The following is a 56072-nucleotide window of genomic DNA, read 5'->3' on the forward strand; positions in this document are numbered from 1 at the left end:
GGTCTCCTGCTCCTTCACGATCGCGATGATCTGCTCTTCGGTGAACCTGGTTCGCTTCATCTCTGGTCCTTCTGATGGGCCAGAGCCTACTTCAAACTGGATTAGGCGCAGGGGGCAACGTCAGCCCCAATGGGGGCTTTCGTTCTCTCAGCCGTGAGGTGGTCTCCGTCGCCTTCTAGGAGGCTTGGGAGCCCCGAGCTCTTTCTTCACTAACCTCTGTATCTTACCCTTATCGATCTGTGTCATCGGCTTGATGACCTCTGCTGCAAGATCAAGAAGTTTGAGCCTGTCCTCTTTCCGCCAGTGGTTCCAATAGACCCGCGTCAACAAGTGCGTCGCAAGAACAACACGCAGGAACGGCGAGTTCGGAAGGTTCTTTGCGGTCTCGGCTAGAAGCTTCTCTCCGCGCTCGCTCTCGATGTCGCTCAGCCACGCTCCGTGGATCAGCTCATTGACTAAGCCCTCGTGCTTCGCACGCTCGACGCTAATTGCGAGAACCTTCTGCCGCGCACCTTCACACAGGTGTCCGAGTATTCTGCGAGTAGGTTCAGCGAGGAACGCGAACTCCAGGATGTCGACGACGCCCTCGACCTTCTCCCTCATGTCAGTGACGTTGTTGCCAGAGTCACCAACCATCTGTGCAATCGACTCGTCCGAGGTCAACTCTGTCTTGATCTGCTCGAAGTCCACCGAGGCATTGGCAGTGGTCCATCGATGAACGATGACCCCGCCAAGCTCCACTAAGAGTTCTGCAAGCCTTTGTTTTGTGTCGCCACTGAGGTCTTCCGCACCTGCGCCCAACAGGGTTGTCCCCACCGCCCAGCTTTTTACTGCGAACTCGACCTTGATCTCAGCATCGCTTTTTGCGGGACCCGCCTCATTGCGACCAAATCCGGATTTGTCGACGGCCGTTTCACGTACGCGATCCGCAACGTCCAGGATCTTTTGCTTTCTGTCGGTGTCACCCTTGCCCTGTCGAACTTCTTCAGCAGTCCGCTGCATAGTTTTCTGAAGGCCCTCTAGCCTTTGAAGGCTCTTCATCGAAGATGGTCGGATTTCGTTCTTCAGCAATACATGCACTTCATCCTCGGCTAGGCCGAAATTCTCGACAGATACCGCCATGGCGTCGATGACGCTGTTGACCACGTCCTCTGAGGCCCCCAACTCTGCGTAGAGATCGAACGTGCCAACGTCGAAGACGCTCTGTGACAGGTCGAAATAGACCTTCGCCTTGTCCGGGCTCTCTACAAGTTCTACCGCCAAGAGGTATGACTCGATGAAGGGCAGAGAGAACTTCGCTACATCGGTCTCAAAGTGCAGGACGCCGCTGTCCACAAATGAACCGACGAACGCGATCGGATCGATCTCAAAGTGCTTCAGATCGGCGAACGTCTTGGCAAACTCGATGAGCTCAGCCTGATTGAAAGAACGCTTCTCGATATGGATCTCAGCTGCGATCGTTCGGAGGAACTTCGCACGAGTGGTGCGACTTAGCTTTACCTTCGCCTTATCTCCGGCGACCACAAAGGTCAGGAACCCGTCCACAGCCAACTGGATGAGTTCGGCGCGACGGTTCGCTTGAAGCAGCGACGTAAGGACCTCTTTGCTGATGCCCGCGAAATAGGTGGGGTGTGCCGAGAGATCGAAGTGCCGGAACGTGTCGCGGAGACGAAGCGCGATCACTTCGGCTTCCGTAGCCGTGATCTCAAAGTTCTTTTGCACGAAATGGGCGATTTCCAGGAAGGAGACGCCGGTGAGGTGATAGAAACTTGCCCCTACGGCGCTGGAGAATTCGCTCTCTGCCACCAGGTTCGTCTCGTTCCGAGTGATGATTACGAACTTAGCGTTAGGCTTCAGCTTCATCTCAGCTTCGAGGAAGCGGATGCGGGTCTGTGACTCAAGCGGGATCTCGTTGATTATGTAAACCAGCTGCGTTCCGTCGACATCCTCGGGTACTGGAAACTGGTATTCGGAGGCCGACACTAGACCGCCATGAGGTGGACGGATCCGGTCGCCATTCACCACCACGGGTATGGCCTGCTTGCCTCCGATCTCTGCCGTGAGCAGATCGGTCGCGATGACCCAAGGCAGGCTGTAGTCGGGATACGTACGGGACAGGCTCAGAAGAACAACGTTCTCCGATTCAAGCGCTTCTCGCACCTCCACCGGGTCAGAGGAAAAATTGTGACCGAGCCCGCTCGCGTAGTGCACCTCCCTGATCCGAGGTACGGGAAGCTTGTACCCTTTGACTTGAAGGCGAAACTCAGGGGAAAGCTCTCGGAGTCTCTCGTCAATTAGGTTGTCAATCGATGCGATTGTGCTGGTGAGGTCCTCTGCCGGGGCCGGCGCAGGGATCCTTCCCAGGTCTAGCGGCAGCTGACGGTTCGCGCAGGCCTTGCGCAGTGCAGCGATAAAGTGAGCGTTCTGCAACTGCAGCCGGAAGAACCTTGCGGCGTTCCTGGCTGCGATCTGTCGCACCTTTTCGCCGGTCTCAGCTTCTAGTTTGCCCTTATTCTTGTCGGCGTGATCGGAGATACCGCGAATGGTGAGGCACGGAACGCTAGCTTGCTTGCCCTCGTCAAAAATACCGCCCGACTCCGTCTCGATCGCCAGTACTTTGCGTTCGACACCTACGATCTTGGCATTGTACTTCGCGCTTTTTGTGACAAGCCCGCAGGCGATCATGCCGTTCTTGGCTTTAGGCGCGCTGAGTTGCTTCTCTTTTCCGTCGCGCTCTAGAACGGGGTTAGGCAGCAGGGTCTTCCCGTGTGCCTCTGCTTCTTTCTGCCATTTTACATAGTCTGGCCGGAGATCCGGAAAGAGGCGGGAGAAATTGATCGCAGCAGCAAACTCTGCTGGCGTGTCGTAGTAGGTTGGCGAGAGCGAGATGTCCATTCCACTCTCGATGTCCTCGACCTTCGCATTCTCAGTGACATCCAGAATGTCTTCCGAATAGCACACGTCGCATAGCCGCAGATCATCGGTTAGCGATCCAGCGATGCCGATGCACGTGATCATCCCAAAATCATATGCGGCAAGCGAGTCCTTCACCGCCCGTGACGCGTATGCTTTACCCATGCCGTCTTGCTGAACGACCAAGACCCGAAGACCGTCCACGCCAGCGTCGACTACATAACGGAACGACGTTTCGGTGGATCGATTGTCTGTGCCAGGAAAGACCTCCATAACCTGGACTATTTCCTCTTCAAGAGGAACGACAATCAAAATATCAAAGAACTCTTTTTCGGTCATATGAATCAACGTCCCCTACAACGCGTCTATTTTCCACGGCAGGAGCGCCGAGACAACTGGAACACCCCAGATCAATCACCTGCAGCGAGCTGAGTGTTTGAACCTATGAGCGGGTAGATTCGTAGGCCCCCTCTTACTAGTAAAGTCAGCTAGGATCCGCTTTTCATCATGCGGTTCCGGAAGAATACAGTCCGCTACCGGCACGAAAGCGGCGGGCGCTCTGGTCTTCAAACGACGGTTGATAAACGGATGATTTGAGCGAACGAACACAAAAGTGAACGTCGTGTGAGCACATCGCCCTTCCCTACTCTGTCGTCGGATTTGGAGAGAGATTCCGCGGGCCGCGCCGTGTCAGCTTGCCGCTTAGCTCCCAACGCAAGTCATTGTCACCCACTAGCCGGCACGTCACTGCGACCGGCGGGCGTGAGCAGCGCCGACGATGCGAGAATGTGTAACCGTTAGTGTCCCCAGGACAAAAATCTGTCGCCTCCCCTACTTTAGGGTTCGTTAACCTTAAAAACGTTGTCGAAAACGTAGAATCGGCGATACTGACGGCAATTCGGAGAATTATTCCGATTTGTCGTTATTTTTGACCCCCGGCGGAATATGTCGATTTCCAGTTTTGAATTCGATGACACGATCCTGAGCCAAGGAGCCGCAATCTCTCGCAGGCTTCATCAACTTCGGACGGAAACTTTTCCGCCGGATGCTCAGAAAACGCTCCGCAAGTTCACGATGGGTGAGGTCGCACACTATCTCGGTATGTCGCAATCAAACCTAAAGCGCCTGCATATCGAAAAGAAAGGCCCGGAACCTGAACAAGCTTCCGGGGGGCGTCGTTTCTACTCGATCCAACAGGTTCAGCAGCTTCGCGAATTTCTCGATCAGGACAAAGCGGAAAGCGCTCGCCGTTACCTGCCCTATCGCCGGCGAGGCGAAAAGCTCCAGGTCGTGGCCGTGGTCAATTTCAAGGGTGGCTCGGGCAAGACGACGACGGCTGCTCACCTGTCGCAACACCTTGCCTTAACTGGCCACCGGGTCTTGTCGGTGGATTTGGATCCACAGGCCTCCCTCACCTCACTGTTCGGCTTCCAGCCTGAGATCGACGATAACCCCTCGTTCTACAATGCGCTGCGATATGACGACGAGCGTATGCCGCTCGCCGACGTTATCCGGCCGACAAATTTTCCAACCCTCGATATCGTGCCGGCAAATCTCGATCTGCAGGAGTTCGAGTACGAAACGCCGCTGGCGATGCAATCAGGCGAAGGCAAGCGTTTCTACACCCGCTTGGGCAACAGCCTTGCTGAAATCGACGACCGCTACGACGTCTGCGTGATCGATTGTCCGCCGCAATTAGGCTATCTGACCCTGTCTGCGTTGAGTGCTTCCACCTCGGTGCTCATCACGGTACACCCGGCCATGCTCGACTTGATGAGCATGTCCCAATTCCTGATCATGCTGGGCAATCTTTCCCGCACGGTCAAAGCGGCAGGCGCAAGCTTCAATATCGACTGGCTTCGATATCTGGTTACCCGATTTGAGCCTGGCGATGTCCCTCAGACTCAGATGCTGGGGTTTATGCAGTCCATGCTGCCCCGCGAAATCTTATCGACACCCATGGTGAAGAGCACTGCGATTTCTGATGCGGGTTTGACCAAGCAGACAATCTACGAGATCGAAAAAGGCAGGTTCAATCGCGACACCTATGACCGTGCGATTGAGTGTTTGGATGCAGTGAATTTTGAGATCCAGGGCCTTATCCATAAGACCTGGGGCCGGATATGAGTTTCGCAGCTGCGAATTTGAGTAAAATTAGACGTAATTTCAATGGATTACGTCGGTTTGGTTTTGAAATGTCGAGGGAGGGGTTCTCAAATGGCTAGGAAAAATCCTTTCGCAAACCTGATGGATGATGACAGTCAGACACCTGGCGCGGCGGAGCACATTTCTGACCGGACCTTGAACTACACGGCAAAGGGCGCCAGCAAGAGCATGCTCGGCGCGCTAGCTGAAATCGGCGTTCATGCCGAAAAGCTGTTAGCTGGGCAGGCGGTCGTTGAGATTAATCCCGCACTCATTGATATTTCCTTTGTGTCAGACCGGCTGTTGGAGGAAGAGGGGCAAGACTACGCGCTACTGCGCGACGGCATTCGCGATCGAGGCCAGGATACGCCGATCCTCGTCAGGCCACATCCGAAGTCGTCCGGTCGCTATATGGTGGTGTTCGGGCATCGCCGGCTCAGGGTGGCACGAGAACTCGGCCGCAATGTTCGGGCAGTCGTCAAGGAACTGGCCGATATCGACCATGTCATCTCTCAGGGCCAAGAGAACTCCGCGCGCTCTAACCTCTCCTTTATCGAGAAGGCTCTCTACGCGCGAAACCTGATCGCTCTTCGCCTCGATGATGGCAATGGGAATGACATCGTGCGCCGGGCACTGGGTGTCGATCCCACGACCTTGTCGACCATGCTGGGTGTTGCCTCCCTGCCTCAAGACTTTCTTGAAGCCATTGGGCCGGCAAAAAAGATCGGCCGGGAACGCTGGGTTGCCTTGCGCAAGCTCCTCGATAATCCGGCCAATCTGCAACTCGCAATCGCCTTCAGCACCAGCGACGAATTCACGGCACTCGACTCCAGCGACGATCGTTTTCTGACTTTGCTGCAAAAGGTTCAGTCATCGAACTCTCGTCGGTCAAAGCCGAAATCAGCGCCGCGCAAGCGCGCTTGGTCGCCGAGCGATCAGCGGGTCGCCGCAGAATTGGTGTCAGACGACCGCAGGTTTAACCTGGCGATCAAGGCGAGCAGCGCCGACGCCCGGGCGTTTGGCGACTTTCTAATCGATAGGCTCGATGAGCTCTACGAGAATTTCCGGCAGGAAATGAACGCAACTGAAAACGGAGCATAGCTCGCAAAAGAAAAAAGCCCCCGAAACTCTAGGTTCCGAAGGCCTTCTCGATTGTGGTGATCAGAGAATCGCATTTCCCGGAATCCCAGTCAAGCGTGTTTAGCGCCGTTTCGGCGAGCCAGCTTCTTTTGCCTTAAGCGAGGTGAAGGAAAATGAGGTCTCAACACGTAACGACGCCCTTTGGGCGGCGATCGATGTCGCTCGCCATGGTGGCAAACCAGATGCAGGCAAGCGCGGTAGCTCCGGAAGCGTCAGTGCACAAGTGGCACGTTTTTCATGACATCAAGGAGGCCCGAGAGGCCATCGGCGCCACTGATAGGGCGTTGGCGATCCTTGATGCTTTGCTTAGCTTTCATCCAGAGACGGCCTTCTATGGCGACAGCGAGCTGATCGTCTGGCCATCGAATGCCCAGTTGATCAATCGAGCCTATGGCATGTCGCCGGCAACCCTTCGCCGGCACTTGGCGAACCTGGTCGACTGTGGCTTGGTCATCCGCCGGGACAGCCCCAATGGAAAGCGCTTTGCCCGTAAGACCCTCGATGGAGATGTAGAGCAGGCCTATGGTTTCGACCTCTCGCCGCTGGTCGCCCGCGCTGTCGAGTTCAAGGACCTGGCCGCCGGCATCCGCGAAGAGCGATCTGCCTTGCGCGACGCTAAGGCGAGGTTAACCCTAACACGCCGTGACATCACCAAGATGATCGGTGCAGGCCTTGAAGAGGGTGTTCCAGGAGACTGGGGTTCATTGCTTGCACGGTATCAGACCATCATCGCAACCCTTCCGCGATCGGCAGCCCGTCCGGTCATTGTCAGCGTTACTGATGCGCTCGACGAGCTTTGGGCAGAAGTGCGTAATGTCCTGGAGAACTTCATCAATTCTCAGAATCTGAACGCCAATGAGTCTCAAAATGAGCGCCACAGACAGAATTCAAACCCAGAACCTAAATACGAATCTGAAAGCGGCTTAGGAAAAAAAGAAGAAGAAAGCGACGTGGCCGTTGACTCCGACAATGTGAAGAGCCTGCCGAAGCGAGATCTGCCATTGCATACCGTCCTGGAGGCATGTCCGAAGGTCAGGTGGCTCTCGAAAGGTGAAGCGGAAATTCGCAACTGGCGGGATTTCATGGCGGTCATTGCAGTTGGCCGACCAGTCTTGGGTATTAGCCCCAGTGCCTGGAATGATGCCTGCGAGGCCATGGGAGAAAGGGAAGCGGCCATTGTGCTTGCGGCGATTTACCAGAAGCAGGATGCCATCCGTAGTCCGGGTGGGTATCTGCGCAACCTCACGGTCCGTGCTCGAGAAAACAAGTTCTCGGTCCTTCCGATGATCCTGGCGTTGATCCGCGCTAAACTTGATGAGGGCTCGAAACCCTCAGAAGCAGGGGAGGGGAGACCAAGCGGGCCAAGCTCTGCGCCATATGCGAATGCGGTGAGCGACAGCTTGCGTCAGCGTTTGCTCGGAACTGAGAAATAGGATGGTGTTCTTTTGCTAAAAAAAGCACCCCGCCGAGGGCATGGGTCTCAAGCGGAGTGCGCCCATGAACTGCAAACTTCCAACAGGTTATAGGCGCTGCAGACTAGCGCAATGGCGACTGGCCTCCAATCGACGGCTGGTAAGCGGTGCTTACATCACCATGGCAATTCAGGAGGGCCGGAGCCGGCTCTGAGTTGGATGTGTCAGGTACGATCAGCGGTCGTGTGGCCGAGGGGACGGCAGACACAATATTAGGCCTGCGTTTACCATAACCGGTCATGCTCTAGGGCGCGCGACATGTAGTGAGTACGCGCAAACAATCTGCACCGCAGTTGAAGCGCTAAATGGATCGAACGGTGGCTGATATTGGCAGCGCTCGCTGTCTTCATGCTCGTGGGCGTGCCAGTGTTCCGTCATGCTTGGCGGAAACGTCGACGGTGGTAGGGGGGCCCGACATCAGGCGTTTGATTTGCGTTCTCAGAGACCTGCAGCCTTTGTCAGGTTGATTTTGAAGCGGTCTCGATTTCGCTGATAACGCCGAGTCATTTCCACCGATGCGTGGCCCAGTTGCTTTTGGACATAGCGTTCGTCAACGTTGGCTGAGGAGGCCAACCCCGCCCTGAGCGAGTGGCCAGCGAAAGCCAGGCTTCGTTCAACGAACGAGAGGTCACCTCGGACGCCGGCAGCTTCCGCGGTCTGCTTCACCAGACGCGCAACATGCTTGTTCGAGAGGCGCTCGACATCAACGGTCTTTCCGTCTTTCAGAATAGCTCGGAAGATGGGCCCGCGCTCGATGCGGGCGAACGACACCCACTTTTCCAGTGCTGCGACGGGGCAGCTCCTGTCCGATGACCCGCGGCCGATAGCGACTTCGCGCCAGCCCGTTTTGCTCCGGAAGCGGAGAATGGCGCCCTCTGGCAGAACCTGCACCCAGCCGTGCCCCCCTTCGTCGATGTCTTCCAATCGAACATTGAGGCCGACGACCTCGCTACGCCGCAGCCCGCCCGCGTAGGCGATGAGGAGAATTGCCCGATCCCGCAAGCCGCGAAGGTCATAGCCAAGGGTATCAATCATCGAGAGCAGCTCGTCCGCGCTCAGAGCTTCCTTTTGAACCGGGGGGCGTCCAAGTGTCCGTCGAATACCGGCGAGGACGGTGGAGACGTGACGATCTGCTCGTTCGAACTGAAATCCTCGCTGGGTAAAATTCCAGCCTATCCCTGAAAGACGCCGCTCGATGGTCGAGACTGATAGCGCCTTGGCGCCTGGAGACGACGGCGCCGCACAATCGGCAATATATAGCCCGACGATTTGGGGGGAGGGGGGGAGTGGATCGAAGCCCTTTCGCCTGCACCAGCTCTGAAAATGCCGCCAATCTGAGCTGTAAGCGGTTTTCGTATGCTCGGCTGCTGATTGGCGCGCGAACTCGCGTGCGGTTTCCGCCAACGACGATACGTCGATTTCGCTAAAAGATACCGTTTCCGGCAGTTTTTCGTCGTCTAGAAGCGGGGAATTGGCCATGGATCGATGTTCATCACGATGCGTCCAATAATGCAAGATTATCGGACGTGAGAATCCGCTGACAAGTGAGGCGCTTAGGAGGCTAATGTATGGTATTAAGCGCCGTATAATGTTAATTTGTCTGCATGAAATCACTCGTTGATTTGCTAGCTGTTGATGCACAGTTGGTGCCGAGGGTCCCGGTATGGGCGCGGTCACCTGGACTGGTTTTACACGATGCCGACGCGGCCTATTTGGCAGGCACAGCCCTGAATTCCTTGGATAATCTGGTGCGCGCTGACTTTGTCTGGGCCGGCGTCTGGCGGCAGCGTCTGGCGCTGAAAAACGCTGCTGCTGCGGTGAATTTGGCCGGTCGGCGCGAGGACGAAGTTGCCCTCCGCGACACGCACTATTTGCGCAGCGTCGGCGATGACCCGGGGCCCGCGGGCCACATTTTGGCGGCTTGGCGTCGATTGGCCAGCCGCACCATCGGGTTTGACGCGGAAACATTACGTCCGGTCACGGAACGGCATTTTGATTTGCATTGGGATGATGCCCTCGCCGAAGTGGTGGCTAATGCCGAGGACATGGTCGTGTCGTCGCGGCCGGCGCCGGTGCTGGCGGCCGAAGTAGCCGCCGCCGTCTATCGAGCCCGACCCGATGCCGAATTGTTTGGCTTCTGGCTTGCCGATATGCTCCTCGCTCAGAAGTTCAGATGGCCTGTTCCGGTGCCGCTGCTGATCGGGCAGGTGTCGGCGCCGGTCTTCAAATCAGGCGAACACCGTAAGCGAATCCGGCCCGGCGGCGAAGGCTGGGGTAGGGCGGTGTTTTTGGCTTACGCCACGGCGGCGGCAGAGGCCTGTGATCTTGGGATAGAGCTGGCGCAGCGGGCTGCGAAACTAACGACGGTGGCGCCGAAGTTGCGCGCCAAGGGCTCTGCCGATGTCCTCAAACTGCTACTGTCGGACGACGCGGTGCCGGGGTCCTGGTCCAGTCCAAAAATGTCGGCCCGTGGGGCTCGGCGACTGTTTGACCGGCTGGGTGACTTGGGTGCGGTGCGCGAGCTCAGTGGCCGGCCTACATTTCGGCTCTATGGCTTGTGAAGGCAAAACAGATGGCTAGGGGTAAACGGAAAGATGCCGAACTACCGATCTTCGATGCCGAACTGATCGATATGCCTGCCGACATGCGCTGGCGCGAGTGGATGAACCGGATCGAAGCCGTATTATTCGCAGCGCCAAAGCCGGTGGCACGGGAAGCTTTGGTACAGGTCGTTGGACGCACCGCCAGCATCGACTTACTGATTGACGATATTCGCGAAGGGCTGCGAGGTAAGCCTTATGACGTTGTCAATATCGCCGGAGGTTGGGCATTCCGCACCCGAGCTGCCTACGCGGATGCCATTGCCAGGTCTGCGACGGCGCCTGACCGGTTGGTCGCTATGACCCAGGACGAAGCCATGGTGCTGGTGTCGATCGCCTATCATCAGCCGATGACGCGGGCAGGGGTGTCAGAAGTCTTGGGGCGTGAAGTGTCGCGTGACGTGATTGGGGCTCTCCGCGACAAAAATATGATCACAGCAGGGCCGCGCAGCCCGGCGGCGGGGGCGCCGTTCACCTATGTGACGACCAAAGACTTCCTTAGCCATTTCGGCTTCAATTCCCTTCGTGACTTACCTGAAATTGAGGCTCTAGAGGACGCAGGACTTTTGAGACAACCGGGTGGGGACGTAAGCATCCCAGTCGCACCGCTTGACGAATAGGCTAGGCTCCGTTGCCAAACTTGGCATCCATAGCTTTGCGGCGGCGAGGGCTAGGGAGCCGAGGAAGGAGACTGCAGCCATGTCATATCGGGTTGCGATGCGTCGGAAACGCTTGAATTGTTCAACAAGTGCTCGACCGGTAGCGGTTTTATTGGCTCCAAAGTCGCAGGCGATGGCCTCTTTGCGGTTCGCCTTAGGCGGTATGGCCGGCAGTATTCCTTGAGCAACACACTGGCGCGGACGGCATTGCTGTCATAGCCCATATCAGCCAGCATGAGCTTGGTCTTGACAACCAGCGCGGCGATCAGGTTATCGACGACTTTGTAGTGGCAGTCCTCGCCGCCGGAGAGGATAAAGCCAAGATGGCGCGCTTTACCGTCTGAATGGGCGTGGATTTTGCTCGTAAAGCCGCAGTGGCTTCGACAAAAACGTCCCTAGAACTCCTCCTTAGCGCCCGCTGCATGAGAGTGGGCGCACACCGTGGTGCTGTGTTGCTCTGAGCGACAGTGATCACACTTCGCCAATCAGAGATATAGCTTGGGAGTTTCGTCTCGACGCAAGGTCAGGACTTCAAAGCCACCTCTGGTAACGGCGACGGTATGCTCGAACTGCGCTGAAAGCTTCTGGTCCTTAGTGACCACAGTCCAGCCATCGCTTTGGGTGACGACGTTCCTCGTACCTTGATTGATCATCGGTTCAATGGTGAATACCATGCCCTGTTGCAATACCAAGCCTGTTCCAGGTCTTCCATAGTGCAGCACCTGCGGATCCTCGTGCATTTCACGCCCGATACCATGGCCACAATATTCTCGAACAACCGAGTAGCCACACTTTTTCGCATGCCGTTCGATCGCGAAGCCTATATCCCCGACGTGTGCTCCCGGTCTTACCTTTCCGATACCTTTCCACATAGCTTCCTGGGCAACTCGAACCAGCCGCTTGGTCGCTGGTGGAACGACGCCAACGATGTAGGTTTTACTGGAATCGGCAATGAAACCACCCTTCTCGAGTGTGATGTCGAGATTGACGATGTCTCCATCTCTAATAATCTCGTCGGCGGACGGCACACCGTGGGTGACAACGTTGTTGATTGAACAATTTAGAACATATTTGAATCCGTACTGACCCTTGCTGGCCGGCCTGGCATCTAGATCAATCAAAATGAACTGCTCGACGAGGTCATTGACCTCCATGGTTGACATCCCTGCGAGACATTGCCTGTCGAGCATCTCGAAAACCGTTGCCAGCAGCCGCCCAGATTTGCGCATCAACTCAACTTCATCGGACGATTTTACCATCTCAAGCTGCTGCCATTGTTGAGACAGGATGGGTTGGAGAAAGTGCCAACTGCATTTTGACGATGTCATTGAATGACATCGTTGGGTTGGCTTCCGCAAGCATGCCTATCTTCATCCAAAACTCGGCTTGGGCATTAATCGACCGACACATTACGCCACTTACTCGACGGGCCTCTTCATGAAGATCGTCCTCGATTTTTACAATGCCCACGCAAAATCCTCCATTGCCGACTATACGGTTCGTATATGATTCATATAGCAATGTCGACGTGTCCCGCCCGTATATCCGTGAGATTTCAGTGGCTCTGCATGCCGAGCTCTCACGGTGCAGTTCTAGGAGCGGTAGCCGGTGCCACTCCCGCCTATAGTTTTTGATGCCTGAGCGGCGGAAAGCTAGTGGCACCCAACGGCAGCGCTAATCGAGATATTGAACGCCCGCACTGGGACGAAGTGGTGTAGTCAAACTTGCTCGCGATCTCTCCCGTTAGGGGCGCTCTGATGTCCTCTAAGGCAGATTACAATCTGCACCGAACTCGTTCGCGGCTGGGTTGGATCACTCCTGCACGTTTGATACGCGTAGGATTTGTCGCTCTTCTCCGTGGCCAACTCCGCGCCAGCGTCCATTGCTAACTCCGGCAAAATCTACCGAACCAACCGCCCTTGCTTACTTCACGCTGGAGAGAGATTAGGGGCAACGTCACCGCCCTTGAAGACACCGAGCGAGTTATTTACTCGTTGGTCGTGCGTGGCAACTCTACTCTAGAAATGGTGAATTGAATGGATAAGGCGTCGATAATCGCATCCTTGGGGCTTAGTACTCATTTTGAAGGCGGTTATTTCAAGGAAACCTTCAGAGCGAGCCATAGAACTCCGATAGTCACCGATCGTGGGCAGCGCAGCACCATGACAGCCATCTATTACATGCTCACCGACGACTCCCCTATCGATGGGTTTCATACAAAATATTCGGACGGCATACAGTTCTACCAAATGGGTGCACCCGTAACCTACCATTTGATTCATCCGGATGGCAGATACGAGAGTGTGGTCTTAGGACCAGATCTGGCATCTGGTCAGCGCTTACAACTTGCTGTCGCCGGCGGCATCTGGAAATCTGCCGAACTGACAAAAGGCGAGTTTGGTCTTGTCAGCGAGGTGGTGGCGCCTGGCTGGGAAATGGACGACATGATCCTCAAGTCTAGAGACGAGTTAATCGCGATTTTCCCGCAACATGCTGCTTTAATTGCACGTCTCACCCCAAAATAATTACGTTGAAAGTTTTCAACCGCCTGTATCCTCATCCAACCCAAAAAATATTGTTCAAATTCAATTCAGATGCTGGTGCTGTGCCGCATCGACAGGCGGTCCTCAAAGATTGCAGCGCGAGAAATACTCTTGTTCGTTCTTTTCTAGGAAGACCACCGTAAGCGCCTAATTTTTTCAAATAGCTGGTAGGGCACAGGAAAACCTGCGCCCTACGATTGGAGTGCCTCAGCTAATGGAGGTTTATTTGCTGGCGAAGCCGAGCTGCTGAGTCACCTTCCCGTCCAAGGTCTGTGTAAACACCGCATAGCCGTCGACCATGGTCGCGCTCCATCCTGCTTCTGCGCCTGTTGCAGCGCGCAATTCAGCGTCGTCTGGTGTCGTGATCACAATGATGGGGTTGGACATGTCCACCGATTTTGTTTCTTCGGCCGACAGGGGGCGCAGAAATAGATGTTCTTCCGTCAGTACGCCGTCCTTCCACTTGCCAATAGTCGCAAGACTTGATGCCGAAAAGCCAACTACGGCAGTCCACTCACCTTGCGCAACATTGGGGCTATGCTGAACGATCTTGGCGGTGCCAGCATTCTGCATGCCTTCAAGAGCTGCAATATGCGCATCGAGGCCGTCAGTATGAAAGCCAGCCATGTCAACTGCAACTTCCGCGCCATGATAGGCGCGCATCACGTCCATGTTGTTGTTGTTCCAGCCAATGAAATCGATCAGGTGGAAATGCGTCAGATTGGTAATCTCCTGGCTTTCCGCAGCGGCGGCGAAGCCTGTAGTACCAGCGAGCAGAGCACTGGTCAGAATGGCTGTGGCGGCAAGCGCCTTACGAAGCGTGGTCATTTAAGGATCTTCCTCGGTAACCGGTCATACCGGCAATTTCTACGCTCAAGGAATAGCTTCGTCTGACCATCGAAAAAATACGGTATATAACGATCGTCATGATCTAAAAATACGATAGTGTTGGGTGGCTGCGATGGACGGGTTAACTCTAGATCAAATGGCAATCTTCGTGACAGTCGTAGAGATCGGGAGTTTTTCCGGCGCGGCACGTCGGATGAACCGAGCACAGTCCGCCATTACGTACGGTATTCAAAATCTCGAGATGCAAACAGGCTCCAACCTGTTTGATCGTTCCGGATACCGACCGTCCCTGACGCCGGCTGGCGTTGCGTTGCTACCACGCGCCAAACGCATTCTCGAGAGTATGGCTGAGTTCCGTACGCAGGCCCACAATCTTGCCTCCGGCATGGAGGTGCGACTGACGATCGCCCTCGATATCACCGCACCGCACGCTCCATTTATACGAGCGCTGGAGCAATTCAGGCAGAACTTTCCTATGGTTGAACTCAATTTAGTCACCCAGCCCATGGAAGAAACCGTGGCCTCATTGCGTGCCGAGCACGCGGATATTGCCATTATCGCCGATACTCCAGTCTTAGGCAAAATGGACGATCTGGAGCGTAAGCGATGTGGTGTCTTCCAGTTTTTGGCGGTCGCGGCACCTGAGCACCCGCTCTCCAAAATGGGTAGGACACTGACCGAGACAGACCTGCAAGACCATATGCAGTTGATGCTTTCCTCGGGCGACGAGGCGACGGGCACCACCGATTTTTCTGGGCATGGAATCAATCGTTGGAGAGTGAACGATCTGAGCCTACGGCATAAGATGCTTTTGGAGGGGCTAGGTTGGGGAGGGATGCCGGACCATTTAGTGGCAGGTGACATTAGGGAAGGATGCTTGGTTGCATTAGCTGTTGATCCAAAGAACAGCGCTCAAGCATGGCCAAGGGTACCCATGAGCGTCGCTCATTTGAAAAGGCGTCTGCCTGGGAAGGCAGGGCGATGGTTGTTGGACCGCCTCGCGCAAATGCCTAACTCAGGCTTCGACAGACAGCCCGATAGCTATATCCAGCCTGCAATCTTGACGACGTAGAAGCCATCACCCCTTGGCTACGCTGATTTGGCCTTTGTTATCGCCTTCAGGTGCGCCCATGAGTTTTGATAGAGGCAGGATAGGCGTGCAGGCTCAGCCAGATGAAACCGATGCATTCGCTGCGGTGGAATCCTGAACCGGGCAGACTAATCTCTCTTAAAGTGTTTCGATGGAGTGCCATTTCATTGACAATCAGGGATATAGATAATCCCGAGGCGTGGTGCTCACTCTAGCTCCGGTAGTTCCGGCTTCGCCATTCGGAGGGTGCGACGCCTGTAGACTTTCTGAATTGTGCCGAGAAGTGGAATGGCGAGCTATAGCCGAGGTAACCTGAGATTGCCTTTATCGACCGATCTGAATTTCGTAGTAATTCGCATGCACGACGGATGCGAACATCAGTCTGGTATCGCTTCAGAGAAACCCCAGTGTGCTCGCGGAACAGTCGTCGCAATGTCGAATAGCTGACACCAAGGTCTCGAGCGACTGTTTCTAATGACGGTGGCTCCCCGCTCTTTTCCATGATCGCGCGGCGAGCTTGTTCAACGAGGCGAACACGCCCTTGCTGCGCGATGCCCCGGGACTGGCACAGCTGAGCAAGCAATTGTAGGCCCAAGACCGACAATGCTGGCTGGTTGAGGATAGCATCCTCACGGGCCAGTTCGTGAACCTTAGCGAAAATCTCTCCGGCGTCGCTTCCAGCCCGCCATATCGGGTCTTCAATTGGCATCAAACCCATCGCGAAAATCCGGTCGAAAGCCGCTCCTCTGCACTCGATCCAGCTCTCCACCCAACCTGTGAGAGGATCGGGGCTAAAGCGGTGCCAGACGCCCGGAAACATCAAAATAATGTCTCCGGCGTTCACTTCGTGGACCTTTGCGGGATCGGGTGCTGACTGCAATTGGCCGCGCCCTTCACTGACCAATGCTAACTGATAGGCCTGCAGCGTTCGACCCTTCTCCCAGATGAAGTGGTGGTCGTCAGGATGCCGCGCGGGCGGATACGCCGACCCTGGCGGTATGCGGGTATACCCAGTCGAAAATGCAGTGCAGCCTAGCGCATCGCAAAGGGCATTGTCCGGCAAGTAGGTAAAGTAGTCTGTCTCACTCATGTGATCATTTTTCATATGGAACTGATCATTTCACGAAAGTCGTAGCTGCTTCCGCCGAGGAGCGCGAGTGATAACATTCTTTTCACGATCAGTTTTCGAATGAGAGCGCCACGAAGGCGCCGTCTGGCACCTCGCCGGGCATCGAGGAGATGAATTATGTTAACAGGCGAGACGCCCTCACATCTGGGGCGCCCACTGAAAGTTGGCTTGTTCGGCATTGGTCTCGACGCCTACTGGCCCCAATTTGAGGGTCTTCAGGGCCGTCTCGAAGGCTATGTTGCTAAGGTTGCTGACAAACTTCAGCGACCTGGAGTCGATATCGTCAATCTTGGGCTCATTGATACGCCGCAAAAGGCAGTTGAGGCGGGCCATACGTTTAGGGCCTCCGACGTCGATGTCATCTTTCTCTACGTGACAACCTACGCGCTATCGTCCACGGTCTTGCCCGTGGTGCGGCGTGCCGGTGTGCCCGTGGTGGTGCTGAATCTGCAGCCAGAGCGCGCCATTGACTACGCGGCTTTCAATCGGATGAGGGACCGCACCCGCATGACTGGGGAATGGCTCGCCTATTGCGCGGCTTGCCCGGTTCCCGAGATCATTAACGTTTTCAACCGTTCCGGCATTGTCGCCCATCAGGTGACGGGCGTTCTCGAAGACGATGCGCATGTGGACGCCGAGATCGAAGACTGGATCGAGGCGGCCCGGGTGGCCCATGTCATGGCGCATAATCGCCTTGGCGTCATGGGCCACTACTACGGCGGCATGCTCGATATTTATTCGGACCTGACGGCCCAATCGGCTGCGTTCGGCACCGTCGTCGACTTCCTAGAGATTGATGAACTGGCCCAAATCCGCCAGAATCTTGATCCCCACGAAGTCGATGCCATGCTGGGGCGCATTGAGGCGGAATTCGAGATCGAGCCGGGTTGCGATCCGGCCGAGCTTAGGCGCGCTGCTTCCACAGCGGCGGCGCTCCACAAGCTGGTGGCGGCTCACGACCTCGGATCGATGGCCTACTTTTACGTGTCGGTGCCGGGCCATGAGCACGAGGATCTTATTTCCTCGGTCATTCTGGGCTGTTCGCTTCTGACAGCGTCTGGCGTGCCGGTGGCAGGTGAATACGAGGTCAAGAATGCCCAGGCCATGAAGATCATGGACGCCTTCGGGGTAGGGGGCTCTTTCACCGAATATTATGCCATCGATTTCGATGACGACGTGGTCCTCATGGGACATGACGGGCCCGGCCATACCAAAATTGCCCAGGGGAAAACCAAGGTGCGGCCTCTTGAGGTCTATCACGGCAAGGTTGGTCGTGGCGTTTCGGTGGAAATGTCGGTGCGGCATGGACCGGTGACACTGCTATCGGTCATCGAGCGCGACGGCAAAGTCGAGCTGCTGGTGGCCGAGGGCGAATCCGTGCCTGGACCCATCCTCGAAATCGGAAACACCAATAGCCGCTATCGCTTCGCCAATGGTGCGCGCGCCTTCACAGAGGCCTGGAATGCCGTCGGGCCGGCGCACCACTGCGCCGTCGGGGTTGGCCATATCGCCGGGCGCATCGAGAAACTCGCCAAGCTGCTTGGCCTCAAATTTACGCGGGTCGTCTGAGCCGCGAAAAAAGACTAACAGGAGGAGAAAGACATGACTATTTCGAGGATTGTACGGCCATTGGCCGTCGTGCTGAGCGTGCTCGGCATGGCGAGCACCAATGTGATCGCCCAGGACGCTGGCATTACGCCGCCGCCCGAAGTGGCACAGTTTATCGACATTGAGCCGGGCAGCGGGGAAGGGCTGACCATTGGCTTCACCCAGCTTGGTCTCGGTGTGCCATTCACCGAAGCGCTACAGAAGGGCATGGTCGCCGCGGCCGAGACTGCGGGCGTTAATCTCGTTACCTGCGATTCCAAATTCGATGCTGCTGCTGCGCTCGATTGCGCCCGTCAGTTCCGCACGCAGAATGTCGATGGTCTCGTGACGTTCCAGGCAGATGCTGCAGCCGCTGCCAATATCTGTGCCGAGGGGCCGCAGGTTCCGGTTATCGCCATCGACATCGAGCAGCAGCCTTGCCAGACCGCCTTCGTTGGCGCCGCTAATACCTATGCGGGCCAGATCGTGGGCTATGCTATCGGCCAGTACTTCAAGGAAAACTTCGACTGCCAGTACGACGCCTTTGTGTCGCTTGAATCCCTTGCCGTTGGTGTCGTCAACGACATGCGCATGGGCGGCATGCGCGATGGCTTCGCTCAGGTCTGCGGCGAAGTGCAGAACCTGCGCGTCATCGATACCGGTGCCGGTGGCCAGGCCGATGCAGCTCAGCGCCAGATGACCGATACGCTGACGGCCCTGCCAGGTGCGCAGAAGATCATCGTCGTTGGCATCAATGAAGACGTGGTGACCGGTGCTCTCGCCGCTGCCCGTTCGCAGAACCGCACCGAGAACCTCTATCTCGGCGTACAGAACTTCGATCCCGGCAATTGCCAGATCTGGACAGCACCGCATTTCATCGCCTCTGCCGCCTATTTCCCCGAGAAGTATGCCCAGCTCATCCTCCCCAACCTGATCAAGGCCGTGAAGGGCGAGACGATTGCTAAGCAGATCCTTGTTCCCCATGAAGTGGTGACCAAGGCCAACATGATGCAGCTCTATCCCGAAACGAACTGCTGATTATGAGTACACCGACTTTTCTCTCCGTTCGTGGAATCAGAAAGTCGTTCGGCTCGGTCAAGGTCCTCCACGGGGTGGACCTTGACCTGCCTGCCGGCTCAGTCACCGCGCTCCTGGGGGAAAACGGTGCCGGCAAATCGACTTTCGTGCGGATCCTCGCCGGCGATCACCACGCCGACGAGGGCAATATCGCCATCAACGGCACGCCTGTTTCCTTCCGGACCGTGGCTCAATCACGCGATGCCGGCATTCGGCTGATCGCGCAGGAAATCGCGGACGCACCAACATTGACGGTGGCCGAGAACATTACTCTTGGCTCTTTGCCCAACAAATTTGGCTTCGTCGACTATGGCGCGATGAAAAATATCGCGCGGGGGGCCCTGGATTCTCTCGGTGCCGATCTAGAGCTCGACGCGCCGGTTTCCAGCCTGCGATTGGGTGAGCGCCAGATCGTCGAAATCGCCAGAGCAACCGCGGGTGCTTCGCGATGCCTGATCTTTGATGAGCCTACTGCCGCGCTTTCCGACGCTGAAACCAAGCGCCTGTTCGCTCTGATCGAGAGAATGAAATCGCGTGGTGTGGCGATCCTCTACATTACCCATCGTCTCGATGAGGTCTTTGCCATTGCCGACCGCGTTTGCGTTTTGCGCGATGGTCGGGTCTCTCTCGATGCGAAGGTCGCCGATGTCGATCAACCGGCTGTTGTCACGGCCATGGTCGGCAGGGCCGTTGCCTCAAATGAGGACCATCATGTCTACGCCGATACGGGCGCTGCCAAGCTCGTCGAAGTGCGCGGTCTGACCTCCGACAGCTTCTTCGATATCAACGTGGATGTCGCGCCGGGCGAAATCGTCGGAATCTATGGCAAGGTCGGATCGGGCGTACCCGAATTGGCAGGTGCAATCTTTGGTGCCGTGCCTCATGCAGCCGGTGAGATCCGCATCTCCGGTAAGCCGGTAAAGTTCCGGCACCCGAGCGAGGCTATAGCCCACGGCCTAGGCTTTCTGCCTGCCGATCGCGCCAGCGAGGGGCTGCTGCGCCCCAGAAGCGTCGCTGAAAATCTCGCAGCGCCGAGCTGGAAGCGATTGGCGCGTGGCTGGTTTATTTCCCGTTCTATCGAGACTACTGCCTTTGCACGCTGGCACAGGGCGCTGAAAGTTCGCTCCCGGCCCGATGGTTCCGAGCGCATCGCCACGCTGTCCGGTGGTAACCAGCAGAAGGTCCTGTTGGGCCGTTGGCTTGAGGCGGGCTCGAAAGTGCTTCTGTTGGTAGAGCCGACCCGTGGGGTCGATGTCGGGGCGAGGCAGGAGATCTATCAGGTGTTACGCGATCTCGCGCGCCAAGGGCATGGCATTCTCATTGCCAGCTCGGACTATGAAGACATCACCGAAGCCGCAACCAGGGCCATCGTCATGGTTCGCGGGCAAATGGTCGCTCATTTGCCGCAACAAGACATATCAACGGCGCGGCTGACCGAAGCTGCCGGAGGGGGCGCACATGCCTGAAAACGTTCAAACCACTGGTGCAGTCCCTGCCACCACAATGCGGGCAAGAATGAAGGCGCCAGAATGGGGAGCCCTGCTGATCTTCCTGTTGGCTGAGGTCGTCTTCTTCACGATCAACTCGCCCTATTTTCTGTCTTGGCCGAATATCGTGAATATCATCACGGCCCTCTCGATCACCGGCATATTGGCTGCCGGGGGCACCATTTTGCTCATCGCGGGTCAGTTCGATCTGTCGGTGGGCAGCGGTACTGCCTTTGTCGCTCTGATGTTTGCCATCGCGGCGCAAAGCCTTGGCATTATGCCTGCGGTTGGTGTTGCGGTTCTGGTCGGCCTGGGCATCGGCATGCTCAATGGCTTTCTCGTCACCGTCATTGGCGTCAACGCCCTCATCACAACCCTCGGCACGCTGGCCATTTTCCGTGGGCTGACACTCTCTATCGGCGGCGCCAGCAGCGTGCGGATCAACGGATTTGATTGGGCCATTGCTCGCCCCTTTCTCGATATTCCGCTCTCGGCCGTTCTCTTCGTCGTCATTGCTGTTGTGATCGCGATCCTACTATCCCGCACGGTCTTCGGCCGGACAATCTACGCAATAGGTGCGAATGAGAATGCAGCACGTTTGGTCGGCATTCGTACCAAGAAGACGCTGTTTCTCGGCTTTGTCATCTCGGGCGTCTGCATGGCGATCACCGGCCTCGTCAGCGCCTCTCAGCTCGGCTCGACCTCCGGCACGACCGGCACCGGTCTTGAGCTGGCGGTCGTCACTGCCATCATTCTTGGCGGTACCTCGCTTAAGGGTGGCATGGGGAGCATGTTTGGAACGGTGCTGGGTCTGCTCATCGTTGGCGTCCTCAACAACGGCATGACGCTGATGAATATCAACTCGACCTGGCAGCAAGTGGCTGCAGGCACGCTGCTTATCCTGGCGGTGTCCTTTGATCAGATCCGTCAGCGCTACGTGCGCGCCTGATAAGGACGATGGCCATGCCAACGAATACGACCTTTCAGATACTCGACACCGTCGAGATGCCGATGCGAGACAGTTGCGTGCTGCGGGCGGATATCTGGCTTCCGGCAGGGCAGGGACCATGGCCTGTGCTTTTGCAGCGCACGCCCTACCGGAAGGAAGACGCATTCGGAACCCAATACATCTCGGCCATGGATTTCAGGGCCGCGCTGCGACGTGGTTATGCGATCGTCGTACAAGACACACGGGGGCGCTACAGCTCGGATGGCACATTCGATCCGTTTGCCGATGAGATTGACGATGGTGTCGACACAATCGCCTGGCTAAGGCAGCAGGACTTCTGTGACGGCAACATCGTCATGTTTGGCGCCTCCTATGTTGGCGCAACTCAGGTCCTCGCCGCTGCCGGAAACCCCGAAGGCCTTGTCGCCATCTCGCCACATCTGACGACCGGGCGTCATGGCGACACCTGGACCTATCGCGGCGGTGCCATCGAACTGGCATTCCTGCTCCTTTGGATCATCGAGTCCCTAGGGCCGACCGATTTGGCGCGTCGCATAGCCGAGATGCCAGCCGAGGCTTCCCGGCGCGCTCGTGATCTGCTCGCTGAATTTCAGCGTGATCCCTATGCAGCCTTCAGCCGATTGCCAATCCTCGATGATGAACTCATTGCCTTGGCACCGTACGCTCAAGACTGGTTTAGCTCCTCGCGTGCCCGAACCGCTTCTGTTGATCGTGGACACTTGGACGCTTTGGCCCAAACCAGACTTCCGTTTTTGGTGACTTGCGGTTGGAATGACCTCTTTTTAGAAGGGGCCCTTGAACTATTTAGCCTCGTGCGTCATCGTCCGGGAAATATTGCTGATCGTTTGGTTATCGGTCCTTGGTCTCACGGTAATCCGTCGGACTGGCAGGGCGATTTCTGGCATGGCTACGCCGCCTCAACCGCCGGACTTTCTGATGTGCAGCTCGATTTTTTCGATGCTGTCCTCAATGGGGAGATTCCTCAAACGCCACGGGTGCGCTACTTTCGGACCGGTTCAAATACCTGGCACAACGCCAGTGATTGGCCTCTGCCCAACGTGCAGAAAAATCGGCTATTCATCGTTGATGAAAAACTGGAAAAAGATCCTGCCCGAGTCGACGGAGGACGACTGAGTTTTCCTTCTGACCCACTCAACCCGGTCCCGACAGTGGGTGGCGCCAATTTTGTACCTGGTTTATTACTCGGCCGAAATTCTGGAGCCAAAGACCAGTCGGCTGTGGAACACAGAGAAGACGTTTTGACCTTCACCTCGGCTCCGATCGAGACCGATACCGAGGTGACGGGCCTTGTGGAGGCTAAGCTTTGGGTGTCCTCAAACGGCGTGAGCGCGGACTGGACAGCACGCCTTTGTGAGGTCGATGCGAATGGCAGGAGCATTGGCTTGGTTGACGGCATCTATCGCCAAGACGCTGCCAGCTTTGAGCCCGTCGAGGTCGTTGTGCGTCTCGGCCACCTGAGCCATTTTTTTCCTCGCGGCAGTCGATACCGGCTGCAAATAGCTTCTTCTAATTTTCCACGATTTGACCGAAACCCACAATCGGGCGTCCCACCAAGCCGAGCCAGGCAAGAGTGCTTTGTCCCAAGTCTACATAATGTTCATTTTGGCCCGTCTACCCCCTCTTCGCTTTGTTTTCCGACCGTAGTAACTTGCACTTCGGACCAATAAACGGTTCTATAGAGATTCCAAAGCATAGAACGCCTCTCTCATTGGCGTCCGAAGCAATAAAGATCCGCGCTAAAATCGGTAGTGGCAAGCTGAATACTGTAATCAGGAGGGCCGTTGCCTGCCTAAGACCCTGTACATGACTGTGGTTATCAAACTAAAATGCGGCCATTCAGCTGCAAATTCCATAGCGGCATCCGACTAGGGAACTACATTCTTGCTATTGCTTGCTGCGCGCGGGGGGCTTCAAGCGAACCGGCAGCTGTACCGGGGTATTGGCGCTCTTGCAATTATCTACCTCCTGAGATGTTTCGGATCTCCGGTTCGAAAGAGTTCTGTGCATCAAACCTTTGGCGGCGGGTACTGAAGGCCTCGTTGCAGATAGAGACTTCGATCATGCGTCGGCAGCGTCCCACTGGCGGTGAAGCCGGTCAGTTTGTCCTCATGAACATATTCTAAGTCTGAACCATAAAGATCGGCGATCAGCCTCGCGGTAAGATCAGTACGAATGTCCTGATAGTCGATAACGTCAATCAAGTTGTGCTGTTCAAGCGGATCGTCCACCACATCAAAGAGCTGCTGGTGATTTCCGGCCGGGTACCAGATCAGCTTGTGGCGGCCATTATGCATCATGCGGGTCGCTTCCATCCCCTCCACGCACTCGCCGTAAAGACTATTCCGAACGTTGCCGCTGAGCATGGATCGGCCGGTGCAGGACGCGGGCACTGGAATGCCGCAGAGGTCGAGGAGGGTGGGCATCACATCCTGCAATCCAACCAATCGGTCATCGACCTGCCTTGCGGCATCGGGGGCAAAGCGCCCGGGTGACAGGATCATCGGAATATTGGCTGATTTCTCATACATCAACCGTTTGGCGAACAGCCGGTGGTCGCCCAGCATGTCGCCATGGTCGCTGGTAAAAAGGATGATGGTGTCGTCGAGCAGACCCTCTTCGCGCAGCGTCCCAATGAGGATGCGCATCTGGTGGTCGATATGGGTGCAGAGGGCGTAAAAAGCCCGTCGAATGTCGGCGACCTGCTCGGCAGTGAAATGGCTCCAGTGCCGGCGGACATAATCTAGGACCGGCGGCAGCGCACTGCCGTCTTTGGACCATTCAGCCTCAATCGCGGGGTCGATGCTGCGCCCAGCATAACGTTCGAAATATTCGCGTAGCGGTGCGAGGGGCGGGTGTGGGTGCGTGTAGGAAACGTACCAGAATCCCGGCCTTGTCGGGTCGCGCCGCTTGATCATGCGGGCAGCGGTTTCCGTCTGCCAGTTGGTTGGGTGCGTGTCCTCGGGCAAGTGCCAATTGCGCCAGACATATTCGTTGTTGCCCATACCATGCATGAATTGCCGACCGGCGTGGCCACGCTCGGCGAGAAACTGCTCATAGTCGTCAATCTGGCCGTCAACCTGCCGCCCTTCTTCTGCCAGCATCACATCGTGAAAACCGATGCGCGCGCGGGGTGGATAAACGTGCAATTTGCCAACAGCAAAGGCCTGATAACCGGCGCCCACGAATGCGTCGGCAATGGTCGGATCCGAGGGCATGCCAAGTTTGCCCTGGAAGATACGATCACCATGGGCGCGCGGGCTTTGTCCCGTCATCAGCGTGCGGCGGGCTGGGACACAGACCGGACACTCGGAATAGGCGCGCCGAAACCGGGTGCCCGATCGCGCCAGGGCGTCAAGTGTCGGTGTTTCGATGACCGGGTGCCCGGCGCAGCCGAGAAGCTGTCCCGGCCATTCGTCGGCGGTGATCAAAAGGACATTGGGGCGGGACATAGTACTGCTCATGAGCTCATTCTGATTGCCCGGCCACCGAAGTGGCCGGGTGAGAGAAACTAGGCGCGGGCCAAAAGGTCCTTGGCGCCTTGGACGAGAGCAGCGCCGCCAGCGGCCGTCGACATGTTTCCGAACGCCACTTGCTGGCTGGTTTCAAAAACGAGCCGGGTCACTTCGCCAGCGCCTGGCGGCAGCGGCGGGGGCAGGGAACCCACGAGGTTGCCCAGGCTCGCGACGAACTCGACGGAGGCTTTTTCTGCGGGTTTGAGAGCGCCAGCAATCGCCTCTGCCAGTCGGGGCGAGGAGGGAATGCCACGGTCGGCGCCCAGCAGTTTTGCCGCTTCTGGATTACCGGTCAGGAAAGCGAGAAGTGCAACGGCTTCGTCGGGGAACTGGGTTTGAGCCGATACACTGAGACGGGTTGCGGGGCGCAGATAGTGGCCGGGCGCGGCATTTTCACTGATCCGGGGCAAAGGAGCCGGCACCACGGTGTCTGTGATAGCGGCTTGCTGCGGGCCGATCTGGTTGGCGAGCATGAATGTGGATGCCGAATGCCCCAGGGTGAGGCCGCTTGTGTCGATGGCGCCTTGTTCAAGCGCCTGAACATCTGCGGGTACGCAGGCCCGGCTCGCTCGCATGCCGGCCCAGAGTTCGAACCAGCCGGTGGCATCGGCCGCATCATAGCCCAGCTCGCCCTCCGGCGTGTAAAGCGCCTTGTTCTGTTGCTTGAGCCAATTTTCAAAGGCAATGTCATTGCCGCTGGCGTCGCTGGTGCCGTACATATTGGCGCGCGGAGTAGCCTCGGTCAGCTTTGCACAGTTCTCGGCAAATTGTTCGTATGTCATGCCATGATGCGGCGCTTCAATGCCCGCTTCATCCCAGGCGGTCTGGTTGATGAGCATGGCTGCCGAATTGACGCCGAAGCTGACGCCGTAAAGTTTCCCCCCAACACGGTTGGCATCGATCTGGTCTGTTGGAATATCGGATAAATCGATCACATTGCCCAGATACGGATCAAGTTCGAGCAGGGCGCCGCGGTCGGCATATTCGGTGATGTAGCGGAAATCCATCTGGATCAGATCGGGTGGATTGCCGCCGACAACCTGGGTCGCGAGGCGCGTGAAAAAGTCCTCGAATGGTGCGGTTTCGCCTGTTACGGTGACGCCGGGGTTTGCTGCCATGAAGACGTCCATTGCCGCTTCGGTTCGGGCAAGGCGGTCTTGGCTACCCCACCAAAAGAATCGCAACTGCCGATCCTGGGCGAAGGCGCCGCGGGATAGAAACGGCGCGACGGCAAGGCCTGATATCGCGCCGGCAAGCATGCGACGCCGCGTCAAAGAATAGGTCATTTCAAAATCCTCCTCATAGTGAATGTGCCCGACGCCCTCCGCGTTCAAGCACTCTCCCGGTCGATGACCGACCATGGAATTGCAAACGTCCGGCTCTCGGCGCCGGGGATTTTCTCGATCCGGTCGATAAGATGATCAACCGCTTCCTCTAGTGAAGGGCGGCTAGGGCCAATCGTGGTCAGGGCAGGAAAGCAGAGTGCGCCTTCCTCGGCATTGCCGGAGCCGGCAACGGCGATCTCGGTTGGCACCTTGATGCCAAGGCGGGCCAGAGCCTGGAGAACGGACACCGCGCTGGCGTCGGACTGCACCAGAATGGCGTCCGGCAGTTCTGGCTCCTGAAGCAGCGTGTTCAGGATTGCCACGGCACTGGCGCGGCTTTCAGCGCCGGTGACGAAGCGTGCAGGGGGCAAGCCATGCTCCGCCAGGATTTTTTCCAAGGCAGGGGAGCGGCCAGCATCATGGGATTGCGCGTGGCGGATATAGGCGAACCGTTGCCGCTTGTCCGCGACGAGGCGGCGGATGATTGATCGGAATGCGGGCAGGCGCTCCTGACGAACGCTGGAAAATCCAGAGGTTTCGAGAGGCGGATGGAGAAGAAGGACTTCTTTTCCGGCCCGTATCATCGGCGCGAACAGAAGCTCGATTTCCTCAGGCGAAAATTGTTCGACTTCGGCGACAATCCCGTCGGCAAGGCCAGCCTCCACTTGGGCCACGACATCCTGACAGGCGGCAAAATCACGTCCCATGACGAGGAGGGAAGAGTAATCCCTGCGTCGCGCAGCGGCATCGACATCGCGGGCAATGCCATCGGCAAACGGAGAGCCGATCTTGGGAAGGAGGGTGCAAATCCGGCGCGTGCGCTGCAGACGCAAATGGCGCGCTGCCTGGTTTCGCACGTAGCCGAGCTCCTTGACCGCTGCGGCAATGCGGTCGCGTGTCTCTAAGGCAATGCGACAGACAAGCTCCTCTTTGCCGCTCAAAACATAGGAGACGGTCGCGGCCGATACATTGGCGCGTTTGGCAACATCCACGATTGTCGGCTGCTTTCGCGACAAAACAGACACCTTGTGCTTAAACGTTTAAGCAGGTTAGATTTCGTTCTGCCTGTTGTCAAATGGCATGGCGCTTATGATGTCAAAGCGCGCCATTTCGGTACCGCAGCCGTCTTAGGGGAAGCCATTTTGTCCTGCTGTGCACCGAGCCGTGACGGCTCAGCCAAAACGCCAGTCACGCCGCTGACGCGAGGAGAAACCAACGCCGTAGATCGTGTGTTTTTCGATGGCGGCAGAAGTTTTGTGGGTACGGACAGGCCGGTCATTATCGAAGACGGAGAGGGGCCGCGTCGCCCGACAAAACTGGCACCCTTCTGGCTCGAAGCGACCCCCGTCACCAATGAGCGCTTCGCCGCCTTTGTCGCCGCCACAGCCTATGTGACCGAGGCCGAGCAATTTGGTTGGTCCCCGGTGTTTCGGGGTTTGCTGAGCCAGGATCATCGACCCAGCGGGTCAGGCCAAGCATCCTGGTGGGTAAAGGTCGATGGCGCCGCTTGGTCAACGCCAGAAGGGCGGGGCTCCTCGATAGCTGACCGGCAGCGCCATCCGGTCGTGCATGTATCCTGGGCGGACGCGAAGGCGTTCGCCACCTGGTGCGGCGGTCGTCTGCCGAACGAGGCGGAATGGGAGCATGCAGCGCGTGGCGGGCTGGCGGATCCCAGATTCCCTTGGGGCAACGAGGAGCCAGATGACGACAAATCAATCCATGCCAATATCTGGCAGGGACAATTTCCCAACCACAACACGCGGAGAGACGGCTTTCTGGGAACCAGTCCTGTGCGGACATTTGCGGCCAACGGTGCGGGTCTCTACGATATGGTAGGCAATGTCTGGGAATGGACAGCTGATCCATTTCGTGTGCGTTCGCTCAGCAAACAGGCGAAGGCCCGCAATGAGAACGCGAGCGCAACTCAGGAAAAAGTGCTGAAAGGGGGCTCATTCCTCTGCCACCTGTCCTACTGCTACCGATACCGTATCGCGGCACGCTCCGCACTTACCGCGGATTCGTCCTCCAGCAATACTGGGTTCAGACTGGCCTATGACCGTTGAGCCTACGTCCCAAATTAGAGCTGCGGGACGGCTAAAACACCTATCCTGGATATTCGTGTGTTGTCTCTAATATCGTGTAGAGGGCGCTCGTTCTGCATTCTCACGTGTTTACGTCCAGCCTAGCGGGAACTTTTCACTTGCCATACCGGCACTGCATGTCTCCACCAAAAACTCCAAGCTCCGCTGGACTGCCTGTTATGCAGATGACGCCTGAATTCCCAGCGCCAAGATGCCTTGATCGTCGAACGTTGGCACCTGCCTCCCTTAAGTCGACCGAGGGTACGGCCTGCCTTGATATATGCCCCTTTATTGAACGCCTTTGAGCAACACCATCGATCGTGACGTTCGAAAATGGCTGCAGCGGGACAGGCCGCTCTTGTATTTGAACTGTAGCTTGCAGATATCGCCCAAGTTCGAAGAGGCACTCAGGTTCGCTAAAACCTATTCCGGCAAAAATGATCTTGGTAGCGCTTTGCTGTCAGGTGCAATATTGTGTAGGTGCTCGCACAGCGTCCCAACCCCGGCCATCGATGCAGCACCACCTTACAACCTCGAGTTCACTGCGCCAACGAAACCGCTCAATGGTTGTGCGCCTCGTCCGGACGTCAGGTGTGGTCTCGCCCTCCAGCCTGGCGCTGCAACTCGGCATTAGTATCCCGACAGTGATGCGCATAGTGTCAGATCTAATGGCGGAAGAACTTGTCGCCTACGACGGGCATGATGAATCTGCGCGCGGGCGGCCGCCTTCCCGCGTGAAGTTCCAGGGCGCAAGCCATGCGATCATCGGTATCGAGGCCATGAGGGGCAAAATTTATGGTGCGGTGTCGGACCTAAATGGCAATATCCAGGTCGAACGACAGGTGTCTGCAGACGATGACGGTCCAAAAAATGTCGAGCGTCTCATTGCCTTGATCAAGGAACTTATCGCCGAGCCGAGGCCAACTGGTCAAACTCTGAAGGGTATCGGTGTCGGCGTGCCGTCCATCGTCCGCCAGCCTGCGGGGGACGTCGTTCTTACTATGGGGCTTGGATGGAAGGATTTGGGGTTGCGAAGCATTTTGCAACGCCGGTTCGACATTCCTGTGTTTGTGGAAAATGGCCGTAACCTGGCCGCTGTGGGGGAGTGGGGCTTTGGGGCCGGGCAGGGTGCTGGGACTGTCGTCAGTGTTTCGATCGGTCCCGGGGCAGGAGCGGGCGTCGTCGTCGATGGCAAGCTATACCGTGGTCGCGGCAATGCCGCTGGCGAGTTAGCATGGTATCTTGACGATCCAATACTGAGCGGCCGCTCCTTTGCGGGACTTGGAGACAAACAGTCTTTGCGATTTGGCGCCGGCATTCCCGATCCAGTATTTGTAGCGCTGGAGCGGGCAGATCGGGAGTATGTGGCAGGTAAGCTCCCGCTGGACGCCCTAGCGTCCTTGAAAACTGCGGAGGGTGCGATGCTCGCCGACCTGCTCGACTATACGACTATTGCTGTTGCAAGCGTCACCGCCTTCATGAATCCAGATGTTGTGGTTCTGGCAGGAAAGATCGCTTTGGGCGCCGAACTCATGGTTGCCGTCCTTCAGCAGCGACTTGCCGATAACGTATACGATCCGCCGACGATCGTCGTCAGCCCGCTTGGTCATCGCGATATTGTTATGGGTGCCATCATGCATGTCCTCGATGCCACAATTCTCGACCCTCAATTGAGATTTGTAGGACCAGCCGGATTGACAAGCCGCGACACCTAAAATAACTTTCAGACTGTAAGTAAAGACAGGATGGCATCGCTTGGCAGTCGCCCAGGCAATGGGCTTCCGGGAAAAACGACCGATAGATGTCGGCCCGGCCTAGTCATTACGAGGAGCAGAAGGCGGCCCTGAACAGGCCGCCATTATTTGAGCTTGATCCGTAAACGTTTACGGGCGGTTGGTTCCGTCAGTAGACCTGCGGAGGCTTGGCCGGCCGGGATTGTCCCTGTCCGAGCCTTGACGTGCCATTTGTAGGGCACCAACGCCTGCAGGCAAGACCTGCTGATGGGAGGAAATCGTGAGCAAGTCCTTGGATATTCGACGTTCAACTCTTAACCGCCGGCATTTTATGGTCGGTGCCAGTGCCGCTGCGGCGGCACCCCTCGCTATGTCTTGGCCGGGAATGCAGGCGGCGGCGCAAGAGTCCGTGACGCTTACCATGTGGAGCTGGATAAACGGTATCGACAAGCAGATCGCGCTGTTCGAAGCGGCCAACCCCAACATCAAGGTCGAGTTGACCAATCCCGATGCGCTGGTAGAGAAGCTGCGTACTGCGCTTCGGGCTGGCTCGGGCGCGCCCGACGTAACGCAGCTTGAAATGCACATGCTGCCTACTTTTGACCTGATTAAAGGCCTTGAAGACCTTAGTGCATATGGCGCCAGTGATCTACAACCCATTTTTGAGGAATGGGTTTGGAGCGTCGTTGCACCAAATGGCCGCGTCGTTGGTCTGCCGAACGATAGCGGCCCAATCGGCATGATCCATCGATCGGACGTGTTTGAGCGGTTTGACATCACCCCTCCCGCCACATGGGACGAATTCGCCGAAGCGGCGATTAAGCTGCATGAGGCGAGCCCAGAGCATTATCTGGTCGATGCCACTTTCAACGACCAAACCTGGACGGGTGGGCTGCTGCAGCAGGCTGGCTGGCGTCCTTTCAAAATCGACGGCACGACGCTCGAAGTTCGGGTTAACGACGAAGCCGCAAAGAAGTTTGCCCGGTACTGGCAGACCCTCCTCGACGCCAAGGCGATTGACACGGCGCCCGGCTTTAACAATGAGTGGTATACGGCATTCGACCAAGGCAAATACGCGACTTGGCTGGTTGCTGCGTGGGGGCCGCTATTCCTCAGCCAATTTGCTGCCAACAGTGCCGGAAAATGGCGCGTTGCGCCAATCCCGCAATGGGATACCGCAGCGCCGAGGTCGGGTAATATGGGTGGTTCTTCTTTCTCTGTCACGACCCAGAGCAATAAGAAGGAAGCTGCCGCCGAACTGGTCAAGTTCCTCTCAGGCAATGTTGAAGCTGCCGCCATGTTCGCCAAGGAGCAGTTCCTATTCCCCGTGGTGACGGAAGTACTCAACAGCCCAGATTTCGCTAGCCAGACCTCCGAATTTTACGGCGGCCAGGCGGTCAACGAAGTGTTCATTGAAAGCTCGACGCAGATCGAGCGCGGCTTCCAGTACAGCCCGTTCCAAGATTTCGTCGGAGCACAGTTTGAATCCGAACTGGCCGTCGCCGCGGCCAGCGGCACCAGCCTCGAAGAGGCGTTCGACCGCATGCAGGCCAATGTCGTGGAATATGCCTCGGCCCAAGGCTTCACCGTCATCTCCTGATCCAGTCCCCGGTCGGACGACGCGCTCCCAGCGCCGCCTGGCCATTGGCATGAACGAGGTGCGCACGATGGCACAACCTTCTCGTGGCGTTACGGCGACAGCGCCGGCTAGCGCCGGTAAAAAAGAATGGCGACCCAAGCTTTCCAAGCATTGGGCTCCCTATGTGTTTGTCGCCCCGTTCATGCTTTTTTTTATAGCCTTCCTTGTGCTGCCTTTGCTCTATGCGCTGCAGCTGAGCGCCTGGCGCGAAACGCTGGTGGGCGGCAATACCTTCGTCGGGCTGGCTAATTACCTGCGTGTGTTCAGCGATACCAAATTCTGGGACGGCCTGGGGCGGACATTGCTGTTTGGCCTCGTGCAGGTTCCGGTCATGCTTGGCCTAGCGCTGGCCTTCGCGCTCGTTATCGATAGCGGTGCGGTCTGGGCCAAGAGCCTTTTTCGCATCGGCTTTTTCATTCCCTATGCCGTGCCCGGCGTCATCGCTGCGCTGATCTGGGGCTATCTCTATGGCCCATCCTACGGGCCCATCTCGCAGCTGTTCCGAGGCATCGGCTTGGCGCCACCCAATTTTCTCGATGCCGCTTTGATGCTGCCGGGGATCGGCAATATCGTGACCTGGGAATTCACCGGCTACAATATGATCATCCTCTATTCTGCCTTGCAGGCCATTCCGTCGGACCTTGAAGAAGCCGCCGCAATCGAGGGCGCCAAGGGCTGGCAGATCGCTTGGCTGATCAAGATCCCGCTCATTGCCCCCGCGCTTCTGCTGACGCTGGTCTTTTCGGTGATCGGCACGCTGCAACTGTTCGGCGAACCGAAGCTGATGCGGCTGATGGCTCCGCAGGCGGTCAGCCCATCCTACACGCCAAACATGTATGCCTATGAGCTGGCCTTCGTGAACCAGGAGTATAACTACTCCGCCGCCACGTCCTTCGTGCTGGGTGCCATCGTCGTGGTGGCATCCTATGCCTGCATGTATGTTGCGAACCGGAGGAGGTAGACATGGCCATGGTGGGTACCGCAACCAACGCACCCCAGATGCGCCGGGTCCGGCTCGTCCTTACTATCGTGCTGACCGTGTTCCTGGTTTATTCGCTGCTGCCGCTCTACTATGTCTTCGTCTCCTCAACCAAGGCGGACGGCACGCTGTTTGCGAGCTTCGGGCTTTGGTTTTCCGGGCGCTTCGCGCTGTGGGACAACCTAGTGCTGACCTTCACTTACGACAACGGTATCTTCGCCCGCTGGCTCTGGAACACGGTGTGGTATTCGGTGGTATCGGCGGTGGGTTCCGCGCTGTTTGCCACCGCCGCTGGCTACGCCTTTGCCAAGTATGATTTCTTCGGGCGGCGGGCATTCTTCGCGCTGATCCTGGGGTCCATCATGGTGCCCTGGACGGCACTCGTGATCCCCACTTTCCTACTGCTGTCCAATATGGGGCTGGTCAACACCCCATGGGCGGTGATCCTCCCGTCGCTGACGACTCCGATCGGGGTCTATTTGATGCGTGTCTATGCCGACAGCGCCGTGCCGGACGAGTTGATCGATGCGGCGCGCATCGAAGGGGCCGGGGAGTTCACCATCCTGACGCACATCGCCTTCCGACTGATGGTGCCCGCCTTTATCACCGTGCTGCTGTTGTCGTTCGTCGGCGCGTGGAACAACTACTTTCTGCCTTTGGTCATGCTGTCCAATGACGAGCTGTTCCCCGCTACTGTAGGCCTTTCCACCTGGTATAGCGCCGCCAATGGCGGCTCAGGTGCCCAGGCGCTGTTTTCCATGGTCCTGACCGGGGCCCTTGTTACCATCCTGCCGATCGCGGTTGCATTTGTCTTCCTGCAACGGTTCTGGCAGGCAGATTTGGGCGCAGGAGGCGTCAAATGACCAAGGATTTCACCCCCACATCTTTCGAGACCATCCTGTACGGCGCCTCGTACTATCACGAATACATGCCTGAGGATCGGCTGGACAAGGACATCACTCTGATGTCGGAGGCCGGGCTCAGCGTCGTGCGCATGGGTGAAAGCACATGGAGCCTGTGGGAGCCAACCGACGGCGCCTTCGAGACTGCTTGGATGGACCGCACGCTTGATGCCATGCACAAAGCTGGCATCAAGGCGGTGATTGGCACGCCTACCTATTCCATCCCCACGTGGATGGCGCGAAAATACCCCGAAATCTTGGCCGTGCGCGCTGATAACAAAAATCCCACCTATGGTATGCGGCAGAACATGGATACCGACCATGCCGCCTACCGGTTCTATTGCCAGCGCATCATTCGACGGCTGATCAGCCACTATGCCGATCATCCTGCGGTCATCGGCTGGCAGATCGATAACGAAACCGCGTCCTATGGCGCGCAGAACCGCGACGTGTTCATCGGTTTCGTCGAATGGCTTAAGGCGCGTTACGGCACGCTTGAGGCGCTAAATAAAGCTTGGCTCACCACCTTTTGGGGGCAAAATATCTCGACTTGGGAGGATGTGCTGCAGCAGGACCGGCCAGCCAGCACAGGCTACCGGCTCGACTGGTTGCGCTGGCAAAAGCAGCGGGTCACCAATTTTCTGCGCTTCCAGGCCGAAATCGTGCGCGAGTATCGCGGACCCGGCCAGTTCATCCTGCAGAATTTCTCGCCGGGCCTGCATCTCGACGTCGACGAGGCGGGCATTGCCGAGCTAGTCGACCATGTGGCGGTTAATCCCTATCACGGCTACCAGGATCACATGACAGGCCATCCCCAAGCGTTGAACGGGGATTTCTATCGCAGCCTCAAGCAGAAGAACTTCCTGGTCACTGAGATCAATGCACAGGCCATCGGCTGGGGCCCGCACCACCAGTATCCGCCTTACGATGGGCAGGCGCGACTGGACGTCTATACCCACATTTCCAACGGCGCCAATATGGTCGCCTACTGGCACTGGCATAGCCTGCATTCTGGCCAGGAGACCTATTGGCGCGGCGTGCTGGGGCATGATCTGGAGCCCAACCGCTTCTATGGCGAAGTCAGCCGCACTGCCCAGGAGCTCAAGCGCATCGGGCCGGCGCTGGTCAACCTCACCAAGCGCAACGATGTAGCCGTTCTCTATAGCGGCGACAGCCAGACAGCGCTCGACATCATGCCGATCACCATGGAGGGCCATGCGCCCGACATGTTGCCCTGGGAAAAGTCCAAGTCCGACTATCAAGGCCTGATCTTCCAGCTACATAAGGCGCTGTTCGATCTCAACGTCGAAGCCGATTTCATCGGCGGAGATACCGAGGACCTGGCACGCTACAAACTGATCGTGCTGCCGGCATTCTATGTCGCCTCGGACGTCCAGCTCGAACGGCTGGCAGCCTATGTGCGCCACGGGGGCCATGTGCTAGCCAGTTTCAAGACTGGCTTCACCAATGAGCATGGCGCCGTACGTGCCACGCGCGCGCCCGGTCCGCTGCGCCAGGCTGCCGGCTTCTCATATCAGGAGTTTTCTAGCCTCGAACACCCTATCGCGCTCAAGGGCGAACTGGCTGGCAACGCCGCTCACTGGGCCGAACTGCTGGTGCTCGAAGGCGCCACAGCTTTGGCCCACTACGACCACAAGTTCTTCAGGCAATGGGCAGCAGTCACTACCAATTCATACGGCAAGGGTCGTTTTACCTATATGGGCAGCTGGCTCGACCTAGCGGCGCAGTCGGCTCTTGTGCGCCGGGTGGTAGGCGAGGCCGGTATTACCATTCTCGATGGCCTGCCGCCCACCGTTCGCATTCGTCGCGCGACCTCAAATGCGGGCAAGCCGCTGATCTTCCTGTTCAACTATGGCGACGACGCTGTCACGCTCCCTGTCGGTGCGGTGACGGGCCGAAACATGCTGACTGAAACGGCGCTCGATTCGAACCAGACGCTGACCATTGGCGGCTGGGATGTTTTGGTCGCGCAAGGCGCATAAGGAACACACCCATGGCCCATGTCACACTGCGCAAAATCGTTAAGAAGTTCGGCTCCATCGAGGTCATCAAGGGCGTGGATCTGGATGTTGAGGATCAGAAGCTGGTAGTTTTCGTCGGCCCGTCAGGCTGCGGAAAATCGACGCTTCTGCGTCTTATCGCCGGGTTGGAAGACATCAGCTCGGGGGAGCTAACCATTGGCGGCGAGCTGGTGAACGAGGTTCCGCCCTCCGATCGCGGCATCTCGATGGTGTTCCAGTCTTATGCGCTGTTCCCGCATATGAATGTCTTCGACAACATGGCTTTCGGCCTGAAGCTCGCTAAAACGCCCAAGTCTGAGATCGACAGCCGGGTAAGAGATGCCGCGCGTATCCTTAAATTAGAAGAATTGTTGGATCGAAAGCCGCGTTCGCTGTCGGGTGGACAACGTCAGCGAGTTGCTATTGGACGCGCTATCGTCAGGCAGCCCAAGGTGTTCCTGTTTGACGAGCCACTGTCTAACCTTGACGCAGCCTTGAGAGTTTCGACCCGGGTCGAGATTGCAAATCTGCATAAGCAGCTCAAGGCAACCATCATCTATGTAACGCATGATCAGGTGGAGGCCATGACGCTGGCCGATCAGATCGTTGTCCTTAATGAAGGGCGCGTGGAGCAGGTCGGCTCGCCACTCGAGCTCTACCATTATCCGAACAACCAGTTTGTGGCAGGCTTCATCGGGTCCCCGAAGATGAATTTCCTGCCAGTAATTGCCGATTACGAAGGTGGCATGCGCTTGCCGGATGGCAGACACATAACGCTGCCTAGGTTCGATGTTGCTGGCCACGGGGAGGATAGCTTGGTGCTGGGAATCCGCCCTGAGCACTCGGGGTTTACCCCTGACGCAAAGGGCGAAGCAATGGTGCGTCTGGTGGAACGACTTGGCGGAGAGACGATGGTATATGCGGAATATTTTGGCGCGGATTTTGTTATCAAGTTAACCGAAGACCGGGCCGTCGCAATCGGTGACAGGATTCTGCCGCTGTTTGAAGCGGACAAGTGCCATATTTTCGACTCAAGAGGTCTAGCAATCCGCCCCCTCGCCGAGTCGTAGAATTCAGCTGCTTTTGGCAGTTGGCTGAATTCGACAGGCCCCCAACCTGCCACTTTGTTGACGGCAAGGTGCAGGAACCGACGTGAATGATGGTCTGACAAATTCGGTCAAACGTTCAAAGGTCGCGTCGACGAGCTGTCCTTCGCTTTTGCGATGATAGCCTTACCGGTGAGAGGATCGCTTGAAATAGTCTTGTCCTGGCAATTTTTAGAAGCGCCTCGATTTGATTGATAACTAGTGTCACCCGAACTGACGCAGACACATAGCGAAGTTGAAGGGCCGCTATGGTTCGGGGGCAGGCTTTTTAAGCCCGCTCCGATTAAAAAGGGTGGTCACTCTTAGATCGGGCGGTAATCGTCAAATATTAGCCCAGTATTCGTCGCCCAGAGCGGCGCCCAGAGACTGGCCGATGCTGAGTAAACTGTCGAGTATTTTCTGCTGTATCTCTGGCGGCGTTGTTGCCATGAAGCTGAATGCAAAGCCGATAGCTTCTCCACCCGCAGGCCGAATTGCAGCGGCGAAAGCTTCCACACCACGGTTTGCCATATCGTGCAGCTGCACCCAGCGGCGATCTCGGCCCTGTTGTAGTTCAGAGATGAAATCAGCTCGGCTCATGTCGTAGTAAGGCGCTTCGCTGTGTAGATGGCGGGGCACTAGCGCGTCCAGTTCGTGATCTGTCAGCCTGGACAGCAAGGCCTTTCCAACTGCGACGGTATAGGCGGGAACGACCGAACCTTCGGCCACGACAAACCTAACAGGGCTGATGCCCTCCCGCATCCTCAGGATGATCGTATCTAGGCCTTTGTTCACAGCCATATAGCCACTCGCTGGTAACGAAGCGACCGCCGCTTTGATCAAGGCATCAACCCGATCTATCGGTAGTGATCCAAACTTGTAGAGCGATCCAATCCGCAGAAGCTCCGAGCCTGGACGGTACCGGCGGGCATCTGTCCGCTCGAGATACTGAGCGCGCTCCAATTCAGCCATAAGTCTAGAAACCGTGCTTTTGGGCAGGCCGAGTTGTTCGGCAAGCTGTGTTACCCCCAGTTCCGGGACGTTACGACTGAATGAAGACAAAATTGCTATAGCGCTTAATAGGGATGACATGTTCCATATATAGCAACTGGTATCTGTATATGCAACATATATTTACAAACGGGCGAACTTGCTGATAGCGTCATTTGCGAGGGTGCCGCGCTTTAAGAGCACCCCGCGACCTGAGGGAAGAGATCCATGACCGAATTCAAACTCAATCGGCGCCAGTTCGCTCTCATGAGCGGAGCAAGCGTAGCGACCAGCATCTTTATGCCGGCAATCGCACGTGCACAGGCGCCTAAAGCCATCCGCTTGGCTCACCACCTGCAGCTGGAATCGGAACAGCACATTGCTGCCGAAGCATTTGCGACAAAGGTGAACGACTATTCCGACGGTGCGCTCGAAGTCACTGTTCTACCCGCTGGTCAAATGGGCGGGCAGCGCGAAATCGTAGAATCGATCTCGCTTGGCCTGCTTGAAATGGGCTACGGCGAATCCGGCATTTATTCGAGCTATGTGTCGCAGTTCGGCATTCTAGCACTGCCCTACATGTATAAGGATTTTGATCAGTGGCAACGCGTCGTAGACGGCCCTGTGGGGCAGGACCTCGCCGCCAAGCTGCAGGCTGCGGGCAATATCAAGATAGTCAATACGTTAATGGCCGGCTATCGCAGCACCTTCTTACGAACCAGGCCCATTAAAACTCCAGAAGACTTCGATGGGGTGAAAATCCGGCTCCCCGAGGCGCCCGCATTCGTCAAGACTTTCGCCGCCCTCGGCGCATCGCCCACACCGATTCCGGCGCCGGAAATGTATTCGGCATTACAGACAGGTGTTGTCGATGCGATGGAGGGTTCGCTTGAGACCGGCTTTACCTACAAGATTTATGAAGTCTGCAAGTATCTTTCGCTGACACGTCACATCCTCAACGATGGGTCCTTCATCATCAACAACGATTTCCTGAACGGCCTTACGGTTGAGGAGCAGGACGCCATCAGCCGTGCTGGCGCCGATGTAGCCCTCGAACAGAGAGCCAGTCATTTCGACCGCACTGCAACTTGGCTTAAGCGCTTGGGCGAAGAAGGCGGCATCACCATTAATGAGCCCAATTTGGTCCCATTCCAGCAGAAACTTGCGGCGTTGCAGGAAGAGTTCGCTGCCGAAGCGGGTGCGACCGAGCTACTCGCACAGATCCGCGCAGCGTAGTGGACACACAGGACCGGCCTGTACCAGGCCGGTCAGCTTTGGACCATGAACATGACAATCCTCCGAAATCTCGCCAGCCTCTTGGTAGCCGTATGTAAACTCGGAATGGTGCTGGCTTTTGTCATCATGATGGGGTTGACGCTGTTTCAAGTCATCAATCGCTACGCGATTGGTCTGCCGATTTTCTGGACCGAGGAATTAATCGTGTTCCTTTTGGTTTGGTCGGCAATGTTGGGTCTGCCGGTACAATTGTGGGAGCACCAAGACATTGTCGTCGATTTCCTGAACTTGCCCAACGCTATGCTCGATAGAGTCAAGCAAGTCGCAGGCACGCTTTCGTCAGTCGCGTTCTGCGCAGTTCTAGCGTGGAGTGGGTGGGAGTTTGCGACGCGTGGTTGGGCCGTCATTTCGCCAACCCTTGGACTGCCGCGGTTCTGGTTCTTTCTTCCCATCTCACTTTCCGCAGCTATTTCCGTATTGGTCTTGGTCCTGCGTGAACGCGGCCCAAGCGCCGGAGGATTTGATTGATGACCTGGACCCTCGTTATCGCACTGATCGTGTTCATCGCGCTGGGTATGCCTATTGCTTTTTCGATGGGGCTAGCCGCGGTGACGGCACTAATCGTTGGAGGCGGCGTACCATTGCTAGTACTGCCTCAGAAAATGTATTCCTCGCTCGATAGCTTTCCGTTGTTGGCGATTCCGCTGTTTATTCTTGCCGGAGCGCTGATGAACATCAGCGGTATCACGGAGAAACTCGTAGTCCTTTCGCGCTCACTCGTCGGCCACATGCGTGGCGGTCTTGGGCAGGTAACTGTTTTGACTAGCGTGCTTTTTGCCACGATTTCCGGTTCGGCATCTGCATCTGCCGCTGCAGTAGGGTCCATGATGATCCCGCAGATGGAGAAGGATGGCTACCGCAAAGAAGATGCAGCGGTCATTACGGCAGCCTCATCCATCCTCGGGCCCGTTCTGCCGCCAAGCGTAGTTATGGTGATCTACGGGTCAATGACGGGACTATCGATTGGTACGCTCTTCATGGCCGGTATCGGGCCAGGCCTTTTGATTGCACTGACGTTGATGGTCGGTGTGTGGATCATCGGTCGCCGTGATGAAATCCGTATATACGGCCGTGCAACCCTAAGCGAGGCATTCAATGCGTTAATTAGCGCCATCCCGGCTCTGGCTATGCCTGCGATCATTGTCGGGGGTATCGTGTCGGGCGTTTTCACCACAACCGAAGCAGGCGTGATCGCAGTTGCCTATGCTGCGCTCTATGCACTCATTATCAAGCGTACGCCGTTCAGGCAGATTGCAGCTAACGTGACGTCTGCAGCGACGGTATCGTCCAGTATCCTTGTGATATTGGGCGGTGCGGCGCTGTTCGGCTGGATCATCGCACGCGAGGGCATTCCGCTGGTTATTGCGGGCTGGCTCCAGTCGGTCACTGGAGACGCCATGGTAGCCATGTCTCTCATTCTTGCTGTGCTGCTTTTGGTGGGTATTTTCATTGAGCCGATCCCGGCCCTGATCATGCTTGTACCTGTTCTGCAACCCATTGCCGACGCCTATGGCTTCGACCCCTACCACTTTGCCATGGTTGTGACGTTCGGTCTGTTGCTGGGCTCACTTACCCCACCTGTTGCCGTTTTGGTACTCATTACCTGCAAGATCGCGGGCGTCCAGCCAAGCAAGGCAAATGGCCCGCTCTTTCCGATGTTCGGCGTTCTGGTCGCGATTTTGTTCGTGATTGCCTATGTGCCGTTTGTTTCCCTGATTTTTCCGAAGCTATTCGGCAACTAGTATCCGAGACTTTGATATGTCTAAAATAACAGAAGTCGACGTCATACCTTTCACGTTCGAAGTTGATGACCTTTCTCTGGGCGGTGGCCGCGCCATGGGCGTCAGCAATGTCGTCTACGAGAGGGGCGCAAAGCTCAAGGTGATGCGGTATGCCGTTGCTTTGCGTACCGACGATGGAGCGCAGGGAAAGTACGTCACGCACTGGGTGGGAACCCAGTCTGCACTCGGTCAGACGTTGATGCTCGCTCCAAATCTGCTGGGACGAGATCCTGAGCATCGGGAAGCCATCTATGACGATTTAAAGCGCGAAGCGCGAGCTTATGACCATATGGGGCATGGCCCGCTCGATATTGCGATATGGGATCTGTACGGTCGCATGAAGTCGACCTCAGTGACCAGCTTGCTGGGCGGCTTCCGTGACCGGCTACCGACCTATGCCAGCACCCACCATGGCCAAGAACTGCCTGGGGGCCTGGATTCCATCGACGCGTATGTAAATTTTGCTCTCGATTGCAAACATCGCGGCATGCCCGCTATAAAAGTTCACGGTTGGCATGATGGCAACAAGCGCCGCGAGGCCAAGTTGATAATCGCCATCCGCGATGCAATCGGTTCTGACATGGAGTTGATGGTTGATCCTGCCTGCGAGCTGCGCACATATGCGGATGCTCTGTACGTAGGCCGTGCTTGCGACGAGGCAGAATGTCTTTGGTACGAAGACCCCTATCGCGACTCTAGCGTCTCGGTAATCGGGCAGAAAATGCTGCGCGAGAACCTTAAAACACCACTGCTGACTTCAGAGCATATTCGCGGTTTGGAACAGAAGGCGGCGTTTGCTTTGGCTGGCGGTTGCGACATGATCCATACCGACCCTGAATATGACTTGGGAATCACGGGCACCATGAAGATCGCCCATTTCGGGGAGGCGATAGGCATGGATGTGCAGGTGCATGCTTGCGGTCCAGCGCATCGCGCCTGTGTGGCGGCCATGCGCAATACCCATTTCTATGAACTAGCCTTGGTCGGTCCTCGGATGCCTAACCTGATTCCGCCTGTTTACCAGTGCGGCTACAGTGACCAGATAGATGGTGTGGCAGGCGATGGTACCATTCTAGTGCCCAGCGGTCCTGGATTGGGCGTTGAGTACGACTGGGACTTCATCGAAGCTAACAAGATCGCTGCACATCGTTTCAGGCTGTAGCCTCAATTTCAGCACGGTCAACTTCGAGTATCATCACATGAATACCATCGATTTGAACAACCAAATTGCGGTCATTACTGGTGGCGCGCAGGGCATCGGCCTCGCTGTTGCCAAGCGTCTTGTGGCCTCTGGTGCAAGGGTAAGCCTTTGGGATATCGACACGGCGGTTTTGGCAAGGGCAAAGCAGGAACTGGGTGATGCCGCCTCCACCTGCCCGGTTAACATCACATCATACCAAGATGTAGAAGCAGCTGTCGCTGAGACCGAAAACGTCCACGGGCGCATCGATATCCTCGTCCACTCAGCCGGCATCGCAGGCAAGAATGCACCGTTGGACGAGTACGAGCTTGAAGAGTGGCGCCGCGTCATAGACATCGACCTGACGGGTGCATTTTACGTTAACCGCGCAGTTCTCAAAGGCATGAAAGTCCGGAAGTACGGCCGCATCGTGAACATTGCATCTGTAGCCGGCAAGGAGGGCAATCCTAACGCGTCGGCCTATGCAGCTGCAAAAGCTGGATTGATTGGAATGACCAAGGCGGTCGGCAAAGAGTGTGCGAGTTTAGATATTGCGATCAATTGTATTACTCCAGCGACTGCGAAAACACGGATTTTGGACGAACTGAAGCCGGATTTCATTCAATACATGCTAAGCCGTATTCCACGCGGCCGTTTTCTTGAGGTCGATGAGGCTGCGGCTATGGTTGCTTGGCTCGTCTCTAAGGAAAACAGCTTCACGACCGCCTCGGTCTTCGATCTGTCCGGCGGCAGGACGACTTACTGACCAGCGATCCCCAAACCCGTTCTCACCTAAGATGCCGCGCTGAATACGCACGTCATGATCTAATCAGGGTCATAGTCCTCTGCTTTTGTCTCGATGCACTGACTAGAAGGAAATAACGATGAAATTGCTTCGCGTTGGCGCTAAGGGCGCAGAAAAACCCGCAATCTTGGCTGATGATAGTTCGATCCGCGATCTCTCCGGAATAGTAAGTGACATCGGCGGGGAGGCGCTGACGCCAAGAGGGCTAGATAGAATTCGCGCCGTCGACACTAGTACTCTGCCAATGCTTGATCGCAGCGAGCGCACAGGCGCCTGTGTTGGTAATGTTGGCAAGTTCATCTGCATAGGTCTCAACTATGCCGACCATGCTGCAGAGAGCAATTTGCCGGTGCCCACCGAGCCTGTCATCTTCATGAAAGCTACCAGCGCGATCATCGGCCCGAACGACGACGTTATAATTCCGAAGAACGCCATCAAGCCCGATTGGGAAGTCGAACTTGGCATCGTCATCGGTATGGAGGCACGTTACGTGGAAGAGTGTGACGCGTTTGACCATGTCGCTGGATACTGCGTGGTGAACGATGTTTCCGAGCGACATTTCCAGACCGAACGAGGCGGCACTTGGGATAAAGGTAAAGGCAGTGACACCTTTGGCCCAATAGGGCCTTGGCTAGTAACGCGGGATGAGATCGCAGATCCTCAAGACTTGTCAATGTGGCTGGAGGTGGACGGTCACCGCTATCAAAACGGCTCAACCCGAACGATGATTTTTGGCATCCAGACCATCGTCAGCTATGTCAGCCAGTTTATGAGTCTTCAACCTGGTGACATCATTTCGACGGGCACACCGCCCGGTGTCGGTATGGGGCTGAAGCCAGGGCCTAAATGGCTTCAGCCAGGCAATGTGATGCGCTTAAGCGTCGAGGGATTGGGCGAACAAAGACAGTTGGTGAAAAGCTACCAAGGTTAGAATTAGTCAGCTCGCATGCTGATAATTGTGCCACTGCTTTCTTAAATGGGCGAATGGCGGCTTATGATACCTTCATTTCTGCCAGCGGATGTAATGCCTTCCCACTTGGTTCCAACAAAGTGGAGGCCGGGTCGCTATTTGCCCAACCCGGACCCGGCGGAGATGGGGCCGAGAGCGGTCTGTCCGCTCCCGGCGCTGCGCTGGTGAAAAGTAGCCATTCGGCGTACATGCCCGCCGGGGTCAATTTGGGCCGGTAGCGGATGGTCAGCTCCGGCCCACGCTGTTTGTAGACATCGAAGCGTGAGCCTTACACCGGGTGTCCTGTCTCAGGCGTCCTCTTGAGTGTTGCTCCGTTCCGCTTGACGTTGCCCGCAACAGCGAGCCCAAGTCCTAGACACTGGTGCAGTTGCTGCGAATCTGTCTGCCCTGTCACTATGAATCGTAGATCTCATAGCTGCTGTTTTGGGTAAGACGCGACGATGATGAAATTCACTGGTTCCGTAAGTTTGCGACCCGTTCGCCTGGGCTTTCTCGTGGCTGGCGATGACCCTTCTGAAGTGAGCCGGGCGGCTCGACTTTCATCTTGTGTTTGGGGCGGTAGGTATAATCCCATCATTCCATTTTGCGACTCTATGGGAGGTCGATGGCATTCCCCCCACTCCTCGGTCGATGGGCTGGATATCACCAGAGGCTATGTAGACTTTTTCGAGCCGGACGTGCTGGTCGAAGCCAAGTCTGGGATGGCAGAGGCACTAGGCTGGAAAGGTGGTGAGCGCTATTGGCGCCTGCCTCGGATATTGCCGATTGATGAGTTCTACGAAGTCGATCGGCGTGGTTTTGTGGGGTTCGCTGCCGGCATCGATATCCAGGAGGTGATGGCCTCCCTTTATCAATCCGAATACCAGTATCAGCGGCGACACAAGCAAACCTTTGCAAATATTGCCCCTGTCGCCGGGGACGCCTATTTCGATGTTGTTTGCGGCCGTTACCCCTCTGACGAGCCGCTGTCCCCAGTCCATGCCACCTACAGGGATGTATTCGACCCGGAGGAACTGGCGGCTACGCCCGAGACCGCCCTTCGACATTTCGAGGATCCGCTGGGTGGGCCATTGTGGATCTCGGGTCACGACCTGGATGAGAGTCTGGGGCGCGGCTTGCGTGACGACACCTGGTTCGTTTTCGATTCCACCGATGCCGGGGATTCACTGGATTACTGGAACTTCCGGCTGGTCGAAAGCCGGGTCACTCCTGTCAATGTGAGCTGGATCGAACATTATGCCGCCGCCATGCGAGAGAGGATCATAGCGGTACATCGCCCCATCCCCGGGAATGCCTTTGGCACCAAATTTCGTTCAACGATCTGTTTTGCCGCGTCGATAGACGAGAAAACCGTGGAGCAGATCTGTAAGCAATATCTGTCTGATCTGCCAGAGCATTCGTTTCACGTCTCCACACCAGCCAGGCTGCGTCGGCCCTTGCCCGGAAACCGTCACTGGGGCGAAAGCAAAATCGTGGTTTCTGCCGCCGCCGCGCACTTTGACGAGGAGCTTATCAGTGGGAAAAGCGTCCGCATCCCTTCTCCGGCACCTTCGTTTCTCAACCGCACTGGCCGGCATGTGAAAGCTCAGTGGATCAATGTTGTGTCTGCGGCACGCTCCTATGCAGCGGAAACGCCGGCGACGGCATATCCTTCCAATCTCTGGTCACCTGGCTATCCTCGCCTGGGGATGGGTGGTCAGGGGCGCATCGGACGCGAAGGCTGGATCCTCCACCAGGAGTATGACATCGGTTATTCCATTCTCGACCTGCAAACGGGTCGCGAAGCGATCGTTGATTGGCTCAAAACCCAGGACATTCTCGCCGAGCCCTCCGAAGAAGGTCAGATCGCCGCGCAGGTTATCAGGGCCGCCGGGGGGCTGAATGCGTCTGGTATGTTTACCGATCGGGAAACTGTGGAGCTGTTGGGGGAGATGGCCGAGGGGCACGCCGCCCTGAGCAGGAATGGTCGGTCGGTGGTGGCGTCAACTCCCGCCAAATCGAAACATATCAATCAGATTCAGCAGCACTTTGCAGCCCGCGAAAAACGCTCATTCGGCTACTGGAACGAGCTGAAATATTTTCTAGAACGCGGCGTGTTCAAGGCTGGCCTCAACGTTCAATGTCCCACTTGTGGCAACAGCAATTGGCTGGACCTGGATTCCATCAGCCATCGCCCCACCTGCACGCGCTGTCTCAATTCGTTTGATTTCTCACAGGCACCAGAGCACCTTCAAAAGCTCAAGTGGTACTATCGTGTGGTCGGTCCATTCGCGGCACCAGACTATGCTAGAGGCGGCTATTCTGTTGCGCTGACGCTGCGCGTCCTTTTCGGGGAGCATGACACGGAGACAACCTGGTCCACGGGATTGAAGCTCAGTCCGCTCAATTGTGAGGTCGATTTCATCGGCTGGCATCGATCAAATCGCATGGGAAATGGGGAACGCGACGAGCCGCTTCTTGTGTTTGGTGAAGCAAAGAGCTTTGGGCGGAACGCCATCGATGACGACGCCATAGTAGCCCTCAAAGCCGTTGGGGATCGCTTCCCAGGAGCCACTATGGTGGTTTCCGTGCTAAGAAAAGGCAGTGAGCTTAGCCTCGCCGAGGTCGGCCGCCTTCGTAAACTGGCGGCGTGGGGCCGCAGATCGACTTACCTGGGCCAACCGATCAATCCGCTGATTGTGCTTACAGGCACCGAGCTGTTCACCGACCATGGCATCTCCTTGGCATGGAAGGAGGAAGATGGCTTCGAAGCGCCCGCATACCAAGACTTCAACGACCTTCACTCACTGGCAGAACTGACGCAGGAGCGCTATCTGGGGCTTCCACCTCACTGGTTTGAACCCGCAGACCGACACGCGCCACCCGCAATGACGTCGATCATAGACATCCTGAAGAAGCGCGGCACAATCCCATGGCTGCGTGACGGATAGGGCCATGCAGGGAGGGAGCGTAGGGGCGAAGTGCATCTCCGCGCCGGTCGATGCTAGTCGCATTCCTGGAAAAGCATCTGAAAGTCGAAATCGATACTCGTGGGATGTTCACCATCACGGCGAATGACCGGCGGTATCGCGAGTTCGTTGGCAAGGCCAGGCGCCAGACTGGGTGCATCTGGCTGACGCTGCTGCTGCCGCTCGGCAATGCCTCACCTTACGCTTGGGACAGAATTGCGTCAGGCTGCTGACCGCAGTTGGTGCACCTTAGTGCCGCGCTGCTGCGATCAGAATGCTGCGCTTTATGTACAGCCCTCGCTGACCTCATCGTTCGCCGGCCGGGATCTCCATGTCCGTTTTCGGGAGGGGGCGAAGGCTCGCATAACGTCAGGAATGGGGCGCGGTGCGGTCTGGTGCCGGAGCTAGAACCGATGACATCACGATGAGGGCATGGCATACAAAAGCGCTTAATTCACCAGGGGGAAGATGATGACGACTGCCAACGAGATCGCCGACAAGCTTGCTGAAGAACACAATCTTACGAAGGCCCAGGGCAAGGCCCTTGTCGAAGGAGTTCTAAAAGCCATCACCGAGGCGGCAGTCGCCGGTGATGAAATTTCATTGCCTGGCTTTGGAAAGTTTAAAGTCAAAGAGACGCCCGCGCGAGATGGTCGCAATCCTTCTACAGGGGCCACTATCAAGATCGCGGCATCTAAAAAACTGGCCTTTACGCCCGCTAAAGCGCTCAAAGATAGTCTCAACAACTAGGCGGTCATCTCCCAGGGAGCCGCCGTTCTGTAATTTCGGCGCCTTTGTTGGCTTGGGTAAGGGCGGCGGGTGACTACGGTGGTCCGCCGCCCTCGTTGCCTTTGGAGGCGCCCGGATCTTACCGCTGACCTCCTTAAACAGGAACGGCATTTCGCCGCCGTAGTCGCGCTCCATGAAAAGCATCTAGAAGCTCCGGCGGAACTCCTCACAAGCCAAAGGCAAACTTACCGCTGGCATCCAATTCCGGCGTTTGGCCTTTGAATTTCAAACGACCGCTTTTGGGAAGTTGCGATAACGGCCCGCACGCCCTTAATGGGGCGCTAAGCGGCGAAAAGGTGTTTCCATCATTGCTGGTTGCAATGCGCGTCAGACTGCCAGCAGATATGATCCACGCTGACGGCGGAAGTCGGAGGGTGACTGTCCGGTAACCTTGCGAAAAGCCTGGCTGAAGGTGCTGAGCGAGCCGAAGCCGCTAGCGAGGGCAACGTCCAGGATATTGGCGTCATCTTCCAAGAGTAGCGATTGGGCATAGCTGAGGCGCATCAGCGTTAGGTACTCGTTGAGCGTCATCCCAGTCGACTTTTTGAAGACGCTCATGGCGTATTTGGGATGGATATCGAGCGAGGAGGCGATTTCGGCCGAGCCGATGTCATCGCGAAAATTCTCGGTCACATAAGCGCAGATTTCGAGAATGTTGCGGAAGGCGCTGGCGTCGAGCGGCTCGCTTGAGGTTTCAGTTTCCTCGCCGCCATCGATGACCCGGTGCGGCTCGAAATTGAGGCGATTGATCCGCATTAGTAATTCTTCGATCGCATAAGTCCGACGGGCCGGTTCGTCGCCATTCATATAGTCTGTCAGCCGGCGGAACAGTTCGCGGTCTGATGCGCCATCAGTGCTCGATACAACGCAGCCACCGCGCGTCAGGCGCTGCATCAGGTCAGCGGAGAGCCGCAGTCGAAAGAAATGTACCAGCGGCAGGTGGATAGCGGCGAGTTCAGTCCCGGGTTGGAGCTCGATCGCCTGGTGGGGCTGGCCGCCCCAAAAGATGCAGAGGTCGCCAGCCTGCAGATCAACTGCATAATGGCTCATGCGGTAGGACATGCCGCCTGAATAGATGAAATTGATTTCTACCTGCGCATGCCAGTGCGGCACGGCCATGATGCAGGTGTCGTTGACGCGCGCCAGCAGCTTATCTGGAAAGATATCCAACTCGTGATCGAGCTGGTTCAGAATTTTTCCGCGCGTCTTACCATTCCACATTTTGCTTTGCCCATCCCACGAGACGACGATCCAACGCTTCGTTTAGCGTATGGTGAGCCTGAACAGAGCGCAAACAAAAACCGGATCGGTCCAAGGGCACAAGCCCAGGCCAAAGGGAGACTGCGCCGGAGGGCACTTGTTGATCGCTGAACAATTGAGGCTGCCGCACCGCGGCTGGCCGCGGAGGAACACATCTATGTCTTTGCTGAAGCGCGCTCGCGCCTCTCACCTGCTTCTTGCTGCCAGCATGGCGTCCGTGCTGATGGCTGCCCCCGTTCTGTCGCAGGACAAGGTCGAACTGACCTATTGGAACTGGGCGCCTCACATCGATGAAGTCATCGCCATCTGGAATGAGCAGAACCCCGATATTCACGTGACGGTAAGCCGCGCGGCTGCTGCCGGCGAAATCGTGCAGAAGCTTTCCGCCGCACACACTGCCGGCAATCCGCCCGATGTGACCAATGTCACCTATGGCGATCTCCCGGCCCTGATCGTCAATGGCCTCGTTACCGATCTCACGCCCGAAATGGTGCCGCTGCAGGAAAAGATCACGCCCGTCGCCTGGAACCTCGTTACCTTCGACGGCACCACCTGGGCCACCCCGCAGGGCACCTCGCCCATGTTCTTCTTCTATCGCAAGGACCTTCTGGAAGAGCTCGGCATCGCCGTGCCCAAGACCTGGGAAGAGTTCGCCGAGGCCGCCAAGGCCGTGCGTGCCGCTGACGACAGCAAGTATCTCACCCAGTTTTCCTCGGGCGATCCCGGCACCTTCGCGGCCCTGACCCATCAGGTTGGCGCCAAGTGGTGGACGCTTGAAGGCGACCAGTGGACCGTCGACATCAACAGCGAAGCGGCCAAGGGCGTGGCGAATTACTGGCAGGAGCTGGTTGCCAGCGACTCCGTTGCCACCATGCAGGCCTTCAGCCCCGAATGGGGTGCAGCCATCGCCGATGGTAGCCTGCTTGGCATCATCAGTGCCGTCTGGGCGCCGCCGCTGATCCAGAACCTGGCTCCCGATACCGTGGGCGATTGGGGCGTCGTGCCGCTGCCGCGCTGGAGCGAAGGCGTTGGCGCAGAGTATGCCGGTGGTGTCACCGGAGGCAGCGCCACTGCTGTTTCCTCGCTCACCAAGCATCCCGAGGAAGCCAAGAAGTTCGCCATCTGGATCACCAATAACGAAGAGGCTCTCGCCGCCTATGTTCGCCTGATGAACATCTGGCCGGCCCGCCTCGAAGCCCGCAACCTGCCGCAGTTGCAGCAGGCGCCGGCCTTCATTCCCGATGCGACGAATTTTTACCAGATGGCCGCCGAGATCGACGCCGAAACGCCGGCAATCTCATGGGGCCCGAACACCAGCACTGCCTTTGACGCCTACAAGAACGCCATGGGCGAGGCTGTACAGAACAAGGCCGGGTTCGCCGATGTGCTCGACGTGGTCCAGAAGGCCGCCTTCGATGACATGAAGAACCAGGGCTACACTGTCGCCGAAGGCAACTAGGCCGTGCGGACACTTGGCCATAGCGGTCTGCGAATGACGGTTTTCTGCGCTTCCGGTGCTCACGTACTCAAACGTACGCTGCGCTCCGGGTCTCGAAAACCATCATTTTCGCCACCCTCTGGCTCAACCGTCCAAATAGCCTAGCCCCCAAATCCCTCCCGGGTAGGGCGGGGCTCAGGCCCCGCCCAAACTTGTCAGCCGGATCTATGCAATGACCTCATCGAGGAAAACTGCCAAGCGACCGTTTCGAGCGGTTCATCCCTTGGCGCCCTGGCTCTTCGTTGGCCCCGCAGTGCTGCTGTCGCTGGCCATGATCGTCGCGCCATTCGTCTATTCGATCTACCAGAGCCTGCGCGGCGTAAAGGTTGCCGGTGGCGGCCTCGGGCGGCGCGAGGAAGTGTTTGTCGGCTTCGGCAATTATGTCAGCGCCATCTTCAACGCCGAGCTGTGGGCCGGCTTTGGTCGCATGCTCTATCTCGGCATCATCACCGTGCCGCTGACCCTTGGCCTGGCGCTGCTTTTCGCCCTCTTGCTCGATACGCCCCGACTGCGTCTGGCGCAGTTTTCGCGCATCGCCATTTTCGTGCCCTATGCGGTGCCCGGCGTTATCGCCTCGCTGATGTGGGGCTTCATGTATCTGCCCGGCGTCAGCCCGTTCCGCGAGCTCGCGGGCAATCTGGGCCTGCCCCTGCCGGACTTCTTCACCCGCGACAGCGTCTTCTGGTCGATCGCCAATATCAATGTGTGGGGCGGCGTGGGCTTCAATATGGTCATTCTCTATACGGCCCTGCGTGGCATCAGCGGCGAGCTCTATGATGCGGCCCGCATCGATGGCTGCACCGAGTGGCAGATCGCCCGCGACATCAAACTGCCTTTGCTGGTGCCGGCTCTGGTGCTGACCGGGCTCTTTTCGCTCATCGGCACCATCCAGACGTTCTCCGAACCGACGACGCTGGCTCCGCTCACCGATGCCCTATCTTCCACCTGGGTGCCGATGATGCTGGTCTATCGCGATACGTTTGTGGGGCAGAACGTCTATGGCGGCGCGGCTTCGGCCATGCTGGTCGCCCTTATCACCATCGTCTCGTCGGTGGCCCTCTTCTGGGTTACCCGAAGGCGCAGCGAGGGGAAGGCGATATGACCATGGATATCGCGACCGCCCGCCGCCGGGCCCATAGTCACCACCAGCGCGTCGCCTGGGTGCCGACGCTGATCCTCCTTATCGGCGCGCTCTATTGTCTGTTGCCGCTCTATTGGCTCGTGGCAGCGACCAGCAAGTATCATGGCGAGCTGTTCTCTCTGCCGTCCTTCGCCCTGGCGTTCAATGGCGGGTTCATCGACAACATCGTCGCCCTCTCCAATTATCGGGGCGGTCGCTACTGGCTCTGGACCTTCAACTCGCTGCTCTTTGCAGCGGGCGGCGCCTCGCTCTCGACCATCGTTTCGGCCGCGGCCGGCTATGGCCTTGCCAAGTACAATTTTGCCGGCAAGAACGTGGTCTTCGCCTTCCTTCTTGGCGCGGTGCTGATCCCCGGCGTGGTGCTGGCGGTGCCGCAATATCTTCTGATGAGCAAGATCGGTCTCGCCGGGACCTATTGGGCGGTGCTGATCCCATCAGTGCTTTCGCCGCTCGGCATTTATCTCTGCCGCATCTATGCCGATGCGGTGGTGCATAACGAACTGCTCGAAGCCGGTCGTGTCGATGGTGCCAGCGAAGTGCGCATCTTCTTTTCCATCGGCCTGCCGCCGATGATCCCCGGCCTCATCACCGTGTTCCTGCTGCAGTTCATCGGCATCTGGAACAACTTCCTACTGCCCTTCATCATGCTCTCGGACGAGAAGCTCTTCCCGCTGACGGTGGGGCTCTACACCATGCTCAATGCCGGCACCGAGCAGCCGGGCATGTACACCCTGATCATCACCGGGGCCTTCCTTTCCATCCTTCCCCTCGTCGCCCTTTTCCTGGTGCTCCAGCGCTATTGGCGGCTCGACCTCATCTCCGGCTCCGTCAAGGGCTGACTTCAAAGGAACTTCTGCCATGTCTCAAGACATCATTCCCAATGGTTGCTGGCCCGTCATGCTCACCCCGTTCAAGGACGACCGGTCCTTTGACTGGGATGGCGTCGATGCCCTTGTCGACTACTATGCCAAGGCTCAGGTCGGCGGCATTTTCACGGTTTGCCTTTCGAGCGAAATCTACCAGATGAGCCCCGAGGAACGCGTGACGCTGGCGGAGCGCGTGGTCAAGCGCGCGGCTGGCCGCGTGCCGGTGATCGCTTCGGCCGTTGCCGGGTCTGCGCCTCAAGAACAGGCCGATGCGGTCAAGGCCATTGCCGATACCGGCGTCAGCGCCGTGGTGCTGCTGCCGTGCCTCATTGCGGGTGAGGGCGAAAGCGACGCGGTCTGGCGCAGCCGGGTCGAGCAGATTCTGGCCAAGACCGGCGATATTCCCCTCGGCTTTTATGAATGCCCGCGTCCCTATAAGCGCGGCGTTTCGCCCGCTGACCTTGCCTGGGCGGCGGATAGCGGCCGCGTGCTCTTCCACAAGGATACCTGCCACAATCTCGATCTGATGAAGCAGAAACTTGCCGCGACCAAGGGCAAGGGGCTGAAATTCTTCAACACCCAGATGGGCACCCTGATCGACACGCTTGAAGCCGGCGGACACGGCTTTTCGAGCTATGCCGCCAATCTCTATCCAGAACTGGTGCAGTGGGTGTCGCTCAACTACGCGAAAGACCGCGCTACCGCGATCAAGGTGCAGCAGATCCTTGCCATTGCCGAGCACTCCATCAATTCGAAATATCCCGCCTCGGCAAAGTACTTCGTCAGCCAGAACGCCGGCGTCGATATCGCCACCACCTGCCGCTCCATTTATGACAGCCTCGGCCGCCACGACCAGTTGCCGCTTCTGGCACTGATCGATTATGTCAAAAGCCTCGACCTGCCGGTCGATGTGGTGACCATGGGGCCGCCCGCTTCGAGGGCCGCATAATGGCGTCGGTCACGCTCAAGGGTATCAAGAAGAGTTTTGGGGCCGTGCCCATCATCCACGGCCTCGATCTCGATATCGCTGACGGCGCCTTTGTGGCGCTGGTCGGGCCGTCGGGCTGCGGCAAGTCCACACTGTTGCGCATGATCGCGGGTCTCGAGGAGCTGAGCGACGGGGAAATCCTGTTTGGGGGTGAGCCCGTCGATCACCTGAGCCCGCGCGACCGCAATATCGCGATGGTGTTCCAGTCCTATGCGCTCTATCCGCATATGACCGTGGCGCAGAACATGGCCTTCAACCTCAAGATCGCCGGCCTTCCAGCGGCTGAGCGCGACAGGCGCGTCGCCGATGCGGCAAAGCTGCTTGAACTCGGGGACCTTCTGCAGCGTCGTCCGGCGCAGCTTTCGGGCGGCCAGCGCCAGCGCGTCGCCATGGGGCGTGCGGTGGTGCGCGACCCCGCGGTGTTCCTTTTCGACGAACCGCTCTCCAATCTCGACGCCAAGCTGCGCGTGCAGATGCGCACCGAGATCAAGGGCCTCCATGCCAAGATCCGCCGCACCTCGATCTATGTGACGCATGACCAGGTGGAGGCCATGACGCTCGCCGACACAGTCGTGGTTCTCAACAAGGGCAATATCGAGCAGGCTGGCGAACCGATGGACCTCTACCGCCGTCCGGCCAATCTCTTCGTGGCCGGTTTCATCGGCTCACCTGCCATGAATTTTCTGTCTGCCGAGATTATTGCGGCCGATCGCCCGACCGCACGGCTGCAAACCGGCGAAACGCTCGTGCTCGACCCCGCCACAAAAGTGTCGGCCGGCGATCGGGTCACGATCGGGCTGCGGCCTGAAAACTTCGTGCCCGGCAATGGCACCAATGCGCTGGCTGGCACCATAAAGCTTGTCGAGCGAACCGGGGCCCAGACCCATCTCGTCGTCGCCATGGCGGGGCAAGACCTCACCGTCATCGTCGATGGCTCGCTCGATGTGGTGCCCAACATGGCTTTGCCTGCTTCGGTTGCGCCAAACCTCATCCATGCCTTTGATCTAAACACTGGCGCGCGCCGCTAGGCCCGACCCAAAATTTCTGGACTTATCATGACTTATCGCGCTGCCCCCGGTCGCTACGAGACCATGCAATACCGCCATGCCGGCCGGTCCGGCCTGAAGCTGCCCGTTATCAGTCTTGGCCTCTGGCAGAATTTCGGCGGCGCGCGGGATTATCCCTCGGCGTTTGAGATGCTCGGCGCCGCGTTCGACGCGGGCATTACCCACTTCGACCTCGCCAACAATTACGGTCCGCCTCCCGGCTCGGCCGAGGAACTGTTCGGCCAGGTCATGGCGCGCGATTTCAAGCCCTATCGCGACGAGCTGATCATCTCGTCCAAGGCGGGCTACCAGATGTGGGAGGGCCCCTATGGCGAATGGGGGAGCCGGAAGAACCTCATTGCCTCGGCCGATCAATCGCTGAAGCGCCTTGGCCTCGACTATGTCGATGTCTTTTATTCGCACCGCTTCGATCCCAAGACGCCGCTCGAGGAAACCATGGGGGCGCTGGCAACGCTCGTTGCCCAGGGCAAGACGCTCTATGTGGGCATCTCCAATTATCCCGAAGCCGAGACGCGGCAGGCTCACGCCATCCTCAACTCGCTCGGCGTGCCGTGCATCCTGCACCAGCCGAGCTATTCGATCCTCAACCGCTGGATCGAGGACGACAAGACGGTGGACGCTTGTGGCGAACTCGGCATCGGCATGATTGCTTTCTCGCCTTTGGCACAGGGCGTGCTCTCGGGCAAATACAATACCGGGGACACGGACGGGGCTCGCGGCACCAGCAATAATCCGTTCCTCAAGGCTGATCGGATCAAGCCCGAAACGCTCGATGCCGTCGGTAAGCTCGCTGCCATCGCCAAGGCGCGTGGCCAGACCCTGCCGCAACTGGCTCTCGCCTGGGTGCTGCGCCGGCCCGAACTGACCTCGGCGCTGATCGGAATCCGCACCCCGGCTCAGCTGCAGGACAATCTCGGCGCGCTCAGCAATCTCGACTTCGCGTCGGAGGAAATCGCCGCCATCGACGCGGCCACTGTCAACGGCTCGATGCCGGGCCATCCGCGCTGGTGGTAGATTTAGCGAAGGCTGCTGGAGTAAGCGCCCCATTTCGTGCTCAGTTATCTGCATCGAACGTCACAGATGGACAGTCAGGTGGGCCAGTATCGGCGATCACTCGAGTCCAGCGACATGTCCGCTTTCGGGTGGTCTACACAACCGGCGTAAAGACCGAAATGGCGCGCACGGCAGAATGGCAGTTTTCGACTCCCCTATGCGGCCCTAGGTGCAAAGAGCTACGGCTCCGAAAGCGGACCTTGTTATGGTGCCGTTTGCCGGACAAGGCCATGTTCTGGAGCACGAGGAAGCAAAACTTGTGCGCCGGAACCAAATCGACACCTTCTATTCGGCTCCCAAGGCGCATACAGCCTTGGGACTAGGTCGCCACGATTGGGTGGCATTTACGGGCAGCTACTTCCCATCTGTGGACGCCCCTTAAGACGCAAGCGGTTTTTTGAAGGTTAGTTCGTAGTCGGATGCTGCCATCTGTCCGGCCTCTGATGCAGCACCAGAGGCTGCGGGCCCGTATGGGAGTTCG

45 protein-coding genes are annotated in these 56072 nt (G+C 57.4%); 34 read left to right on the plus strand and 11 right to left on the minus strand.

The window, feature by feature from the left end:
• Positions 1-147: 147 nt before the first annotated feature.
• Entirely contained in the window at positions 148-3252 is a 3105-nt protein-coding gene (locus tag DevBK_RS20620; protein WP_317186878.1) for a hypothetical protein, read from the minus strand.
• A gap of 606 nt (positions 3253-3858) precedes the next feature.
• On the opposite strand from DevBK_RS20620, the gene repA reads away from it, so the two are divergent.
• From repA to repC, 3 genes are all read left to right on the plus strand, one after another.
• A complete protein-coding gene (gene repA / locus DevBK_RS20625; protein WP_317186879.1) occupies positions 3859-5040 on the plus strand; it encodes a plasmid partitioning protein RepA in 1182 nt (393 codons plus the stop codon).
• Positions 5041-5082: 42 nt separating this feature from the next.
• Positions 5083-6159 carry a plasmid partitioning protein RepB gene (repB, locus tag DevBK_RS20630; protein WP_317186880.1) on the plus strand — a complete coding sequence of 359 codons (1077 nt, stop codon included), beginning with the start codon at positions 5083-5085 and terminating at the stop codon, positions 6157-6159.
• 152 nt (positions 6160-6311) lie between these two features.
• The gene (repC, locus tag DevBK_RS20635; RefSeq protein ID WP_317186881.1) at positions 6312-7631 is read left to right on the plus strand and encodes a plasmid replication protein RepC; all 1320 of its coding nucleotides are present in this window, start codon (positions 6312-6314) and stop codon (positions 7629-7631) included.
• A gap of 477 nt (positions 7632-8108) precedes the next feature.
• Here the strand turns inward: repC and DevBK_RS20640 are convergent, their stop codons facing one another.
• Positions 8109-9149, minus strand: coding sequence for a tyrosine-type recombinase/integrase (locus tag DevBK_RS20640; protein WP_317186882.1), 1041 nt, complete (start codon positions 9147-9149; stop codon positions 8109-8111).
• Positions 9150-9274: 125 nt separating this feature from the next.
• Here DevBK_RS20640 and DevBK_RS20645 point away from each other — a divergent pair, with 125 nt between their 5' ends.
• Together DevBK_RS20645 and scpB are read left to right on the plus strand one after the other, a co-directional pair.
• On the plus strand, positions 9275-10231 hold the full coding sequence (locus DevBK_RS20645) for a DUF1403 family protein (RefSeq protein WP_317186883.1): 957 nt from the start codon (positions 9275-9277) through the stop codon (positions 10229-10231).
• Positions 10228-10890, plus strand: coding sequence for an SMC-Scp complex subunit ScpB (gene scpB / locus DevBK_RS20650; RefSeq protein WP_317186884.1), 663 nt, complete (start codon positions 10228-10230; stop codon positions 10888-10890). Before DevBK_RS20645 ends, scpB begins: the two co-directional genes overlap by 4 nt.
• A gap of 524 nt (positions 10891-11414) precedes the next feature.
• On the opposite strand, the gene map is transcribed toward scpB, so the two are convergent.
• Positions 11415-12188 (minus strand): type I methionyl aminopeptidase, encoded by a 774-nt coding sequence (map, locus tag DevBK_RS20655; RefSeq protein WP_317186885.1) that lies wholly within the window; start codon positions 12186-12188, stop codon positions 11415-11417.
• 1 nt (position 12189) lies between these two features.
• Positions 12190-12399 (minus strand): ParD-like family protein, encoded by a 210-nt coding sequence (locus DevBK_RS20660; RefSeq protein ID WP_317186886.1) that lies wholly within the window; start codon positions 12397-12399, stop codon positions 12190-12192.
• 566 nt (positions 12400-12965) lie between these two features.
• On the opposite strand from DevBK_RS20660, the gene DevBK_RS20665 reads away from it, so the two are divergent.
• Positions 12966-13454 (plus strand): cupin domain-containing protein, encoded by a 489-nt coding sequence (locus DevBK_RS20665; RefSeq protein ID WP_317186887.1) that lies wholly within the window; start codon positions 12966-12968, stop codon positions 13452-13454.
• Positions 13455-13694: 240 nt separating this feature from the next.
• Here DevBK_RS20665 and DevBK_RS20670 read toward each other — a convergent pair whose 3' ends face one another.
• The gene (locus tag DevBK_RS20670; protein ID WP_317186888.1) at positions 13695-14300 is read right to left on the minus strand and encodes a hypothetical protein; all 606 of its coding nucleotides are present in this window, start codon (positions 14298-14300) and stop codon (positions 13695-13697) included.
• 133 nt (positions 14301-14433) lie between these two features.
• Here DevBK_RS20670 and DevBK_RS20675 point away from each other — a divergent pair, with 133 nt between their 5' ends.
• Entirely contained in the window at positions 14434-15393 is a 960-nt protein-coding gene (locus tag DevBK_RS20675; protein WP_317186922.1) for a LysR family transcriptional regulator, read from the plus strand.
• Between the two features lie 229 nt (positions 15394-15622).
• Here DevBK_RS20675 and DevBK_RS20680 read toward each other — a convergent pair whose 3' ends face one another.
• Positions 15623-16516, minus strand: a complete 894-nt coding sequence (locus tag DevBK_RS20680) for an AraC family transcriptional regulator (protein ID WP_317186889.1) — start codon at positions 16514-16516, stop codon at positions 15623-15625.
• Positions 16517-16657: 141 nt separating this feature from the next.
• Here DevBK_RS20680 and DevBK_RS20685 point away from each other — a divergent pair, with 141 nt between their 5' ends.
• The 5 genes from DevBK_RS20685 to DevBK_RS20705 are packed head-to-tail and all read left to right on the plus strand — an operon-like array spanning position 16658 to position 23349.
• Positions 16658-18109, plus strand: coding sequence for an arabinose isomerase (locus tag DevBK_RS20685; protein ID WP_317186890.1), 1452 nt, complete (start codon positions 16658-16660; stop codon positions 18107-18109).
• A 33-nt stretch (positions 18110-18142) separates the two neighbouring features.
• A complete protein-coding gene (locus DevBK_RS20690; RefSeq protein ID WP_317186891.1) occupies positions 18143-19165 on the plus strand; it encodes a sugar ABC transporter substrate-binding protein in 1023 nt (340 codons plus the stop codon).
• A 2-nt stretch (positions 19166-19167) separates the two neighbouring features.
• Complete coding sequence (locus tag DevBK_RS20695; protein ID WP_317186892.1) at positions 19168-20670, plus strand: sugar ABC transporter ATP-binding protein; 1503 nt, start codon at positions 19168-19170, stop codon at positions 20668-20670.
• Positions 20671-20719: 49 nt separating this feature from the next.
• Positions 20720-21640: an ABC transporter permease gene (locus DevBK_RS20700; protein ID WP_317186893.1), complete on the plus strand. Its 921-nt coding sequence runs from the start codon at positions 20720-20722 to the stop codon at positions 21638-21640.
• 14 nt (positions 21641-21654) lie between these two features.
• The gene (locus DevBK_RS20705) at positions 21655-23349 is read left to right on the plus strand and encodes a CocE/NonD family hydrolase (RefSeq protein WP_317186894.1); all 1695 of its coding nucleotides are present in this window, start codon (positions 21655-21657) and stop codon (positions 23347-23349) included.
• A gap of 339 nt (positions 23350-23688) precedes the next feature.
• On the opposite strand, the gene DevBK_RS20710 is transcribed toward DevBK_RS20705, so the two are convergent.
• From DevBK_RS20710 to DevBK_RS20720, 3 genes are all read right to left on the minus strand, one after another.
• Positions 23689-25110, minus strand: a complete 1422-nt coding sequence (locus DevBK_RS20710) for a sulfatase-like hydrolase/transferase (RefSeq protein ID WP_317186895.1) — start codon at positions 25108-25110, stop codon at positions 23689-23691.
• Between the two features lie 80 nt (positions 25111-25190).
• Positions 25191-26480 carry an ABC transporter substrate-binding protein gene (locus DevBK_RS20715; RefSeq protein WP_317186896.1) on the minus strand — a complete coding sequence of 430 codons (1290 nt, stop codon included), beginning with the start codon at positions 26478-26480 and terminating at the stop codon, positions 25191-25193.
• Between the two features lie 44 nt (positions 26481-26524).
• The gene (locus DevBK_RS20720; RefSeq protein ID WP_317186897.1) at positions 26525-27511 is read right to left on the minus strand and encodes a LacI family DNA-binding transcriptional regulator; all 987 of its coding nucleotides are present in this window, start codon (positions 27509-27511) and stop codon (positions 26525-26527) included.
• A 36-nt stretch (positions 27512-27547) separates the two neighbouring features.
• On the opposite strand from DevBK_RS20720, the gene DevBK_RS20725 reads away from it, so the two are divergent.
• The 7 genes from DevBK_RS20725 (at position 27548) to DevBK_RS20755 (ending at position 36944) form a co-directional block, all read left to right on the plus strand.
• Positions 27548-28582, plus strand: a complete 1035-nt coding sequence (locus DevBK_RS20725) for a formylglycine-generating enzyme family protein (RefSeq protein WP_317186898.1) — start codon at positions 27548-27550, stop codon at positions 28580-28582.
• A gap of 581 nt (positions 28583-29163) precedes the next feature.
• Positions 29164-30315 carry an ROK family protein gene (locus DevBK_RS20730; RefSeq protein ID WP_317186899.1) on the plus strand — a complete coding sequence of 384 codons (1152 nt, stop codon included), beginning with the start codon at positions 29164-29166 and terminating at the stop codon, positions 30313-30315.
• 298 nt (positions 30316-30613) lie between these two features.
• The gene (locus DevBK_RS20735; protein ID WP_317186900.1) at positions 30614-31933 is read left to right on the plus strand and encodes an extracellular solute-binding protein; all 1320 of its coding nucleotides are present in this window, start codon (positions 30614-30616) and stop codon (positions 31931-31933) included.
• A gap of 67 nt (positions 31934-32000) precedes the next feature.
• The gene (locus DevBK_RS20740) at positions 32001-32933 is read left to right on the plus strand and encodes a sugar ABC transporter permease (protein WP_317186901.1); all 933 of its coding nucleotides are present in this window, start codon (positions 32001-32003) and stop codon (positions 32931-32933) included.
• A 2-nt stretch (positions 32934-32935) separates the two neighbouring features.
• Positions 32936-33814, plus strand: coding sequence for a carbohydrate ABC transporter permease (locus tag DevBK_RS20745; RefSeq protein ID WP_317186902.1), 879 nt, complete (start codon positions 32936-32938; stop codon positions 33812-33814).
• Positions 33811-35856 carry a beta-galactosidase gene (locus tag DevBK_RS20750; protein WP_317186903.1) on the plus strand — a complete coding sequence of 682 codons (2046 nt, stop codon included), beginning with the start codon at positions 33811-33813 and terminating at the stop codon, positions 35854-35856. Before DevBK_RS20745 ends, DevBK_RS20750 begins: the two co-directional genes overlap by 4 nt.
• An 11-nt stretch (positions 35857-35867) precedes the next feature.
• Positions 35868-36944 (plus strand): sn-glycerol-3-phosphate ABC transporter ATP-binding protein UgpC, encoded by a 1077-nt coding sequence (locus DevBK_RS20755; protein ID WP_317186904.1) that lies wholly within the window; start codon positions 35868-35870, stop codon positions 36942-36944.
• A gap of 357 nt (positions 36945-37301) precedes the next feature.
• Here the strand turns inward: DevBK_RS20755 and DevBK_RS20760 are convergent, their stop codons facing one another.
• Positions 37302-38051: an IclR family transcriptional regulator gene (locus tag DevBK_RS20760; RefSeq protein WP_317186905.1), complete on the minus strand. Its 750-nt coding sequence runs from the start codon at positions 38049-38051 to the stop codon at positions 37302-37304.
• A gap of 126 nt (positions 38052-38177) precedes the next feature.
• On the opposite strand from DevBK_RS20760, the gene DevBK_RS20765 reads away from it, so the two are divergent.
• From DevBK_RS20765 to DevBK_RS20805, 9 genes are all read left to right on the plus strand, one after another.
• Positions 38178-39185 carry a TRAP transporter substrate-binding protein gene (locus DevBK_RS20765; RefSeq protein ID WP_317186906.1) on the plus strand — a complete coding sequence of 336 codons (1008 nt, stop codon included), beginning with the start codon at positions 38178-38180 and terminating at the stop codon, positions 39183-39185.
• A gap of 51 nt (positions 39186-39236) precedes the next feature.
• Positions 39237-39713 carry a TRAP transporter small permease gene (locus DevBK_RS20770; RefSeq protein ID WP_317186907.1) on the plus strand — a complete coding sequence of 159 codons (477 nt, stop codon included), beginning with the start codon at positions 39237-39239 and terminating at the stop codon, positions 39711-39713.
• Positions 39713-40987 (plus strand): TRAP transporter large permease, encoded by a 1275-nt coding sequence (locus tag DevBK_RS20775; protein ID WP_317186908.1) that lies wholly within the window; start codon positions 39713-39715, stop codon positions 40985-40987. Before DevBK_RS20770 ends, DevBK_RS20775 begins: the two co-directional genes overlap by 1 nt.
• A 16-nt stretch (positions 40988-41003) precedes the next feature.
• On the plus strand, positions 41004-42188 hold the full coding sequence (locus DevBK_RS20780; RefSeq protein ID WP_317186909.1) for an enolase C-terminal domain-like protein: 1185 nt from the start codon (positions 41004-41006) through the stop codon (positions 42186-42188).
• A gap of 37 nt (positions 42189-42225) precedes the next feature.
• Positions 42226-42972 (plus strand): SDR family NAD(P)-dependent oxidoreductase, encoded by a 747-nt coding sequence (locus DevBK_RS20785; protein ID WP_317186910.1) that lies wholly within the window; start codon positions 42226-42228, stop codon positions 42970-42972.
• A gap of 118 nt (positions 42973-43090) precedes the next feature.
• The gene (locus DevBK_RS20790) at positions 43091-43942 is read left to right on the plus strand and encodes a fumarylacetoacetate hydrolase family protein (protein WP_317186911.1); all 852 of its coding nucleotides are present in this window, start codon (positions 43091-43093) and stop codon (positions 43940-43942) included.
• A gap of 716 nt (positions 43943-44658) precedes the next feature.
• Entirely contained in the window at positions 44659-46911 is a 2253-nt protein-coding gene (locus tag DevBK_RS20795) for a hypothetical protein (protein WP_317186912.1), read from the plus strand.
• Positions 46912-46961: 50 nt separating this feature from the next.
• Positions 46962-47162, plus strand: coding sequence for a hypothetical protein (locus DevBK_RS20800; protein WP_317186913.1), 201 nt, complete (start codon positions 46962-46964; stop codon positions 47160-47162).
• A 238-nt stretch (positions 47163-47400) separates the two neighbouring features.
• Complete coding sequence (locus tag DevBK_RS20805) at positions 47401-47679, plus strand: HU family DNA-binding protein (protein ID WP_317186914.1); 279 nt, start codon at positions 47401-47403, stop codon at positions 47677-47679.
• 366 nt (positions 47680-48045) lie between these two features.
• Here DevBK_RS20805 and DevBK_RS20810 read toward each other — a convergent pair whose 3' ends face one another.
• On the minus strand, positions 48046-48939 hold the full coding sequence (locus DevBK_RS20810; protein WP_317186915.1) for a helix-turn-helix domain-containing protein: 894 nt from the start codon (positions 48937-48939) through the stop codon (positions 48046-48048).
• Between the two features lie 196 nt (positions 48940-49135).
• On the opposite strand from DevBK_RS20810, the gene DevBK_RS20815 reads away from it, so the two are divergent.
• The 6 genes from DevBK_RS20815 (at position 49136) to DevBK_RS20840 (ending at position 55552) form a co-directional block, all read left to right on the plus strand.
• Positions 49136-50437: an ABC transporter substrate-binding protein gene (locus DevBK_RS20815; protein WP_317186916.1), complete on the plus strand. Its 1302-nt coding sequence runs from the start codon at positions 49136-49138 to the stop codon at positions 50435-50437.
• A gap of 262 nt (positions 50438-50699) precedes the next feature.
• Positions 50700-51578 carry a carbohydrate ABC transporter permease gene (locus DevBK_RS20820; RefSeq protein ID WP_317186917.1) on the plus strand — a complete coding sequence of 293 codons (879 nt, stop codon included), beginning with the start codon at positions 50700-50702 and terminating at the stop codon, positions 51576-51578.
• Positions 51575-52456, plus strand: coding sequence for a carbohydrate ABC transporter permease (locus DevBK_RS20825; RefSeq protein ID WP_317186918.1), 882 nt, complete (start codon positions 51575-51577; stop codon positions 52454-52456). Before DevBK_RS20820 ends, DevBK_RS20825 begins: the two co-directional genes overlap by 4 nt.
• A 19-nt stretch (positions 52457-52475) precedes the next feature.
• Complete coding sequence (locus DevBK_RS20830; RefSeq protein ID WP_317186919.1) at positions 52476-53432, plus strand: dihydrodipicolinate synthase family protein; 957 nt, start codon at positions 52476-52478, stop codon at positions 53430-53432.
• A complete protein-coding gene (locus tag DevBK_RS20835) occupies positions 53432-54499 on the plus strand; it encodes a sn-glycerol-3-phosphate ABC transporter ATP-binding protein UgpC (RefSeq protein WP_317186920.1) in 1068 nt (355 codons plus the stop codon). Before DevBK_RS20830 ends, DevBK_RS20835 begins: the two co-directional genes overlap by 1 nt.
• Before the next feature lie 27 nt (positions 54500-54526).
• Positions 54527-55552 (plus strand): aldo/keto reductase, encoded by a 1026-nt coding sequence (locus tag DevBK_RS20840; protein WP_317186921.1) that lies wholly within the window; start codon positions 54527-54529, stop codon positions 55550-55552.
• Positions 55553-56072 lie beyond the last annotated feature (520 nt).

This window comes from Devosia sp. BK (assembly GCF_032907385.1).
Classification (GTDB): domain Bacteria; phylum Pseudomonadota; class Alphaproteobacteria; order Rhizobiales; family Devosiaceae; genus Devosia.

Excerpts from the sequence above, each read along its gene's own strand:
- DevBK_RS20620 (WP_317186878.1), bottom strand. The coding sequence starts at position 3,252 with ATGACCGAAAAAGAGTTCTTTGATATTTTGATTGTCGTTCCTCTTGAA.
- repA (WP_317186879.1), top strand. The coding sequence starts at position 3,859 with ATGTCGATTTCCAGTTTTGAATTCGATGACACGATCCTGAGCCAAGGA.
- repB (WP_317186880.1), top strand. The coding sequence starts at position 5,083 with ATGGATTACGTCGGTTTGGTTTTGAAATGTCGAGGGAGGGGTTCTCAA.
- repC (WP_317186881.1), top strand. The coding sequence starts at position 6,312 with ATGAGGTCTCAACACGTAACGACGCCCTTTGGGCGGCGATCGATGTCG.
- DevBK_RS20640 (WP_317186882.1), bottom strand. The coding sequence starts at position 9,149 with ATGGCCAATTCCCCGCTTCTAGACGACGAAAAACTGCCGGAAACGGTA.
- DevBK_RS20645 (WP_317186883.1), top strand. The coding sequence starts at position 9,275 with ATGAAATCACTCGTTGATTTGCTAGCTGTTGATGCACAGTTGGTGCCG.
- map (WP_317186885.1), bottom strand. The coding sequence starts at position 12,188 with ATGGTAAAATCGTCCGATGAAGTTGAGTTGATGCGCAAATCTGGGCGG.
- DevBK_RS20665 (WP_317186887.1), top strand. The coding sequence starts at position 12,966 with ATGGATAAGGCGTCGATAATCGCATCCTTGGGGCTTAGTACTCATTTT.
- DevBK_RS20670 (WP_317186888.1), bottom strand. The coding sequence starts at position 14,300 with ATGACCACGCTTCGTAAGGCGCTTGCCGCCACAGCCATTCTGACCAGT.
- DevBK_RS20675 (WP_317186922.1), top strand. The coding sequence starts at position 14,434 with ATGGACGGGTTAACTCTAGATCAAATGGCAATCTTCGTGACAGTCGTA.
- DevBK_RS20680 (WP_317186889.1), bottom strand. The coding sequence starts at position 16,516 with ATGAAAAATGATCACATGAGTGAGACAGACTACTTTACCTACTTGCCG.
- DevBK_RS20685 (WP_317186890.1), top strand. The coding sequence starts at position 16,658 with ATGTTAACAGGCGAGACGCCCTCACATCTGGGGCGCCCACTGAAAGTT.
- DevBK_RS20690 (WP_317186891.1), top strand. The coding sequence starts at position 18,143 with ATGACTATTTCGAGGATTGTACGGCCATTGGCCGTCGTGCTGAGCGTG.
- DevBK_RS20695 (WP_317186892.1), top strand. The coding sequence starts at position 19,168 with ATGAGTACACCGACTTTTCTCTCCGTTCGTGGAATCAGAAAGTCGTTC.
- DevBK_RS20700 (WP_317186893.1), top strand. The coding sequence starts at position 20,720 with ATGAAGGCGCCAGAATGGGGAGCCCTGCTGATCTTCCTGTTGGCTGAG.
- DevBK_RS20705 (WP_317186894.1), top strand. The coding sequence starts at position 21,655 with ATGCCAACGAATACGACCTTTCAGATACTCGACACCGTCGAGATGCCG.
- DevBK_RS20715 (WP_317186896.1), bottom strand. The coding sequence starts at position 26,480 with ATGACCTATTCTTTGACGCGGCGTCGCATGCTTGCCGGCGCGATATCA.
- DevBK_RS20730 (WP_317186899.1), top strand. The coding sequence starts at position 29,164 with ATGGTTGTGCGCCTCGTCCGGACGTCAGGTGTGGTCTCGCCCTCCAGC.
- DevBK_RS20740 (WP_317186901.1), top strand. The coding sequence starts at position 32,001 with ATGGCACAACCTTCTCGTGGCGTTACGGCGACAGCGCCGGCTAGCGCC.
- DevBK_RS20745 (WP_317186902.1), top strand. The coding sequence starts at position 32,936 with ATGGCCATGGTGGGTACCGCAACCAACGCACCCCAGATGCGCCGGGTC.
- DevBK_RS20750 (WP_317186903.1), top strand. The coding sequence starts at position 33,811 with ATGACCAAGGATTTCACCCCCACATCTTTCGAGACCATCCTGTACGGC.
- DevBK_RS20755 (WP_317186904.1), top strand. The coding sequence starts at position 35,868 with ATGGCCCATGTCACACTGCGCAAAATCGTTAAGAAGTTCGGCTCCATC.
- DevBK_RS20760 (WP_317186905.1), bottom strand. The coding sequence starts at position 38,051 with ATGTCATCCCTATTAAGCGCTATAGCAATTTTGTCTTCATTCAGTCGT.
- DevBK_RS20765 (WP_317186906.1), top strand. The coding sequence starts at position 38,178 with ATGACCGAATTCAAACTCAATCGGCGCCAGTTCGCTCTCATGAGCGGA.
- DevBK_RS20770 (WP_317186907.1), top strand. The coding sequence starts at position 39,237 with ATGACAATCCTCCGAAATCTCGCCAGCCTCTTGGTAGCCGTATGTAAA.
- DevBK_RS20775 (WP_317186908.1), top strand. The coding sequence starts at position 39,713 with ATGACCTGGACCCTCGTTATCGCACTGATCGTGTTCATCGCGCTGGGT.
- DevBK_RS20780 (WP_317186909.1), top strand. The coding sequence starts at position 41,004 with ATGTCTAAAATAACAGAAGTCGACGTCATACCTTTCACGTTCGAAGTT.
- DevBK_RS20785 (WP_317186910.1), top strand. The coding sequence starts at position 42,226 with ATGAATACCATCGATTTGAACAACCAAATTGCGGTCATTACTGGTGGC.
- DevBK_RS20790 (WP_317186911.1), top strand. The coding sequence starts at position 43,091 with ATGAAATTGCTTCGCGTTGGCGCTAAGGGCGCAGAAAAACCCGCAATC.
- DevBK_RS20800 (WP_317186913.1), top strand. The coding sequence starts at position 46,962 with ATGCTAGTCGCATTCCTGGAAAAGCATCTGAAAGTCGAAATCGATACT.
- DevBK_RS20805 (WP_317186914.1), top strand. The coding sequence starts at position 47,401 with ATGACGACTGCCAACGAGATCGCCGACAAGCTTGCTGAAGAACACAAT.
- DevBK_RS20810 (WP_317186915.1), bottom strand. The coding sequence starts at position 48,939 with ATGTGGAATGGTAAGACGCGCGGAAAAATTCTGAACCAGCTCGATCAC.
- DevBK_RS20815 (WP_317186916.1), top strand. The coding sequence starts at position 49,136 with ATGTCTTTGCTGAAGCGCGCTCGCGCCTCTCACCTGCTTCTTGCTGCC.
- DevBK_RS20825 (WP_317186918.1), top strand. The coding sequence starts at position 51,575 with ATGACCATGGATATCGCGACCGCCCGCCGCCGGGCCCATAGTCACCAC.
- DevBK_RS20830 (WP_317186919.1), top strand. The coding sequence starts at position 52,476 with ATGTCTCAAGACATCATTCCCAATGGTTGCTGGCCCGTCATGCTCACC.
- DevBK_RS20835 (WP_317186920.1), top strand. The coding sequence starts at position 53,432 with ATGGCGTCGGTCACGCTCAAGGGTATCAAGAAGAGTTTTGGGGCCGTG.
- DevBK_RS20840 (WP_317186921.1), top strand. The coding sequence starts at position 54,527 with ATGACTTATCGCGCTGCCCCCGGTCGCTACGAGACCATGCAATACCGC.